Source organism: Pseudomonas oryzagri, from assembly GCF_020831405.1.
Classification (GTDB): domain Bacteria; phylum Pseudomonadota; class Gammaproteobacteria; order Pseudomonadales; family Pseudomonadaceae; genus Geopseudomonas; species Geopseudomonas oryzagri.
Window position 1 is genome coordinate 164,713 of sequence record NZ_JAJHPU010000008.1, and the last position, 46,198, is coordinate 210,910.

A 46,198-nucleotide genomic window follows, 5' to 3' on the forward strand; every position below is an offset into this window, starting at 1 on the left:
TTCTGGAAAGTGCGGGCGATGCCCAGCTCGGCGGCGGCGTGCGGCCGCATGCTGCGCTGTTCGACCCGGTCGAAACGGATCAGGCCGGACTGCGGCCGGTACACACCGTTGATTATGTTCAAAAGCGAACTCTTTCCCGCGCCGTTTGGGCCGATCAGCGCGCAGATCTCGCCCGGCGCCACGGCGAAGCTGAGGTCGGTGATCGCCTTGACGCCCTTGAACGACAGGGAAATGTTTTGCAGCTCGAGCAACGGCGAGCTTGGCGGATGCGACATGTCGGTTTCTCCTCGTCAGGCCAGTTGCGAGCCGCCGTCGAGCCAGCCGCTCACCGCCGGCGCCGGGCGCTGCGGCGGACGCTGCCACTCGGCCGGATCGGGCCAGGTGCGCACGGCGACGCCGAGGCTGGCGAAGAACTGCTGCGCCTCCTCGGCCAGCGGCTCACCGACCAACAGCGGGGCGTGGGTGCGCGAGAAGCCCAGCACGTCGCGCAGCGGCCGGCGCACCAAGACGCGACCGAGCAGACGACGCAGCAGGCCGGGACGCCGCGCCAGCGCCCAGTCGACCAGGCGGCGCTGCCAGCTGCCCGGCTGCGGCAGGCGCGCCAGCGCCAACTCGTAAAGGCGCCCGTAGGTCTCGCGGGTGCCGGCCACCAGGGTCGGCCCCAGCTCGCGGCGGTCGTTGTCGCGGGTGGCCAGGTTCTCCGGGAAGTTGAGGCGGAAGCCGGCGATCAGCCAGGGCGCCAGCAGGTAGCGCGCCTGGCCGCCGGCGGCGAAGGCGCGCGCGGCCAGGGCTTCCTCGTCGGCGCCGAGCTGCTCGACGCGCACCAGCCGGCGCCCCTGCTGGAGCAGCTCGGCATGGCTGATGCGCTGCTGCTCGAGGCCGCCGTCGGCGCCGCGTCGGTAGAAGGCGAAGGCGCTGCGCTCGGCGCGCGCCTGCGGCGCCGTTTGGGTCGCCGTGGCCTCGGCGAGCAGGCGGGCGTAGGCCTGCGCCCCGCCCTCCTCCTCGCTCACCCCGCGACCGTCGGCGTAGAACGCCAGGCGCGGGGCGAGCGCGGCGGCCTGCAGGCGCTGCAACTCCTCCAGGCCCTCGGCGAAGACGAACTCCGGTTGCAATTCGCGCAGCAGCTCGAGCTGATCGCCCGCCGCCTCCAGCGGATCGAACAGCGCCGCCACCCCGCCCAGCCACTGCGCGGCCAGCGCCGCCAGCAGCGCCTCGGGGCGCGGCCGGCTGAGGATCGCCAGGGTCGAGCCGCCGGCGAAGCCGCGCGCCTGCAGGGCGCCGGCCAGCGTGCTCACCTCGGCGGCGACCTGCGCCCAGCGGCGCACCTGCCAGACGCCCAGGCGCTTATGGCGCAGGGCGATGCCCGCGCCCTGCTGGCGCGCCTGCCACTGCAGCCACTCGGGCAAGGTGGCGGGCGCACTCGCCCCGCCGTCCGCGAACCGAACCATGGCCCGCTCCTTACGCCGCGGCTTTCGCGGCGGCGCGCTGGGCTTCCAGCTCGCGCACCAGCGGCAGCACCTTCTCGCCGAAGTAGGCGACCTCTTCCTGGAAGTGCAGGAAGCCGCTGAGGATCAGGTCGACGCCGACGTCCTTGAGGGCGACGATACGCTCGGCGATCTGCTGCGGGGTGCCGATCAGGTTGGTCTTGAAGCCGTCGTTGTACTGCACCAGGTCCTCGAAGGTGGACTTGGCCCAGTTGCCCTCGCCTTCCGGGCTGGCCTTGCCGGCCTGCTTGACCTCGTGGCCGAAGGCGTTGACCGCTTCCGGGTCGGCCTTGGCGATGATCTCGGCCAGCACCGCGCGGGCCTCCTCCTCGGTGTCGCGGGCGATGATGAAGGCGTTCACGCCGACCTTGACCTGGTGGTTGTTGGCCGCCGCCTTGGCGCGGATGTCGTCGACCTGCGCCTTGATGCCCTCCACCGTGTTGCCGTTGGTGAAGTACCAGTCGGAGGCACGCGAGGCCATGTCGCGCGCGGCGCGCGAGCTGCCGCCCTGGAAGATCTCCGGAACCTGCGCCGGCTTGGGTTTCAGGCTGTAGTTGTGGAAGCGGTAGAAGTCGCCCTTGTAGGTGAAATCGTCGCGGGTCCAGATGCCGCGCAGCACGTCGATGAACTCTTCCGAGCGGCGATAGCGCTCGTCGTGCTCCAGCCACGGCTCGCCGATGGCGGTGAATTCGCCGCGGAACCAGCCGGAAACGATGTTCACCGCAATGCGGCCGTTGGTCAGCTCGGAAATGGTCGAGATCTGCTTGGCCAGCACCGCCGGATGCCACGGGCCCGGCAGGATCGCGGCGATCACCCGCAGCTTCTCGGTCGACGCCAGCAGCGCGTGGCTGATGGCCACCGACTCGTGCTGGAATTCGGCGCCGTAGCCGGCGGTGAAGCGGATCTGCGACAGCGCGTACTCGAAGCCGGCGTTCTCGGCGATCTGCGCCAGCTTGCGGTTGTAGTCGATGTCCCAGCTGGTGCGCTGCTCGATCTTGCTGACCACCAGGCCGCCGCTGACGTTGGGTACCCAGTAGGCGAATTTGATGTTGTTCTGGCTCATGTTGCTTCTCCGTATCGGAAGGCAGTAAGGGATAGAGGGGAATCAGGCCGCGCCAAGGCGGGCCGGGTGTGCACGCAAGGCAAGGGACGACAGCGCGCGCTCGACGGCCAGCGCGATGCGGTCGTGCAGCGCCGGGCTGGCGATGCGGTAGTTGTCGAAATCGGTCTCGGCGCCGTACACGCCGATCGGCAGGCTCTGCGCCTGGAAGAAGGCGAACAGCGGGCGCAGCTGGTGGTCGATCACCAGCGCGTGGCGGTCGCTGCCGCCGGTGGCGGCGAGCAGCACCGGCACGTCTTCCAGGGCACGGTGGTCGACGAAGTCGAACAGGTGCTTGAACAGGCCGGTGTAGGAAGCGCGGTAGACGGGGCTGGCGGCGATCAGCAGGTCGGCGTTCTCGATGGCCAGCAGGTCGTCGCGCAGCGTCTGCGGCAGCTGCTCGCGGCTGAGCACCCCGGCGAACTGCGGACCGATCTCGCTCAGTTCGATCAGTCGCACCTCGACCGGCAGCGCCTGCTCCAGCCCCTCGAGCAGCGCCTTGACCAGCACCAGGGTGCGCGACGGCCGCTGCACGCTGCCGGACACCGCCACCACCTTCAGTTTCTTGCTCATCGTTCAGCCTCGTTGCCGGGGGCGCCGGAGCGGCACCCGCAAGAGACCTAGAGCAGCAACCGTGCCAACCAATAAAACCCTTTAAAATCAGTATGTTACGAACAAATTGCGATTTTCCGCGCTGTGCTGACCCCAGCAGCCTGTTGAACGGCTGTTGCCGGGGCAACAGCGTGCGCAGGAACGCACATGGCCGCGGCCGGGCCTGGCTGTTGGCGGAACAACACCCCGGACTGCCGCTGGAGGAACGGGCGTGCCGGGGCAAGACAGGGCGACGAGAAATGCAAAACGCCCGGTGCATGGCACCGGGCGCTGGAGGGGTCGGCGTGGCTGGCGAATCACCCCGGACCGTGAGGCGCGGATAAGCTAGCCGGCGAGCAGCTCGACGCGGTCGGCCACCCGCCCGGCGCGGGCCAGCAGCTCGCCCTGCTCCGCCCGTGCGGCGCTGACCCTTACCCGCAGGCGGCCGAGCGCGCGGCCCTGGATGCGTTCGATTTCGCCGTGCAGCAGGCGCACACCGCGGCCGAGCGCCTCGACGATGGCGTGCAGGTCCGGCTCGTGGGAACGCGCGCCGGTGTAGTGCAGATCCAGCAGGATCTCGTCCGGTGGCGGCGCGCCGGCCGCCCGGCCGTCCTGCGGATGGTGCTGCAGGGTGCCGAGCAGGCTGCGGGTCACCGCATGGCGCGGGTCGCCGAACACCTGCCAGACCTCGCCCTGCTCCACCACCGCGCCGTGCTCGAGGACCACCACGCGGTCGCAGATCTCGCGGATCACCTCCATCTCGTGGGTGATCAGCACGATGGTCAGGCCGAAGCGGCGATTGACGTCGCGCAGCAGGGCGAGGATCGCCTGGGTGCTCTCCGGGTCGAGCGCCGAGGTGGCTTCGTCGCACAGCAGGATGTCCGGTTGCAGCACCAGCGCGCGGGCGATGCCGACCCGCTGCTTCTGCCCGCCGGAAAGCTGCGCCGGATAGGCGTCGCGCTTGTCGAGCAGGCCGACCAGCTGCAGCAGCTCGCCGACCCGCCATTCCAGCTCGGCGCCCTTGATGCCGGCCAGGCGCAACGGCAGCGCGACGTTCTCGCCGACCGTCTTGGCGGTCATCAGGTTGAAGTGCTGGAAGATCATGCCGACCCGCCGGCGCAGTTGCGCCAGGCGCCGGGAGTCGCAGGCGCCGATGTCCTCGCCGTCGATCAGCACGCGGCCGTCGCTGGGCAGCTCCAGGCCGTTGAGCAGGCGCAGCAGCGAGGACTTGCCGGCGCCGCTGCGACCGATGATGCCGAACACCTCGCCGCGACGGATCTCCAGGTCGATGTCGCGCAGGGCGTGCACCTGCTGCGCTCGGCCGGGATAGGACTTGCCGATGCCGGCCAGGCGGATATGCACCTGCGCAGCGCTCGGCACGGAATTGAAACTGCTCACGGCTGAAACCACCTCGAAGCGGAAGGGATAGTCCGCGCGGCGCGGGCGCCGGCGGACGTTGGCACGACGGCGGCTCAGAAGCCGGGCGCGATCTGCCCCTTGTAGCGGGCCAGGATGAACTCGCGGACTTCCGGCGAATTGAGCGCCTTGGCCAGCTTCTGGATGCCCGGGTCCTTGATGTTGTCCGGACGGGCGACCAGGAACTCGACGTACAGGTCCTTGCCCTTCTCGACGATCAGCGCGCTGTTTGTGTCGATGCCGGCTTCCAGCGCGTAGTTGGCGAACACGAACGCCAGGTCGACCTGGTTCACCGCGCGGGCCAGCAGCGCCCCTTCCAGCTCGCGGATCTTCAGCTTCTTCGGGTTCTCGGCGATGTCCCTGGGCGTCGCCAGGGTGTTGCTCGGGTCCTTGAGCTTGATCAGCCCCGCCTCGTGCAGCAGCACCAGCGCCCGGCCGGTGTTCACCGGGTCGTTGGGGATGGCCACACTGGCGCCGTCCTTGAGCTCGGAAAGCTGCTTGATGCGCGTCGAGTAGGCGCCGAACGGCTCGATGTGCACGCCGACCACCGGCACCAGGTCGGTCTTGCGGGTGGCGTTGAACTCGTCGAGGAACGGCCGGTACTGGTAGTAGTTGGCGTCGAGGTTCTTCTCCGCCAGCTGCACGTTGGGCTGGATGAAGTCGGTGAACACCTTGATGTCGAGATCGACGCCCTGCTTGGCGAGCGCCGGTTTGACGAACTCGAGGATCTCCGCGTGCGGCACCGGGGTGGCGCCGACGACCAGCTTCTCGCTGGCGTGGGCGCTCAGGGACAGGACGGCAGCCAGGATGGCCAAGGACTTTTTCATGGTCTTGCTCCGAAAAATGAGAGTGGCCGTCGTGGGGCGGACGTAGGGCCTGCGGCAGCGGACCCGGCTGCCGCGTGCGGGTATCACGAAAGAACGTGGGCGTTCAGCGCCGGGTGAAGTGGCTCACCAGGCGGTCGCCGCTCACCTGCAGCGCCTGCACCAGGAGGATCAGCAGCAGCACGGTGACCACCATCACGTCGGTCTGGAAGCGCTGGTAGCCGAAGCGGATCGCCAGATCGCCCAGGCCGCCGCCGCCGATCACCCCGGCCATCGCGGTGTAGTCCACTAGCACGATGGCGGTCACGGTGACCGCGGCGATCAGTCCGGTGCGCGCCTCGGGCAGCAGGGTGTGCCAGATGAGCTGCCAGGTGCTGCCGCCCATCGCCTGGGTCGCCTCGATCAGGCCGCGGTCCACCTCGCGCAGCGCGGTTTCCACCAGGCGGGCAAAGAACGGCGTGCAACCGGCCACCAGCGGCGGGATGGCGCCGCGCACACCCAGCGAGCTGCCGGTGAGCAGCGTGGTGAGCGGAATCAGCACGATCAGCAGGATGATGAACGGCAGCGAACGCAGCGCGTTGACCGCCACCGACAGCGCCCGGTACAGGCGCGGCTGGGCCAGCAGCTGGCGTTGCCCGGTGAGGAACAGCAGAACGCCCAGCGGCAGGCCGAGCAGCACCGTGCAGCCCAGGGCGCCGGCCAGCATGGTCAGGGTGTCGAGGCACGCCTGGCCGATGTCGCTCCAGTCGAGGTTACGCAGCAGCTCGCTCATCGCCGGCTACCTCGCTGTCGCGGTACGCGCACCGGCGCGTGACGGCCGGAGGCGGGACGGATCTTGCCGAGCATGCGCGCCCCCTCACGACCAGTCATGGCGCGGCGGCTTGGCGCCGTTGAGCAGCCAGTTGCCGACCACGTGGTACTTCCAGCGCACCGGGTCGTGCAGGGTGTGCACGCGGGCGTTGCGCCAGTGGCGGTCGAGGTTGTGCCGCTTGAGGGTCGAGCGGGTGCCGCCCAGCTCGAACAGCCGGTTGGTGGCCTCGATGGCGACCTCGGTGGTCAGCACCTTGGCCTTGGCCACCGCCAGCGACGCGGCGGCGACGTTGTCCTCGTCGGGAGCCGGCTTGGCACGGTCGAGGACCTTGCCGGCGCGCTCGAGCAGCGCCTCGGCCGCCGCCAGGCGAATGTCCAGGCCGCCGACCTGGACGATGGTCAGCGGGTCCTCGCTGGCCTTGTCCAATCCTGAGTCGATCCATGGCCGGGCCTGCTCGCGGACGAAGGCGATGGTGTCCTCCAGCGCGGCGCGGGCGATGCCGGCGTCGATGGCGGCGGTGGTGATCTGCGCGAACGGCCCGGCCAGGGTCGGGCTCTCGTAGGAGCGGTAGCTGGGGAACAGGTTGAACGCCGGCACGCGCAGGCCGTCGGCCAGTACCGTGCCGCTGGAGGTGGTGCGCTGGCCGATGCTGTCCCAGTCGTCGACCACCACCAGCCCCGGCGTGCCGCGCTCCACGAAGGCCAATTGCCCACGGCCCTCCTCGTCCAGCGCCAGCACGCCGAGCCAGTGGGCGTACAGCGAGCCGGTGCAGTAGCCCTTGCGGCCGTCGATGCGATAGCCGTCGCCCTCGCGGACGATGCGGGTTTGCAGGTCCTGCACGTGCTTGCCGCCCGTCTCCGACAGCGCGTTGGCGAAGCGGTGGCCCTTGAGCACCAGCTCGAAGAAGAAGCGCTTCTGCGCCTCGCTGCCCTGCAGGCGCACGTCTTCGAGCAGGCAGTAGTGGTTCTGCGGGATCTGCCCCAGCGACGGATCGGCGGCCGAGACGATGGCGATCACCTCGGCCAGGGTGGCGAAGGACACCTCGGCGCCGCCGTAGGCCCTGGGTACGGTGATGCCCCACAGGCCGCTGTCGGAGAAGGCGTCGACCACCTCGGGCGGCACCGCGCGCTGCAGATCGCGCTCGGCGGCGCCCGGGCGCAGCAACGCGGCCACCCGGTGGGCGACCGCGATGGCCTCGGCGTCGTCGCGGATGACATGGGCGTTGGGCTGGTTGAGCGGGTAGTGGGCAGGCTGTTGCGAAGCGAAAGACATGTTCGTCCTCTCTGGGGTGGGGCGGAGGCTTTACCGCTCGAGTGGCGCGGAGGCTTGCGAGCCCGCAGGCGGCCGGTGGACTGGGCCGTCGGCCTGGCGCGGCCCCGCCACAGGTCCTGAGCAGCAACCGTGCCAAACCATAAAATCCTTTAAAAACATCAACTTATGGTTATTCGCCAAGAGTGGCCGGTGCGCTGACCGGCGCAGCTTGCTGAATGACTGTTGCCCGGCGAACAGTCGCGCTGCCAACAGCCGCGCCCACAGACCCGCGCCTCCGGGCGGCAAGGCGACACCCGCTGTTGCCAGCGCAGCAGCAGCCCAGCAACTTGCCCCTTTGCCAACAGCGCAGAATCCGCCGCGATTGGCTGCAACCCGCATGAATCCTGGCTTTGCGCCACCTGGCACGGGCTGTGCCATGTGTTTCACAACGGCACCCGCGGCCATCCCGGCCCGCCCCAGCAGACCGTTTCAGGAGCCATCCCATGACTGCCCAGCAACAACTCAAAGCCCTTTCCACCGGCGCCGACTACGAACAGCTGGCCGCGCGCTTCCGGCCGATCTTCGCGCGCATCGCCGAAGGCGCCGTCGAGCGCGAGCGCAGCCGCAGCCTGCCCTACGAGCAGATCCAGTGGCTGAAGGAGGCGGGCTTCGGCGCCGTGCGCGTGCCGGTGGCCTACGGCGGCGCCGGCGCCTCGCTGCCGCAGCTGTTCCAGCTGTTGATCGAGCTGGCCGAGGCCGACTCCAGCGTGCCGCAGGCGCTGCGCGGCCACTTCGCCTTCGTCGAGGACCGCCTCAACGCCCACGCCAGTGCGCCACAGGACAAGTGGTTCGCCCGCTTCGTCGCCGGCGAGCTGGTCGGCAACGCCTGGACCGAGGTCGGCGACGTGAAGATCGGCGACGTCATCACCCGCGTCTCGCGTCAGGGCGAGCAGTGGGTGGTCAACGGCACCAAGTACTACAGCACCGGCAGCATCTTCGCCGACTGGATCGACCTGTACGCCCGCCGCGACGACAACGGCGCCGACGTGATCGCCGCGGTCAGCACCCGCCAGAACGGCGTGCGGCAGAGCGACGACTGGGACGGCTTCGGCCAGCGCACCACCGGCAGCGGCACCTCGGTGTTCGTCGACGCAGTGGTCGAGGAAGAGAACATCATCGACTTCGCCACCCGCTTCAAATACCAGACCGCCTTCTACCAGCTGGTGCTGATCGCCGTGCTGGCCGGCAGCGGCCGCGCCGCGCTGCGCGACTTCTCCCACGAGGTGCGCCAGCGCACGCGCATCTTCAGCACCGGCAACGCACCGCGGGTCAGCCAGGACCCGCAGGTGCTGCAGGTGATCGGCAAGGCCTCGGCGCTGGTCTACGCCGCCGAAGCCACCGCCCTGCGCGCCACCATCCCGGCCCAGCGTGCCTACGAGGCGCGTTTCGGCAACGACGCGGCCGCCGAGCACGCCGCCAACGTGGCCGCCGAGCTGGAGTCGGCGCAGGCCCAGGTGGCCATCGCCGAACTGGCGCTGCGCGTCACCACCGACCTGTTCAACGCCTTGGGCGCCTCGGCGACCAGCGAGAAGAAGCAGCTCGACCGCCACTGGCGCAACGCGCGCACGGCCGCCTCGCACAACCCGCTGATCTACAAGGAACGCATCATCGGCGACCGCGAAGTGAACGGCACCGAGCCGCCCTACGTGTGGCAGATCGGCGGCAGCCCGGCCATCAAGTGACGCGGGAGGCCGCCATGTCCGGGTTCCTGCAGCTCTGCCTCACCGGCCTCGGCCTGCTGCTGCGCGGCTGCGTCGAGCAGTCCGCCATGGCGAGCGAAGCCCAGTCGCTGGCGTTGTTCGACTATCGCGCCAGCCACTGCCCGCCGATCGCGCTCGACTGAGCGCTGCTCATCATCCTCCCTCCCCGAAGGCCAGCGCTCGCGCTGGCCTTCGCGCATCCGGGCGGCGCCGATCCGCGCTGTTCACGGCCCAACAGCGGTTCATCAGCGGTGCCTGCGGCAACACACCCGCGGACGCCATAAATCTGAATATTTTCCTTTAAAAACAATTATTTACGCAAATGGCACGGTGCCTGCAATAGTCCCTGTACAGCACCAGCCGACCGAGCGCACGGACGCGTGGCGCTGCCGATGGGCGCGTTGCCCGACGCCGCCATCGCACACTCGAGAACACAAGGAAAATTCATGTCACTGCACTGGTTCAGCCCCACCACCCTCGGCGCTCTTCTCCTTGCCGGCGCCGGCGTCGCCCAGGCCGCCGCGCCGGGCGAGTACGCCTGGCAGGCGCGCGTCGGCGTCAGCACCATCGCGCCCACCTCCGACTCCGGGCGCATCCTGCCCGGCGAGGTGGACATCGACAACGACACCGGCCCGACCTTCAACCTCGCCTGGTTCATCACCCCCAACCTCGCCATCGACGTGCTCGGCGGCCTGCCCTTCGAACACGACATCCGCCTGGCCGGCAGCAAGATCGGCACCACCAAGCAGCTGCCGCCCATCGTCAGCCTGCAATACCACTTCGCCCCCGAGGCGCGCCTGCGGCCCTTCGTCGGCATCGGCATCAACTACACGTACTTCTACGACGAACAACTGGACAACGGCGCCGACCTGGAACTCTCCGACTCCTGGGGCGCCGCCTTCCAGGCCGGCCTGGACTACGCCATCGACGAGCAGTGGAGCCTGGGCGGCGACGTGCGCTACGCCAAGATCGACACCGAGGTGAAGGTCAACGGCGTCACGGTCGGCAGCGTCGACGTCGACCCCACGGTGTACAGCGTCAACCTCGGCTACCGCTTCTGAACCCCCGCCGGGCGCCCGCCGCGTCCGGCCGACATCCGCAACCCGCACCTAACCTGAGCAACCTTGAGGAACCCGCCATGAGCGAACAGCAAACCGCCGCCCGCGTCGTCGACCCCTACCTGCAGGCGCTGCCGGCCCAGCCGGCGCACCGCATCCAGAGCGACGCCGAGGCCATCGAGGTCGCCCGCGCGCTGGCCGCCGACTTCGCCCGCGAAGCCGCCCAGCGCGACCGCGAGCGCCGCCTGCCGGTCGACGAACTCAACGCCTTCTCGCAAAGCGGCCTGTGGGGCATCACCGTGCCCAAGGCCTACGGCGGCGCCGAGGTCAGCTACCGCACCCTCGCCGAGGTGCTGAAGACCATCGCCGCGGCCGACCCGTCGCTGGCCCAGCTGCCGCAGAACCACCTGGCCATCGTCGACCACATCCGCCTGGACGGCACCGAGGAGCAGAAGCGCTTCTTCTTCGGCCTGGTGCTCGACGGCGTGCGCTTCGGCAACGCCTTCTCCGAGCGCAACAGCCGCACCGTGGCCGACTTCGAGACGCGCATCGAGGCCGACGGCGACGCCTTCCGCGTCAACGGCCAGAAGTTCTATTCGAGCGGCGCGCTGCTCGCCCACTGGGTGCCCACGGTCGCGGTGGACGCCGAGAAGCGCCCGCACCTGGCCTTCATCCCGCGCGCCAGCCAGGGCCTCAAGGTGGTCAACGACTGGTCGAGCTTCGGCCAGCGCACCACCGCCAGCGGCACCGTGCTGATCGACAACGTCAAGGTGCCGGCCGCCCACGTGGTGCCGGTATGGCGCGCCTTCGCCAACCCCACCGCGGCCGGGCCGATCTCGCAGTTCCTGCAGGCCGCCATCGACGCCGGCATCGCCCGCGGCGCGCTGGCCGACACCATCGCCCAGGTGCGCCGCAACGCCCGCGCCTGGATCGACTCGGGCCTCGAGTTCGCCCACCAGGACCCGTACAGCATCCAGGCGGTCGGCGACTTGCAGATCCGCCAGCGCGCCGCCGAGGCGGTGCTAGATCTGGCCGCCGACAAGATCCAGATCGCCGTCGACACCCCCAACGAGGACACCGTCGCCGAGGCCTCGATCCTGGTCGCCGAGGCCAAGGTGCTGACCACCGAGGTCGCCATCCAGGCCACCAACAAGCTGTTCGAGCTGGTCGGCACCCGCTCCACGCTGGAGGAGTACAACCTCGACCGCCACTGGCGCAACGCGCGTACCCACACCCTGCACGACCCGGTGCGCTGGAAATTCCACGCGGTGGGCAACTACTACCTGAACGGCATCAAGCCGCCGCGCCATCCGTGGCTGTAAGCGGCGCCGCCTGAGCCACAGCGAAAGCCCCCGCTGCCGTGAGGTAGCGGGGGCTTCGTTTTGCACGATCCGCCGGGCTTTGGCAGGGAGGAGGCCCGGCTCGCGCGCCTTGGCTCGCGGCCGGGCTATTCGCGAGGTGAAAGGCCGTACCGCAACTCCGGGCGGGAGCGCGGCACCCCACCCACAGCAAGACCCGGAGCACGCGACAGATTGACGCATACGTAAACGTAATGGTAATTCTGCAGGCCACACCCGCCGGCACCCGGCCCGGCGCGCAGGCAGTCCTCCCCATCCCCTTTCCGGAGTTCCGAGCCATGAACCTCCTGCATGAAATCGGCCCCCAGCTCAGCGGTCTCGAACAACTGCAGGTCATGCTCGAAACGGACCGCCGCCCCGGCATCGGCGATACCCTGGATATCCGCCTGGTCGAAGCCGGCGACGGTCAGGTGGTTTTCGAGGCGGTGCCGGACCTGCACCTCTACAACCCGATCGGCTCGGTGCACGGCGGTTTCGCCGCCACCATGCTGGACTTCGCCTGCGGCTACGCGGTGCTGTCGAAGATGGTGCCGGGCAAGACCTTCTCCACCCTGGAACTCAAGGTCTCCTACCACCGGCCGATGACCAAGGACACCGGCTTGGTGCGCGCCGAAGGCAAGATCGTCTCCATGGGGCGGCGGGCGGCGTTCTCGGAAGCGCGTCTGGTCGGCGAGGACGGCAGGCTCTACGCCTCGGCCACCTCCAGTCTGCTGGTGATGGACAGCTGAGCCGGCTGGCGAGAACCTCCCCTCCACGCGGTCACGGGCAGTTGCCCGGACCGCCCGCACCGGCATTCGACAGGAAACGCATCCGTGACCAGCCACGCGCAGCAGTTGCCCGGCCATACCGACACCTGGGTTGCGACCCCACAGGGGCGCATCTTCGTCCGCATCTGGCCTGCCGAGACCGCCAACGGGCGCGCGCCCATCGTGCTGCTGCACGACTCGCTCGGCTGTATCGACCTGTGGCGCGGCTTCCCGGCGGCGCTGAGCGCCAGCACCGGGCGTACGGTGATCGCCTACGACCGCCTGGGCTTCGGCCGCTCCGACGCCCATCCCGGCAAGCTCGGCCCCGGCTTCGTCGCCGACGAGGCGACCACCAGCTTCATGGCCGTTCGCGAGCACCTGGGCATCGAGCGCTTCGTGGTGTTCGGCCACAGCGTCGGCGGCGGCATGGCGATCAACTGCGCGGCCCGCTACGGCGACGCCTGCGCCGCGCTGATCAGCGAGGCGGCGCAGTCCTTCATCGAGGAACGCACCCTGCGGGGCATCCGCGAGGCCCAGGCGCTGTTCGCCAGCGAGGGCCAGATGGATCGCCTGCGCCGCCTGCACGGCGACAAGGCGCCCTGGGTGCTCGACGCATGGATCGGCACCTGGCTGAGCCCGGCCTTCGCGAACTGGTCGCTCGATGGGGTGCTGCCGCAGGTGCGCTGCCCGCTGCTGGCCATCCACGGCGCCGAGGACGAGTACGGCTCGGTGCAGCAACCCGAGCTGATCGCCCGCCTGGTCGCGGGACCGGCGCGGCTGGAAATCATGCCCGACACCCGCCACGTGCCGCACCGCGAGCGCCAGCCTGCGGTGCTCGACATGGTGGCGGAATTTCTGCGGCCGATCGCCTGACGGCCGCGAACAGCTCGCCTGCGGCGGCTTGCCCGCTGGCGGGCGCCTCTCCGGCTGGCCGGACATGTCCGGTCAAACGCAGCCAACCGCCCCCGCCCGCCAACGGCAGGCGCGGTGGCGTCTCCTCTCAGCCCCGCCCTTTCACCACCACCGGCAGCACCAGACGGTGGCCCAGACGTTCGCGCTTGGTGGCGAGATAGCGCTGGCTGGCGGGATTGGCCGGCACCTCGTGGGCGAGCTGACGCTGCACGCCGACGCCAAGCTCCTGCAGGGCGCGGGCCTTGGCCGGGTTGTTGCTGAGCAGTTGCACCGAGCGTACCCCCAGATGGCGGAGGATGGCGGCCGCGGCGCGGTAGTCGCGCGCGTCGACCGGCAGGCCGAGGGCGAGATTGGCCTCCACGGTATCCAGGCCGGTGTCCTGCAGCGCGTAGGCGCGCAGCTTGGCGGCCAGGCCGATGCCGCGGCCTTCGTGGCCGGTCAGATAGACCAGCGCGCCGCGCCCCTCGCGGGCGATACGCGCCAGCGCCAGATCGAGCTGCTCGCCGCAGTCGCAGCGCAGCGAGCCGAGCACGTCGCCGGTCAGGCATTCGGAATGCAGGCGGGTCAGCAGGCCCTCGCCCGCCGGCTCGCCGGCGAGCAGCACCGGGTATTCGCCGCCCTCGAAGGCGTACAGGTGCAGGCGGAACTCGCCGTGGCGGGTCGGCAGGCGGGTGTCGGCGAGCAATTGCGGCGCCGCTTTCGCCGCTTGCGCGCGGCGCCAGGCGATCAGCTGCTCGATGGTGATGATCGGCAGGCCATGCTGGCGGGCGAAGGCCAGCAGCTCGGGACGGCGGGCCATGCTGCCGTCGTCGTTGACGATCTCGCAGAGCACCCCGGCCGGCCGGCGCCCGGCCAGCACGGCGAGATCCAGCGCCGCCTCGGTGTGGCCGGGACGTTCCAGCACCCCGCCGGCCCGGGCGCGCAGCGGGAAGATGTGGCCCGGACGGGCGAAGTCGTCCGGCCTGGAAGCCGGGTCGGCCAGGGCGTTGAGGGTCGCTGCGCGGTCGGCGGCGGAGATGCCGGTGCTGGTGCCATGGCGGTAGTCGACGCTGACGGTGAAGGCGGTCTGGTGCGACTCGCTGTTGGCCTCGACCATCAGCGGCAGTTCGAGCGCGTCGAGGCGCTCGCCGGGCAGCGCGACGCAGACCAGGCCGCTGCTGTAGCGGACCAGGAAGGCCATCTGCGCGGGGGTGATGGCGTCGGCGGCGATGATCAGATCGCCTTCGTTTTCGCGGTCGGTGTCGTCGACCACGACGACGAATTCGCCGCGGGCGATGGCGGCAAGGGCGGCCTCGACGGTGTCGAAGGCGGCGTCGGTTAGTGCGGGCATGGGGGTGGGCCTGTGCTGATGAAGTTGGAGCGTCTGGGGACGCGTTTGGGGGTTCTTCAGCAGGTTGCGTGCCAGGCGGCCCGGGGGCGGATTTCGGGGGTTGGGCGGGGGCGCGCGGCGGCTGCACTGTTGTGCTGGCAACAGTGCGTCGGGATGCTGTTGTCTGGAGGACAGTGGCCTGTTGGAAGCAAGGGCTGGGGGGAAGTCAGCTGGCGAGGTTGTGCGTCGGGTTGTTCGGGTGGTGCTTTCGGCTTTGGGGCATGCCTGCTTGCCGAGTAACTCGACACTTTCTGTTTCGGCCTCCTGGCCGAGTCACTTTTTCTTGTCTGGCCAAGAAAAAGTAACCAAAAAGAAGGCCACCCCCGTCGTCAGGCCCTGCGCTTCGCTCCGGGTCCCCTCGCTCCATCGCCGTTCCAGGGGCACGCCACGAAGGGCCATCCATGGCCCTCGCGGCTCTCGCGGCATCCATGCCGCTCGGCCCCTTCCACGGCGATTCCGCTCGGCCTGACGAAGGGGGAACGGGTGCAGTCCCCACCTCCGCAAAAAACCAAGCGAAGAGCAGAAGCTTTTTGATCGTGCGTCAGGCTTCCAGGCAACTCCCCGGTCCCGTTCAGCAGGCCGAGTGCAGGCGTCGTGGAGGGGGACGCGAGGCAGGACGCCGAGCGAGTCACGAAGGGACAGGGACGTCCCTTCGTGACGTGCCCCCGGAGCGGCGCCGGAGCGAGGGGACCCCGGCCGCGCAGCGGCTGGGGCCGGATGATCGGGTGTGCTTTCTCTTTGGTTACTTTCTCTTTGCACAAGCAAAGAGAAAGTGACTCGGCCGAGGGGCCGAAACAGGGAGGCATCGAACCACTCGGCAATCGGCCATTTCCGAAAACTGCAACGTGCTCACGCAGGAGCGTAGGCACAATCGAGCATGACTCCAAACTTGCAGGCAACTCCCCCGGTCCCGTTCAGCAGGCCGAACGCAGGCGCCGTGGAGGGGGACGCGAGGCAGGACGCCGAGCGAGGCACGAAGGGACATGGACGTCCCTTCGTGGCGTGCCCCCGGAGCGGCGCTGGAGCGAGGGAACCCCGGCCGCGCAGCGGCTGGGGCCGGATGACCGGGCGCGCTTTCTCTTTGGTTACTTTCTCTTTGCGCGTGCAAAGAGAAAGTGACTCGGCCAGAAGGCCGAAACAAAAAGTATCGCCCCACTCGGCAACCAGCCCATGCGCCGAAACCGAACACAACCGGAACCCCCACCTACCCCACCTTCCCCCCCAAATAAAAATGCTGAATATCCTCCCGCGCCGCCAACTCCTGGGCCGCGCCCTCGCCCACCACATGGCCGTTCTCCAGGATGTACGCATAGTCGGCATGCCGCAGGGCCACGTTGATGTTCTGCTCGGCGACCAGAAAACTCATGCCCTCCTTCTCGTTGAGCTGCGCGACGATGTCGAAGATCTCCTCGACGATGATCGGCGCCAGGCCCATCGACGGCTCGTCGAGCAGCACCAGCGTCGGCTTGGTCATCAGCGCGCGGCCGATGGCCAGCATCTGCTGCTCGCCGCCGGAGGTCAGGCCGGCCTGGGTCTTGCGCTTGGTCTTCAGGCGCGGGAACCAGGCGTAGATACGCTCCAGCTCCTGCTCCAGCTCGCGCCGGCTCGGCCCGCGCAGGAAGCCGCCGCTGCGCAGGTTCTCCTCGATGGTCAGGTGGGCGAACACGTGGCGGCCCTCCAGCACATGGACGATGCCGCGCCGCGCCAGCACATTGGCCGCCACGCCGGCGGTGTCTTCGCCGCGGAAGTGGATGCTGCCGCGGCTGACCTGGGCGCGGTCGGCCTGCACCAGGCCGGAGATGGCCTTGAGGGTGGTGCTCTTGCCGGCGCCGTTGGCGCCGAGCAGGGCGACGATGCCGCCCTGTTCGACGCGCAGCGACACGCCGCCGACGGCGAGGATGGCGCCGTCGTAGATCACCTCGATGTCGTTGACGGCCAGCAGCTCGACGGCAGCGGCGGCGGGTTGGGGCTGGGTGCTCATGGGAATCTCCCTCCATTCGAATCGCGGGCCGACCACGGCATCCGCGCAAGGCAAGACGTAGGGTGGGTTAGCCGCCCCGCGGCGTAACCCACCAAGGATGCCGACAGGCATCCCCGACGGCGGCCCGACGTCCGCCTGGTTGAAGGCGGCACCTGCGGTGCCGGTGGTGGGTTACGGCCTGCGGCCTAACCCACCCTACGGTTGAGACGCGGCGCCGGCGGTGGTCACAGCTCCGCGCGGCAGTCGCGCGCTTTGAGGCCCTTTTCCTTGGCATAGGCGGCCGACTTGGCCTCGATCAGCGGGCGCAGGGTCGGGCGGTCGGCCTGCACCCAGTCGGTCACCAGGTTCCACTTGGCGCCGTCCCACTGCTGCACGCGGGCGGCGCCGCCGCCCTCGTGGTCGGCGCAGCTCACCTGCAGCGGCTGCAGCAGGCCGGCGAAGCCGATTTCCTTGAGGCGTGCCTCGTCGACCTTGAGGTGCTCGAACGCCCAGCGCCCTTCCTCGCCGTTGAGCGGGCGGTTGCCGAAGTGCTGCTGGCCGGCGCGCAGCGCCTCGACCACGATGGCGGCGTTGATCAGGCCGATGTTGTAGTACACCTTGCCGAAGTAGCTGGGGTCCTTGAGGTCGCTCTTGCCCTTGTCGAGGATGTGCTCGCGCAGGCGCTTGTGGATCTCGAAGCCGTCGCCGCCGGGGAACGGCGCCAGCGCCTGGTAGCCCTTGGCGGCGTCGCCGGCCGGGATCACGTCGGCCTCGGAGCCTGCCCACACGTCGCCGATGATGCGGTCGGCCGGGAAGCCGAAGCGCGCGGCGGTCTTCAGCGCCACCGGCGTCGATACGCCCCAGGTGCGCAGGAACACCCAGTCCGGCTTGAGCTGGCGCACCTGGCGCCACTGCACCGACTGCTCGTTGCCGGGATGGGCGACCGGGATCTGGATGTTCTCGAAGCCGTACTTCTGCGCCAGCAGTTCGATGGCCGCCTGGGTTTCCCGGCCGTAGGGCGAGTCGTGGTAGACGGTGGCAATCTTCTTGCCCTTGAGCTTGTCGAAGCCGCCCTCGCGCTCGGCGATGTAGTTGATGCCCACCGACGCCTGGCCGTAGTAGCTGAGCAGCAGCGGGAAGGCGTAGGGGAACACGCTGCCGTCGGTGGATTCGGTGCGCCCGCCGGCCGGGTCGATCAGCGGCAGCTTGTCCGCCGCGCCCTTCTCCATCAGCGCGTAGGACGCCGGGGTGCTGTGGGTGAGGAAGAACGCCACCGGCGCGCCGTCGCGGCCGTTCTTGTGGCGCTCGTAGCACTCGACGATGCGGTCGGTGCTCCACTCGGTCTCGCACTCCTCCCAGGCGATCTTCACGCCGTTGATGCCGCCTTCCACCTCGTTGACGTAGCGCAGGTAGTCGATGGTGCCGGCCCACCACGGGATGCCGCTGGAGGCGTAGGGGCCGACCCGGTAGGTGGCCAGCGGGATGAACTGCTCGTTGGCGGCGGCCTGGGCGAACGTGGGCAGGGCGCTGTACGCGCTCAGGGCAAGGACGGCGCCGGCGATGGCGCGTTGCAGGGATTTACGCATGGTGATGATTTTCCGGAAGTCGATTCAGAGGGCGTTGGCTACGGCAACTCACTGCTCAGCGCGGCAATCGCGCGGCGTGATGCCCTTTTCCTGGGCGTAGGCGGCCGACTTGGCCTCGATCAGCGGGCGCAGGGTCTGGCGGTCGGCCGTCACCCAGTCGGTCAGCAGGTTCCATTTCGCGCCGTCCCACTGCTGCACCTTGGCCGCGCCGCCGCCCTCGTGGTCGGAGCAGGACAGCGCGAGCGGCTGCATCAGCCCGGCGAAGCCGATGGCCTTCAAGCGCGCCTCGTCGATGTTCAGATGCTCCAGGCCCCAGCGGCCTTCGTCGCCGCTGAGCGGGCGCTGGCCGAACTTGGCCTGCCCGGCGCGGATCGCCTCGACGGCGATGGCCGCGTTGACCAGCCCGGAGTTGTAGTAGACGCTGCCGAAGCTTTTCGGGTCCTTGAGGTCGCTCTTGCCCTTGTCGAGGATGTGTTCCTTGATCTTGCGGTGGATCTCGAAGTCGGCGCCGCCCGGATAGGGGGTGAGCGCCAGGTAGCCCTTGCCGGCCTCGCCGGTGGGCAGCACGTCCTCGTCGGAGCTGGCCCAGATGTCGCCGACGATGTGGTCGACCGGGAAGCCGAAGCGCGCCGCGGTCTTGATCGCCACCGGGGTCGACACCCCCCAGGTGCGCAGGAACACCCAGTCCGGCTTGGCCTGGCGCACCTGGCGCCACTGCGCGGACTGCTCGTTGCCCGGGTCGGCCACCGGGATCTGGATGTTCTCGAAGCCGTACTTCTCGGCGAGCAGCGCCAGCGGGCCCTGGGTTTCCCGGCCGTAGGCCGAATCGTGGTAGACGGTGGCGATCTTCTTGCCCTTGAGCTTGTCGAAGCCGCCCTCGCGCTCGGCGATATAGTTCACCACCGCCGATGCCTCGCTGTAGAAGGTCAGCATCACCGGGAAGTTGTAGGGGAACACGCTGCCGTCGGTGGCCTCGGTGCGCCCGTAGCCCAAGGTGATCAGCGGGATCCTGTCGGCGGCTGCCTTGTCGGAGAGCGCGTAGGCGGCCGGGGCGCCGTTGGGGTGGTAGAGCGCCACCGGCGCGCCGTTGAGGCCGTTCTTGAAGCGCTCGTAGCACTCGATGCCCTTCTCCGCCGTCCACTCGGTCTCGCACTCCTGCCAGACCAGCTTGACGCCGTTGATGCCGCCCTCCACCTCGTTGATGTAGCGCAGGTAGTCGATCATCCCGGCCCACACCGGGATGCCGCTGGAGGCGTAGGCGCCGACCCGATAGGTCGCCAGCGGGAAGAACTGTTCGTTGGCGGCGGCCTGGGCCGTCACCGGCAGGCTGCTGTAGACACCGAACGCGAGGACCGCGCCGGCGATGGAGCGTCGCAAGGATTTACCCATTTCTCTTTTCACTTCTGATGGTCGGTTTTGAGGGTGTTCTCCTGTCCCGTGGTCGGGTCGAGGTGGATCGGAAGTCGTTGCTCAGAATCTCAGCGGCCAGATCGCCAGGCGCTCGCGCAGGTTGCTCAGCAGGCGGATCAGCCCCTCCGGCTCCTTGACCAGGAACCAGATGATCAGCACGCCGAAGATGATCTTCTGCAGGTTCTGCAACTGGCCGGCGTCGACGTTGCCGCCCAGCAGCCACTGCCCGGCCTGGTTGAGCAGCAGCGGCAGCAGGCTGATGAAGGCGGCGCCGACGAAGTTGCCGGCGATGCTGCCCATGCCGCCGATGATGATGATGAACAGGATCTGGAACGAGCGGTTGATGTCGAAGCTGCCGGCGCTGGCGGTGCCCAGGTAGGCGAAGGCCCACAGCGCGCCGGCTACTCCTAAGTAGAACGAGCTGACGGCAAAGGCCAGGCGCTTGTAGCGATCGACCGGGATGCCGATCACCGCGGCGGCGGTGTCCATGTCGCGGATCGCCATCCAGTTGCGGCCGATCTGGCTGCGCACCAGGTTGACCGCCACCCAGGTCAGCAGCACCACGCTGCCCAGCACCAGCAGGTAGCGACCGAGCGGGCTGTGCAGGTCGTGGCCGAGCAGCTCCAGGCGCGGCGCGCTGATGGTCCCCGAGGAGGCGTAGTTGTAGAACCAAGGGAACTTGGTGAACACCCATTCGAGGAAGAACTGCGCCGCCAGCGTGGTGACCATCAGGTAGAAACCCTTGATACGGTTGCTGGGGATGCCGAACAGGAAGCCGACGCCGGCGGCGATCAGCCCGCCGCCGACCAGCGCCAGCGGCAAGGGCAGGCCCGGCACGCGCAGCAGCAGGCCGTAGGTGGCGAAGGCGCCGACCGCCATGAAGCCGGCGGCGCCCACCGAGGTCTGCCCGGTGTAGCCGGTCAAGAGGTTCAGCCCCAGCCCGGCCAGCGACAGCACCAGGAACGGGATGAGGATAGCGTTGAGCCAGTAGTCGTTGCCCAGCCAGGGCACCAGGCCGAAGGCGACCGCCAGCAGGGCCAAGAGGCCCCAGGGCAGGCGGCGACGCAGCAGTTCGACCGGGGCGCTGTCGTGGGCGGCGGGAAGGCTGTGGGATAGCGTGGTCATGGCGTCATACCCGTTCGATGGCGCGCTCGCCGAACAGGCCGGCGGGGCGGATGTAGAGGAAGACCAGGGCCAGCACGTAGGCGAACCAGGGGGTGATGCCGCCGCCGATGTGCGCGCCGATGTAGACCTCGGCGAGGTTCTCCGCGGCGCCGACGATCAGCCCGCCGACGATGGCGCCGCCGATCGAGGTGAAGCCGCCGATGATCAGCACCGGCAGCGCCTTGAGCACCACCAGGGACAGCGAGAACTGCACGCCCTGGCGCGCGCCCCACAGGAGGCCGGCGACCAGGCCAACGATGCCGGCCACCGCCCAGACGATCTGCCAGATCCGGTTGAGGTTGATGCCGATGGACAGCGCGGCGCGGGTGTCGTCGGCCACCGCGCGCAGCGACACGCCGATCCGCGTGCTGTTGAACAGCAGCGCCAGCACCGCCACCAGCAGCGCCGCGGTCGCCGCCGCCACCAGGTCGAACTGGCTGACCATCACCTCGCCGAGAAACACCGGCACGTCGTCGATGCCCAGGTCCAGCGCGCGCACCTGGGCGCCCATCAGGCCCTGGGCCAGGCCCTCGATGACGAATGACAGGCCGAGGGTGGCCATGAACAGGGTGATCTGCGAGCGGTTGACCAGCGGGCGCAGCACGGTGCGCTCGATGACGATGGCGCCGATGGCCATCACCACCACGGTGAGCAGCAGGGCCAGGGCGAACGGCAGGCCCTGCTCCTGCAGGCTGACGAAGGTCAGCGCAGCGAACAGCAGCATGGCGCCCTGGGCGAAGTTGAACACGCCGCTGGCCTTGTAGATCAGCACGAAGCCGATCGCCACCAGCGAGTACATGGTGCCGGCGAGCAGGCCGCCGAGCAGGGTTTCCAGGAAGAAGGTCATGGCTCGTCCTTAATGCACCGTGCCGAGATAGGCGGCGATCACCTCTGGGTTGGCCTGCACCTCGGCCGGCGTGCCGTCGCCGACCTTGCGGCCGTAGTCGAGCACCACCACGTGGCCGGACAGGCCCATCACCACCTGGATGTCGTGCTCGATCAGCACCACCGTGGTGCCCAGGTCGCGGTTGACGTCGGCGATGAAGCGGCTCATCTCCTGCTTCTCGGCGGCGTTCATCCCGGCCATCGGCTCGTCGAGCAGCAGCAGGCGGGGTCCTGCGATCAGCGCACGGCCCAGCTCGACGCGCTTCTGCAGGCCGTAGGCCAGGCTGCCCACCGCCACGTCGCGCCAGGGCTGCAGTTCGAGGAATTCGAGGATGCCCTCGGCCTGCTCGCGAAACTGGCGCGCCTCGCGGCGCGCGCCCGGCAGGCCGAGGGACTGGGCCAGGAAGCCGCTCTGCGCGTGCCGCGACAGGCCGGTGAGCAGGTTGTCGATCACGCTCATCTTCTTGAACAGCGCGTTGTTCTGGAACGTGCGGCCGATGCCGCGGCGCGCCGCCTCCAGCGGCTGGATGCGCTGGAAATGCTCGGCCTCGAACACCACCTCGCCGGCGTCCGGGCGGTACACGCCGTTGAGGATGTTGAGCAGCGAGCTCTTGCCGGCGCCGTTGGGGCCGATCAGCGCGCAGATCTCGCCGCGGCGCACCGCGAACGACAACGCGTCGATGGCCTTGACGCCCTTGAACGACAGGGAGATGTCGCGCACCTCCAGAATGTTCTCGGCAATGCTCATGCGGCCTGCTCCCGGTATTCGCGGATCCAGGCATGGCTGACGCCCGGCGCCGCCTGCGCCTGCGGCGCGCTGCGCAGGATGGTCTGCAGGCGCGGGAAGCCGAGCAGCTCGCGCACCCGCGCCTTGATCAGCCGGCGCACGCCATGGCGGGCGTCGGTCAGCGTCCAGTCGCACAACCGGCGCCGCCAGCTGCCGGGCGGCGCCAGACGCTGCTCGATCTCGTCGGCCAGCGCCTGCAGGCGCGGCGGCGACAGCAGCAGGGCGATGGGCGCGATGTCGCGGCGGTCGCGCGCCGCCGACTCGCTGTTTTCCGGGAAGGCGAAGCTCTCGCCGTTGCCCAGCCAGTGCTTGAGCAGCAGTTCCAGGCCGCCCTCCCACTCGCTGCCCTCCTCGCTCCATACCGCGCCGGTGCGCCGCGCCGCCCGCCAGGACTGGTGCAGCGGCTCGCCGGCCTCGCTCGCCAGCTCGGCCAGCGGCAGCACGCGCACCCGGCCGTTGTGGCGCGCCGCCGACTGGGCGGACAGCACCAGCAGCGGGCGCGGCAGCTCGGCGCCGGCCGCCAGCCACTGCGATACGCCCTCGCGGCTCTGCACGTAGGCGTGGCTCGGCTGGCTGCGCAGCAGCAGGCGGCGCAGCTCCTCGCCGCTCGCCTGCCGCGACACGCCGAACGCCTGGCCGCCGGCGGCGCGCGCGGCCAGGGCGAGGAGGATCAGGGTCGGCTCGAAGGCGCCGCTGAGCGCCAGCCGCGAGCCGGGACCGAAGCCCTGCTGCTGCAGGGCGGAAGCCAGCTGCACCACCTCGCGCAGCACGTCGACCCAGCGCCAGGCCTTCCAGCGCCCGCGCCGCTTGTGGCGCAGGGCGATCTGCAGCGGGCGGCTGGCGGACCAGTGCTTGAGCTGGTTGAGGGCGTTTTCCGGCAGGGCGTCGAGCACCGGCGGATTGAGTTCGTGCACGCTCATGGCATTCTCCCGGCGGGCTCTGCGGCCCGCCTCCAGGGTGGGTGACGGATCAGGCGATGGCCGCTTCCGTGTCGGTCTGCCGGGCCTTCAGCGCGGCCAGATCGCGGTAGCCGGCGGCCGGATGGCTCTCCGGCAGACGCGGGCCGGCGCCGAACAGCTTGTCGCGCAGGGTGCCCGGGGCGTATTCGGTCTTGAACGCGCCGCGCCGCTGCAGCTCGGGGATCAGCAGATCGACCACATCGACGAAGGTTTCGTGGGTCACCGCGTAGGTCAGGTTGAAGCCGTCCACGTCGGTTTCCTCGACCCAGGCCTGCAGCTCGTCGGCCACGGTCTGCGCGCTGCCGACGTGCAGCGGGCCGAAGCCGCCGATGCCGACCCAGTCGGCCAGCTCCTTGACCGTCCAGGTCTTGTTCGGGTCGGCGGTGGAGAACGCCTCGACCGCCGACTGGATGGCGTTGGTGTGGATGTGCTTGAGCACCTGGTCGGGCTGGTACTCGCCGAAGTCGATGCCGGTCCAGCCGGAGATCAGCGCCAGCGCACCCTCGTAGCTGACGTACTGGCGGTAGTCGTCGTACTTGGCCTGCGCGGCGGCGTCGGTTTCGCCGACGATCACCGTCTGCATGTTGAAGATCAGCACCTTGCGCGGATCGCGGCCGGCCTCGGCGGCGCGCCGGCGGATATCGGCGACGGTCTTCTTGAGGATGGTCTTCGACGGCGCGGCGACGAACACGCACTCGGCGTGCTCGGCGGCGAACTGCTTGCCGCGGCTGGAGGCGCCGGCCTGGTAGAGCACCGGGGTGCGCTGCGGCGACGGCTCGCAGAGGTGGATGCCGGGCACCTGGAAGTGCTGGCCGACGTGCTCGATCTCGTGGACCTTGGCCGGGTCGGTGAACAGGCGGCGCTCGCGGTCGCGCACCACCGCATCCTCCTCCCAGCTGCCCTCGAACAGCTTGTAGAGCACCTCCAGGTACTCGTCGGCGTAGTCGTAGCGCGCGTCGTGGTCGCTCAGCGCCTTCTGGCCGAGGTTGCGCGCGCCGCTGTCGAGGTAGGAGGTGACGATGTTCCAGCCGATGCGCCCCTTGGTCAGGTGGTCGAGGGTGGAGAGGCGGCGGGCGAACGGGTACGGGTGCTCGAAGGACAGCGAGGCGGTCAGGCCGAAACCGAGGTGCTCGGTGACCAGCGCCATCGGGGTGATCAGCGCCAGCGGATCGTTGACCGGCACCTGGGTGGACTGGCGGATCGCCGCCTCGCCGTTGCCGTTGAGCACGTCGTAGATGCCGATCACGTCGGCGATGAAAATGCCGTCGAACTTGCCGCGCTCGAGCAGCTTGGCCAGCTCGGTCCAGTATTCGAGGTCCTTGTACTGCCAGGCGCGGTCGCGCGGGTGCGCCCACAGCCCGGGGGACTGGTGGCCGACGCAATTCATCTCGAAGGCGTTGAGGCGGATTTCGCGGGGCATGGGGTTCTCCTTGAACACTCTGAACGGATGGCCCGGGCCACGGGGCCGGGCGCCTTCCTTCTCTAGAGCAGGACCCGTGCCAAGGATTAATTTCCTTTAAATTCAGTAGCTTGCGATTAATTTGTGAAGCTGGGGAGTGCCCCGGAAACGCCACCCTGCTGATCGACTGTCGCCGGGGCAACAGTTGCCGGAGCAGCTTTTTTGGCCCGGAAAAGCACGAGGCCGACGACGCGGTTGCGTTCGTCGGCCTCGGTCGCGGGGCTTTGCAGTGGGATTACAGGAAGCGCAGGTCCAGCGGGTACTGGACGATCACCCGCAGCTCGTCGACGTCGCGCTCGTAGTGGTCGCCGCCGCTGCGGTGGGTGGCCTGCATGACGTTGAACGACAGATCGCGGGCCGGGCCGTCCTGCACCACGTAGCTGATCCAGAAGTTGCGCTCCCAGTGCTTGCCGTCGCTGGTGCCGTTGAAATAGCTGTACGGCCCGGTGGCCTCGGTGCCGTCGATGTCGCTGCCGCGCACGTAGCGCGCGGTCAGGCCGAGGCCGGGGATGCCCAGGGCGGCGAAGTCGTAGTCGTAGCGGGCCTGCCAGGCGCGCTCGTTGGGGCTGTTGAAGTCGGAGACCTGCGAGGCGCTGTCCAGCTGGATGTCGTAGGTATTCCACACGTAGTCGAACGGCGTGTCGCCGTCGATGCGGGTGTAGGACAGGGTGAAGGCATGGGCACCGACGCCCAGGCCGACGCGGGCGCTCCAGGAGTCGTTGTCGATCTCGCCGAGCAGCGCGCTGCCGGCGTCGCGGGTGCGGTAGTAGTTGAGGCCGGTCTTGAAGGTCAGGCCGTCGCCGAGCGGCTGGGTCAGCGCCACGCTGAAGAACGACTGGGTCCAGATGTCGTCCAGCTCGCTGGTGTGCAGGCGCAGCTTGAGCGCATCGCTGACGCGGTAGTCGCCGCCCAGGTAGACAACGTCGTCGGCGTCCTTGAAGGTGCCGGCGTAGACGGTGCCGAGGTCGCCGCGATGGTTGCTGGCGTTGCGGTCGCTGCTCGACTCCAGCTTGCCGCCCTCCAGGGTCAGGCCCTCGATGGAAGTGTTGGTGAAGATCCCGCCGCGCAGGGTCTGCGGCAGCAGGCGGATGTCGCTGGCGTTGAGCACCGGGCTGCTCGGGCGCACGTCGCCGTAGCGCACCTCGGTGTCGAAGGCGCGCAGCTTGATCGCCCCGCCGGCCTTGCCGTACTGGCTCTTCGGCTCGCCGTCGTTGTCGCGCGACACCAGGCCGGGAATGCCGCGGCCGTCGCCGACCAGGCCGTTGCCGCCGTCCAGCTTCACGGCCCACAGGCCATGGGCGTCGACGCCGACGCCGACCGTGCCCTGGGTGAAGCCGGACTCGAAGTTGGCGATCACCCCGTGCGCCCATTCGGCGTGGCGGCTCTGGCGCTTGCCGTCGGGCGTCACGGCGAAGTCGCCGTTGCGGAAGTCCTGGCTGAAGTAGTAGTTGCGGTTGGTCACTTCGAGGTGCGAGTCCTCGAGAAAGCCCCCCTCGGCGGCATGGGCCAGCGTCGGAATGGCAAGGAGGATGGCGAGCGGCAAGGCGGCGAGCGATTTGTTATGGAGCGGCATGGATGGTTGTTTCCTGTTGCTGGAGCGTGACGGGCGTCCCCCAAGGACGTGCCCGGACTCCTTCTCAACATCCGTGCCACATATTTTTTTCTTTTATTTTCAGTTAGTTACGTTTAATTCCTGAAAATCATTCGAATTGCCACGCAGGCAAAGTGCCCGTTCGCTGTTGGCGGCAGGACAGTGATCTTCCGGTACAGCGCGTGCCGAGCGGGCTGCGCGAGGGAGGTCCTGCGGTCCCGGCGCGCACCCCAGATGCCCGTTGCCCCGCCCGGCGCCGCGAGACGCCTTCGACTATCTTGAAGCGGTCGGCACCGCCCCGCCGGTGTCCCTGCCCACGCGGATCGGCCGCATGGCCGTTCCCTTCGAGGAGTCAGCGCATGTCCCTGTCCATGTACCAGGCCTCCCTGCCGGTGTTCGCCCGTGGCCTGGCCAACCTCGCCGTCATCCTGCGCAAGGCCGTCGCGCATGCCGAGGCGCGCAATATCGACCCGGAAGTCTTTCTCAACGCCCGCCTGGCGCCCGACATGTACCCGCTGGTGCGCCAGGTGCAGATCGTCTCCGACACCGCCAAGGGCTGCGCCGCGCGGCTGGCCGGCCTCGAGGTGCCGAGCTTCCCGGATACCGAGGCCAGCTTCGCCGAGTTGCAGGAGCGTCTCGCCAAGACCGCCACCTTCCTGCACGGCATAACGCCGGCGCAGGTCGACGGCAGCGAGGAGCGTCCCATCGTGCTCAAGGGCCACGAGCGGGAACTCCACTTCGTCGGCCAGGACTATCTGCTCAACTTCGCCCTGCCCAACTTCTTTTTCCACCTGGTCGCCGCCTACGCCATCCTGCGCCACAACGGCGTGGAGGTCGGCAAGCGCGACTATCTGGGCGCGTCCTGAGGCGAGCCGCGCCAGCGCGACGGAGAACGATCATGGCCGAAGGAAAGACCGCGTTCGTACTGGCCGGCGGCGGCAGCCTCGGCGCCGTGCAGGTCGGCATGCTCAAGGCGCTGAGCCAGGCGGGCATCGTCCCCGACCTGGTGGTCGGCGCCTCGGTGGGGGCGATCAACGCGGCCTACTACGCCGCCGCCCCCGACGCCGACGGCGTGGCGCGACTCGAGCGCATCTGGCTGGGGTTGCGCCGCACCGACATCTTCCCGCTGTCGACCCGCCTCACCCTGCTCGGCCTGCTCGGCCGGCGCGACTTCTTCGCCCTGCCCGGCCGCCTGCACGATCTGATCGCCGCGCAACTGCCCTACCGCAACCTGGAGGACGCCGCGCTGCCCTGCCACGTGGTCGCCACCGACGCGCTGAACGGCAAGGAGATCATCCTTTCCAGCGGCGAGGCCAGCCAGGCGCTGCTGGCCAGCGCGGCGATCCCGGCGGTGTTTCCCGCGGTGGTGATCGGCAACCGGCCGCTGATGGACGGCGGCATCGCCAGCCATACGCCGATCTCCGCGGCGGTCGCCCTGGGCGCCACCCACGTGGTGATCCTGCCGACCGGCACGCCCTGCGCGCTGCAGGCGCCGCCCCACGGCGCGCTGGCCATCGCCCTGCACGCCATCAACCTGCTGGCCATGCGCCAGCTGCTGGCCGACGTCGACCGCTTCGCCGAGCGCTGCGAGCTGCTCGCGCTGCCGCCGCTATGCCCGCTGGCCGTCAACACCTTCGACTTCTCGCACACCGCCGAGTTGATCGCCCGCGCGGAAGCCAGCGCCGTCCACTGCCTGCGCGACGGTCTGGCCGGCCTCAAGGTCGGCCACACGCGGCGCCTGCTGGTCCCGCACAGCCATCGCGCCGGCCACGGCTAAGTCGATCGCCAGGAGAGTCGCCCGCCGCGTTCGCCCCGGCACCGAACAGGGCCGGGCGCAGCGGACGCGCCGGCGCTTAGCGGCTGGCCGCGGCGCTGGTCGCCAGGCGTTCGGCCACTTTCAGATTGGCCTGGCGCACCGCCTCGACGAAGCCCTGGTACGGGCGGTCGGTGATCGCCACCAGGCCGAGGTGGCCGTTCTCGCCGTCGAGCAGGCGGCCGGTGATCGGCTGGTCGATGTACTGGAACCAGTGCAGGCCGACGATGTTGGGCTCGTCGAGCGCCCGCGCCAGGTAGTGCGCGTAGGCCGGACCGCGCTGCTCCTCCGTCCACACCTCCTGCAGACCGCCCCAGAACGGCCCGCGGTCGCGCGAGCCGAAGTGGAACTCGGTGATCATCAGCGGCTTGTCGAGCGCGCGCAGCACGGCGAAGTCGTAACCGTGCTGCGGCTCGCGGGTGTAGAAGTTGAAGCTCAGCACGTCGCAGTACCGGGCGCAGGCGTCCACCGCCTCCGGGATGGTGCCGGCGAAGCGCCCGCCGAGCAGCAGGTGGTTGGGGGCCTGCGCCTCGAGCTTCTCGGCGACGATGCGGAAGTAGGTGTCGGCGTACAGGCGCTGGAAGCGCAGCAGGTCCTCCTCGATGGCCGGATGGCCGGCATCCGGCAGCGGCGCCTCGAAGCCGGCCGCCTCCAGCACGCTCCAGTCGGCCAGTTCGATGCCCCAGGCCGCCGCCAACGCCGGGGCGTCGGGGTAGCGGCTACGCAGCTGCCCGACGAACGCCCGCTTGGCCGGCGACTCCCCGCCCAGGCGCAGGCTGCCGAGGGCCAGCGCGTAGCGCGCGCGCAGCGGCTCGCCGATGCCGACCCAGGCCAGCTCGTTGTCGGCGAAATAGCCGATCAGCCAGGGGTCGTCGGCATGCCCGGCGCTGGCGTCCTGCACGGCACGCTCGGTGGCTTCGGCGAAGCGCGGGTCGAACGGGTCGGGCATGCTGCCCCACAGATCGAGGCCGGTGCTGACCGTGGCGAAGTTGCCGTTGATCAGCAGCGGCAGGGTGTAGGGCACGCGCCGGGCGGCGACCAGCGAGGCGTCGCTCCAGTTGCCGATGGTGTTGAAGCCCCAGGCCTTGAGGCGCTCCAGGGTGTGCGTGGTCCAGCGCGGCGCATCGAAGTTGCAGTCCTGCGCCTGGCCACAGGCGGGAGCGCCATAGCTGCGCCGCAGGTTGGCGCGGTAGAAGTCGAACCAGCGGCCGTGGGCGAAACCGAGATCGCGACTGGCGCCGGTGCCGCGGCGGCTGTCGCCGACGCCGTAATAGGCGGCCAGCGCGCTGCCGGGCTCCGGCAAGGCGGTGAACATCGCCTCGCGGCCCTCGACGTAGGTGGCGCTCTGCCCGGCGCTGAGCGCGTTGACGCCGAGCGAATAGAACGCCTGCCCCGAGGGGGTGACCAGATACCAGCGGCCGTCGCGCTTCTCGGTGCGGAAGAAGCCGCTGGCGGTGAAGGTGGGGCCGTCGAGCAGGCCGCCGAAGCGGTCGGTGCGCGGCCGTTCGCCCAGCCAGCGCTGCAACTGCAGGTTCTCGGCCACCGCCGCCTCGCGCAGCTGGGTGTCGCTGGCGATCTTCTCCGGCCACTGCCCGCGGCTGAACTGGCCATAGTCGTCGACGATGCCGGCATAGGCGGCCTGCTGCAGATCGGTCTCGCTGCGCACGCCGAAGCGGCCGAGCAGCAGGCTCTGCGGCGCGTTGGGATGATCGAGCGACAGGGTCACCGCCACCACCTGGCTGCGGTCGAGCTGGCCGTCCACCCAAGTGGCCAGCAGGGTGCGCTGTTCGCCCGCGCTCCACGGCATCGGCGGCGCGGCGCGCATGCCCTGGCTGCGCGGCGTGGTCGCCTGCAAGGGCACCAGCAGCTCCTGGGCGGGACCGGACGGCAGGGCGATGCGGCTGCTCAGCACCTGGCCGTCGGCGCTCTCGATCTTCACGTCGAGGGTCAGCGCCCAGTCCATCGCGCTCTGCAGGCGCAGGCTGAGGGCGCTGGCCTGCGACCAGTCCCAGCTGCCGCTCGGCGGGGTCAGGCGCAGGCTGGCCGCGTCGCCGGCGGCGAAGGTCACCCGGCGCAGCGCTTCGCCCAGCGCGGTGGTTTCGGCGGCGCCGTCGGCCAGCTCGGCATGGTCGGTGGCGACGCTGGCCGTCGGCCCCGGGCTGACGAAGTCGAACAGGGGCGCCGGCTCGGCCTGGGCGGCCTGCAGCGGCAGGGCGACCAGCAACGACAGCGCGGACAGCAGGGGACGAATCATTTCGCGGGTTCTCCATGGCCCCGCACGTGCGTCGGGGCGGGCAGAAAGGCGCAGTAGAACACGCCGGGCCTGCGAAGTTCCAAACCCGGTCGGCCGATGAAGCCTCCGCTCGTCCGTCAATCCTGCCCGTGCGGCTTCGCGAATCGGCCAGCGGGCCCGCCCCGCCGCCGCTCGTCAGACGTAGATGACCTTGCCGCGGTAGACGATCCGCTTGCGGCCCTGGGCGTCGACCGGCGCCTCCTTGGCTGCGGGCCCGGCGTTGCCCGGCGGGTCGCCGGCGTCGACTTTGGCGCCGCGGTAATAGCGCGCGCTCGCCCCCTCGTCCGCCGGGGCGCCCTCCCCGGTCTGCTCCGGCGCGCCGCGGTGGCGGGCGAGCAAACGCTGCGCCGCCGGGCTCAGCGCCTGAAGAAACTCCGCCTTGCGCCGCCGAATGCCCGCCTCCGTGCTCGCCTCGGCGGCCTCCAGCAGGCCGAGGATCTCGGCCAGCGACTTGCGGAAGGCGAAGCGCTTGCCGCCTTCCAGTTCCACGGCCATCGCCAGCTTGCCCAGGCACAGCCAGGCCGCTTCCGACAATTCCAGCTTGCCGATATCCATTTCACGCGCTCCATTCACCAGACCCGTCCAGGAATGCCCGGCAGCTCCCGCCCAGGCGCGCGTGCTCAGCAAAAATCACACCATATGAATGGACAACAGAACCGTGCAGCCACCGGCCGGCAAGCAGGCACGGCAGAGGAGGCAGGTATCCGACTGTCAGGCTGGGAGAAAAGCGCTACCATCGGGCCAAACGACAGGAGTCTCACCCCATGTCCGCATCGCTCGACGAACTGCTGCAAACCCTGATCAGCGCTGAGCGCGCCGGTGTCCACGTGGCCTCGGCCAGTCTGCGCGAATGCACCGACCCGGCGCTCAAGCCGCTGCTGGAACGGATCCTCGCCGGCGAGGGGGAAAGCTGCCGGCGCCTGCTGGTCTGCCTGAAGCACCTGGGCGTGGAACCGAACCGGGAGACGGGTAGCTTTTACGACAAGGCGATGGCGATAGCCGACATGCAACAACGCCTGGCGTTCATCGACCGCGGCCAGCAGTGGGTGATCCGCAAGCTGCGCGAGCATCTGCCGCAGTGCGACGACCCGCTGGTGCGCGGCGAGCTGGAGGAGGTGCTGCGCATCCACGAGGAAAACAGCGCCGCCTCGCAGGCCTGAGGGCCGCCGGACGGGGAGCTGCCCCCGACCAGAGCCCGCCAGCGAAAAGCCTGCAAACGAAAAGTCCGCAAACGAAAAGGGCCGCCTCGCGGCGGCCCTTTTCGACACAGTGGATCGACTTACTCGGCCAGGCGCCAGGTGGTGCCGCCCTTGCCGTCCTCCAGCACCACGCCCATGGCGGTGAGCTGGTCGCGGATGCGGTCGCTTTCGGCCCAGTTCTTCTCGGCGCGCGCAGCCAGGCGCGCGGCGATCAGCGCCTCGACCTCGGCGGCGTCGACCTTGCCGGCAGCACCGGCCTGCAGGAAGGCGTCGGGGTCGAGCTGCAGCACGCCAAGCAGGCCGGCCAGCTCCTTGAGGCGCGCGGCCAGCGCGGCGGCGGCATTCAGATCACTCTCACGCAGGCGGTTGACCTCGCGGATCATCTCGAACAGCACCGCGCAGGCTTCCGGCGAGTTGAAGTCGTCGTCCATCGCCGCACCGAAGCGGGCGACGAACTCGTCGCCACCGGCAGGCGCCGCGTCCGGCAGGCCCTTGAGGCCGTTGTAGAAGCGCTCCAGGGCGCCCTTGGCCTCGCGCAGGCTGTCTTCGGAGTAGTTGATCGGGCTGCGGTAGTGGCTGGACACCAGGAGGTAGCGCACCACCTCGGGGTGGTACTTCTCCAGCACCTCGCGGATGGTGAAGAAGTTGCCGAGGCTCTTGGACATCTTCTCGCCGTCGACGCGCACCGCGCCGGCGTGCATCCAGGCGTTGGCGTACAGCTTGCCGGTGGCCGCTTCGCTCTGCGCGATCTCGTTCTCGTGGTGCGGGAACACCAGGTCCGGGCCGCCGCCGTGGATGTCGAAGGTCTCGCCCAGGCAGCAGGTGGACATCACCGAGCACTCGATGTGCCAGCCCGGCCGGCCGGCGCCCCAGGGCGACTCCCAGCTCGGCTCGCCCGGCTTGGCGCCCTTCCACAGGACGAAGTCGAGCGGATCTTCCTTGGCCTCGTCGACCTCGATGCGCGCGCCGATCTTCAGGTCCTCGATCTTGCGCCGCGACAGCTTGCCGTAGCCCTCGAACTTGCCGACCCGGTAGTAGACGTCGCCGTTGCCCGGGGCGTAGGCGAAGCCCTTGTCGATCAGGGTCTGGATCATCGCGTGCATGCCGGCGATGTGGTCGGTGGCGCGCGGCTCGATGTCCGGGCGCAGCACGTTGAGGCGCGCCTCGTCCTCGTGCATCGCGGCGATCATGCGGCCGACCAGATCCTGGAACGACTCGCCGTTCTCGTTGGCGCGCTTGATGATCTTGTCGTCGATGTCGGTGATGTTGCGCACGTAGGTCAGCTCATAGCCGCGATGGCGCAGCCAGCGGGCGACCACGTCGAACGCCACCATCACCCGCGCGTGGCCGATGTGGCAGAAGTCGTAGACGGTCATGCCGCACACGTACATGCGGACCTTGTTGCCTTCCAGCGGCTTGAACGCGTCCTTGCTCTTGGACAGGGTGCTGTAGATGGAAAGCGTCATTCACTGCCCCCAGGAATCGCGCAGGGTCACGGTGCGGTTGAACACCGGGGCGCCCGGCTGGCTGTCCTTGATATCGGCGCAGAAGTAGCCCTCGCGCTCGAACTGGAAGCGCTCTTCCGGCGCGGCATTGGCCAGCGACGGCTCGGCGCGGCAACCCTTGAGCACCACCAGGGATTCCGGGTTGATGTTGTCGAGGAAGCTGCCGCCCTCCTCGTCGCTCTTCTCCGGGTTGGCGGACTTGAACAGGCGGTCGTACAGGCGCACCTCGCACTCGACGCTGCCTTCGGCCGGCACCCAGTGGATCACGCCCTTGACCTTGCGGCCTTCGGGGTTCTTGCCCAGGGTGTTTTCGTCGTAGGAGCAGCGCAGCTCGACGACGTTGCCTTCGGCGTCCTTGATCGCCTCGTCGGCGCGGATCACGTAGCTGCCGCGCAGGCGCACTTCACCGCCGGGGATCAGGCGCTTGTAGCCGGCCGGCGGGACTTCCTCGAAGTCGCTGGCGTCGATGTAGATCTCGCGGGAGAACGGCAGCACGCGCACGCCCATGTCCTGCTTGGGATGGCGCGGCAGCTCGAGGTTCTCGACCTGGCCCTCGGGGTAGTTGGTGATCACCACCTTGAGCGGCTTGAGCACGCACATGGCGCGCGCGGCGTTGGCGTCCAGGTCCTCGCGGATGGCGAATTCCAGCATGCCGATGTCGACCAGGCCGCCGGCGCGGTTGACGCCGATCATGTCGCAGAACTGGCGGATCGACGCCGGGGTGTAGCCGCGGCGACGATAGCCGGACAGGGTCGACATGCGCGGGTCGTCCCAGCCGTTGACGTGGTTCTCGTCGACCAGCTGCTTGAGCTTGCGCTTGCTGGTGATGGTGTAGTTCAGGTTGAGGCGGGCGAACTCGTACTGGCGCGGCTGCGCCGGCACCGGCAGGTTGGCCAGGAACCACTCGTAGAGCGGGCGGTGATCCTCGAACTCCAGGGTGCAGATCGAGTGGGTGATGCCTTCCAGGGCGTCCGATTGGCCGTGGGTGAAGTCGTAGCTCGGGTAGATGCACCACTTGTCGCCGGTCTGGTGGTGATGGGCGTGGCGGATGCGGTAGAGGATCGGGTCGCGCAGGTTCATGTTCGGCGAGGCCATGTCGATCTTGGCGCGCAGCGCGCGGGCGCCGTCGGGGAACTCGCCGGCCTTCATGCGCGCGAACAGGTCGAGGTTCTCCGCCACCGAGCGCTCGCGGAACGGACTATTCTTGCCAGGCTCCGTCAGGTTGCCGCGATAGGCGCGCGCCTCTTCCGGCGACAGGTCGCAGACGTAGGCCAGGCCGGCTTCGATCAGGTGCACGGCCCAGGCGTACAGCTGGTCGAAGTAGTTGGAGGCGTAGCGTTCCTCGCCCGCCCACTTGAAGCCCAGCCACTCGACATCGGCCTTGATGGCGTCGATGTATTCCTGGTCTTCCTTGGCCGGGTTGGTGTCGTCGAAGCGCAGGTTGCACTCGCCGCCGAACTCCTCGGCGAGGCCGAAGTTCAGGCAGATCGACTTGGCGTGGCCGATGTGCAGGTAGCCGTTGGGCTCCGGCGGGAAGCGGGTGACGATCTTGGCGTGCTTGCCGGCTTCCAGGTCGGCCTGGACGATCGGGCGCAGGAAGTTGGCGGCTTTTTCGACGGTGGGCTTGCTCATGGTGTCCTTGAACATGTCGGTGGCGGCCAGGGTAGGCCGGCCAATGCAAAGCGCTTATCATAGCGAACCCGTCAAGCCCCCGACAGACCACCCGCCGCGGTGACGCCGGGGCGCATCCATCCATTCAGCGGAATTCCTTCCCATGATCAAGCTGCATACCAACTTCGGCGTCATCACCCTGCAACTGTTCGCCGACAAGGCCCCGGAAACCGCAGCCAACTTCGAGCAGTACGTGAAGGATGGCCACTACAATGGCACCATCTTCCACCGCGTGATCGGCAACTTCATGATCCAGGGCGGCGGTTTCGAGCCGGGCCTGAAGCAGAAGAGCACCCGCGCACCGATCAAGAACGAGGCCAACAACGGCCTGTCCAACAAGGTCGGCACCATCGCCATGGCCCGCACCATGGACCCGCATTCGGCCAGCGCGCAGTTCTTCATCAACGTCGCCGACAACACCTTCCTCGACCACACCGCGCCGACCACCCAGGGCTGGGGCTACGCCGTGTTCGGCGAAGTGGTGGAAGGCATGGACGTGGTCGACAAGATCAAGGCCGTGGCCACCGGCAACCGCTCCGGTCATGGCGACGTACCGCTGGACGACGTGATCATCGAGAAGGCCGAAGTCGTCGCCTGATTCGATGAGCGTCCTGTTCATCTCGGACCTGCATCTCGAAGCGCAGCGCCCGGACATCGTCCGGGCGTTTCTGCATTTTCTGGACAGCCGCGCCGCCCAGGCCGAAGCCCTGTACATCCTCGGCGACTTCTTCGAGGTGTGGATCGGCGACGACGGCATGGACGACTTCCAGCGCTCCATCGCCAGCGCCCTGCGCCGCTTGAGCGATGCCGGCACGCGCATCTACCTGATGCACGGCAACCGCGACTTCCTCATCGGCCGGCGCTTCTGCCGCGAGGCCGGCTGCACCCTGCTCAAGGAAGGCAGCGTGATCGAGCTCAACGGCGAGCCGGTGCTGCTGCTGCACGGCGACAGCCTGTGCACCCGCGACGAGAGCTACCAGCGCATGCGCAAGCGCCTGCGCAACCCCTTCTCTTTATGGCTGCTGCGCCACCTGCCGCTGGCCACCCGCCACAAGCTGGCCCGCAAGCTGCGCGATGCCAGCCGCATGCGCACCCGCGAAAAGGCCGCCGACATCGTCGACGTCACCCCCGAAGCGGTGCCGCAGCTCATGGCCCGGCGCGGCGTACGCACCCTGATCCACGGCCACACCCACCGCCCGGCCGTGCACAAGCTGCTGGTCGACGGCCAGAACGCCCAGCGCATCGTCCTCGGCGACTGGGACCGCCAGGGCTGGGCGCTGGAAGTCGACGCCCAGGGCTACCGCCTGGCGGCCTTCCCTCTCGGCTGATCGCCCCGCGGGCATACTGCCCGCCCCTCCACGCCCCCTCTCGAAGCCACTTCGAAGCCTCCTCGAATGACGACCCCGTGCGCTCGGGTGCATGGCGGCCTGCCCCCTGAGCGCAAAGCGATTATTTTTTGACGCTCGATCCCCAGCAGAAAAATATTTTTACCCTTCCTACTTTAGTTCCGTTACCCAGCTCACGCTTTTCGGCATAATGCCATCACAAAACCGAGCAAAAGCGGCAAAAAAGGCGACCGTGATACGTCATATTTTTGACGACTATTCTGCGCCACCCTCTGCCCACACCCGATCAACAATCGAGAACATCGGCATTCACCCCGAAAACCTGGGGGGTAATCGCCAAGGAACGTTCCCTCATGCTCCGCAAAAGCCATACGAAAAGCGCACTCGCAATCCTGGTCAGCCTGTCCATCTCCGCCTGTACCACCATCGATCCCCAGCCGCTTTCCGAGCAGGCGCTTGCCGAGCAAGGCCGCGCAGACAAGGCGGTCGCCGTTGCCGATGTCGAACCCATCAGCGGCACGCTGACCCTCGAGCAGGCCATCGCCCGCGCACTGAAGTACAACCTCGACCGCCGCACGCGCCTGATGGAAGAGGCCATGGCCTTCCGCCAGCTGGACATCAGCCACTACGACATGCTGCCCAAGCTGCTCGCCCAGTCCGGCTACAGCTGGCGCAACAACGACAAGATCAGCCTCAGCCGCAACAGCGAAACCGGTGAACTGTCGCCCTCGCAGTTCATTTCCGAGGAGCGCACCCATACCCTCAGCAGCCTGGGTGCCAGCTGGAACCTGCTCGATTTCGGCGTCGGTTACTACAACACCCGCCAGCAGGCCAACCGCGTGCTGATCGCCAGCGAGAAGCGTCGCAAGGCCATGCACGTGCTGATGCAGGACGTGCGCACCGCCTTCTGGCGCGCCGCCAGCGCCCAGAAGCTGCGCGGCGAAGTCCGCGATACCCTGGTGCTCGCCGAGCAGGCGCTGGCCGACTCGCGCAAGGCGGAGGCCGAGCGCCTGCGCAACCCCATCGACTCCCTGCGCTACCAGCGCCAGGTGCTGGAAAACCTGCGCCTGCTCGAGGCCATCGACCAGGAGCTGTCGACCGCGCAGATCGAACTGGCCGCGCTGATCAACGCCCCGATCGGCCAGTCGTTGCAGCTGGCCGAACCGGAGTTCAAGGCCCACCGCGAAGCCCTCGACATCCCCATCGAGCGCATGGAAGAAACCGCCATGCTCGCCAACGCCGACGTCCGCGAACAGCACTACAACGCGCGGATCGCGCGCGAAGAGGCGCGCAAGACCCTGGTGCGCCTGTTCCCCAACCTCAGCTTCAACTACGGCACCAACTACGACACCGACGACTTCCTGGTGAACGACACCTGGAACGACGCCGGCCTGCAACTGTCCTTCAACCTCTTCAACCTGTTCACCGGCCCCGCCCAGCTGCAGTTGGCCGAAGCCGGCGTCAAGCTCGCCGACCAGCGCCGCGTCGCGGTGCAGATGGCCACCCTGGCGCAGACCCATCTGGCCCGTCAGCAGATGGCCAATGCCCTGCGCCAGTTCGAACGCGCCGATGCCATCTGGCAAACCGACCAGCGCATCAGCGGGCACATGCAGAACCGCCAGATCAGCCAGATGCAGAGCCAGCTGGAGACGGTCGCCAACCAGACCACCGCCATTCTCAGTCTGCTGCGCCGCTACCAGGCCCTCGCCCAGGTCCAGGCCGCCGAAGCGCGCCTGCAAGCCACGCTCGGCGTCGAGCCGCACATCGGTAGCGTCGACACGCTTTCCCTCAGCCAGCTGACCCAAGAGGTCATCGGCAGCCAGAACAGTTGGAGCGCCCTGGGCGAGAGCCCGCGCGGAGAGTAACCATGTCCAAACGCCCCGCCCGCCTGCTGCCGCTGTTGCCGCTGCTGGTGCTCTCCCACGCGATCGCCGGCGAAGATCCGGCGGCCGCGCCGGCCAGCGCCGGTATCGAGCGCCAGGAGATCCGCGCCCAGCTGATGCCTCGCCAGTTCACCACCGTTGCCGCCGAGATCGGCGCCAAGATCAGCCAGCTGCCCCTGCGCGAAGGTGAGTCGTTCAAGGCCGGCCAGCCGCTGGTGCGTTTCGACTGCTCCATGCAGCAAGCCATGCTGCGCAAGGCGCAGGCCGAGCTGGGCGCCGCCGAACACTCCCACAAGGCCAACCGCCGGCTGGCCGAACTGGATTCCATCGGCCAGGTCGAGCTCAACCTGTCGCAGGCGGCGGTGGCCAAGGCCGCAGCCGAAGTCGGCGTGCAGCAGGCCGTGCTGGCCAAGTGCAGCATCCCGGCGCCGTTCCCGGGGCGCATCGCCGAGCAGAAGGTGCGCAGCGAACAATACGTCCAGCCGGGCCAGGCCATGCTGGAAATCATCGACGACAGCGTGCTCGAACTCGAATTCCTGGTGCCCTCGACCTGGCTGGGCTGGGTCAAGCCGGGCGTCGGCTTCGAGGTCGAGATCGACGAGACCGGCAAGGCCTACCCGGCCCGCTTCACCCGCCTCGGGGCGCGCATCGACCCGGTCAGCCAGTCGATCAAGGTGACCGCCGCCATCGATGGCCGCTTTCCCGAATTGATTACCGGAATGAGCGGGCGGGTACGCATCACCCCGCCCCACCAGTCCTGACCACCCCCTATTCGAAGATTTCCCAGCCCCGCTGGGACCAGACAGCTATCAGGCCGCCGCAGGCAACGCCACAAGGAAGAGAACGCAGACATGGGCGACAACAAGACTCCTATCAATGTCACCGGCTCGGAATCCACCACCCCTGACGCGCCGAGCAGTCGTCTGGTAAAACGCAGCCCGCGGCCGATGGCCCTGGAGCAACGCTTCGTGTTCGACGGTGCCGCAGCGGCCGACGTCGCCGATGCCGCCGACAAGCCCGGCACTACCGCGACCACCGACCACGCGGTGGCCGACACGGCCTCTTCCCAGTCGGCCAGCGAGCTGGTCGCCGCCTATGCCCCTGCCGACCAGCAGGCAGCCGCCCCGGCCGACGGCGACGGCTCCGCAGCGGCGAGCTCCGCCTCGACCCTGGTGGACGTCGGTCTGTTCCAGACCAGCGAGGAGAATGCAACTCTCAGCGAAGCGGCCGACACGGCGAGCCAGCGGATCGCCAGCTATCTGCAGCAGGCCAGCGACGAGCAGCTGTTCACCCTGTTCAACGGCGGCGAGAGCAACCCGGATGCCGACTGGACCAGCACCCTGGAGCAGCTGCGCACCGACATCGCCAGCGGCAACCTCGACATCCAGGTGCGCCTGCTCGACAGCAGCGAGATGAATGGCGCCATCGCCGCCTACAGTGCCGATGGCGCCGATGGCCAGCCGGTGATCTTCGTCAACGGCGACTGGCTCGAGATCCTGGGCAGCGACGGCATGGCCAGCATCCTGGTCGAGGAATACGGCCACCACATCGACCAACTGCTCAACGGCGACCAGGACACCGCAGGCGACGAAGGCCAGCGCTTCGCCGTGCAGGCCCGCGGCAGCGACAACGCCAGCCTCGGCAACGACGACGACCACGCCATCCTGGAAGTGGACGGCGAGTCGCTGGAAGTCGAGCTGGCCCAATACACCTTCGTCAACGCCTACGCGGTGAACACCGCGACCACCGAGGCCGGCAAGGAGTCGAACACCCACGACTTCCTCTATACCGGCACCACCGTCAGCGTCACCATCGACGACAGCAACTTCAACAGCAAACTGTTCAGCGGCAACGACGTTTCCGCCACTGCCCTGCAGATCAACGGCGTCGACTACTACGGCTGGCTCAGCCGCCCGATCAAGGTTCAGGGCGAGGTGGTCGGCTTCTACTTCTGGTACGACGCCCAGTTCACCAACCTGGCCACCGCGCAGGCGGACGGCAATATGGACGGCGACAGCAATGTCGCCGACAACAATGCCTTCATCCTGGTGGTCGACCAGGCCTACTTCGACAGCCTGGCGGTCATCGGCACCTCGGGCGGCTACAGCCTCAAGAACATCGGCTCCTCTTCCGACCGGGTCGACAAGGCACTCAACGAGCTGCTCGCCAACGCGGCGCCGGTCGCCGTCAGCGACAGCGGCACCGCCACCGAAGATGGCGGCCTGAACAACGCCGTCAGCGGCAGCGATGCCACCGGCAACGTGCTGACCAACGACACCGACAGCAACCTCAACGACACCAAGAAGGTGACCCTGGCCGGCACCAGCTCCGCCAGCCAGAGCGTCGCCACCTCGACCACCTCGGCCAACGGCACCGTGGTTACCGGCCAGTACGGCACGCTGACCATCGGCGCCGACGGCAGCTACAAGTACGTGGTGAACGACAGCAACACCACCGTCGAAGCCCTGCGCGGCACCAGCAACACGCTGACCGACACCTTCACCTACACCATGGCCGACAGTGAAGGGGCGACCGCCACCACCACGTTGACCATCACCATCCAGGGCGCCAACGACACCCCGGTCGCCGCCAGCGACTACAACAGCGCCAAGGAATCGATCGCCGCCAGCAACAACTACACCGCGAGCGATACCAGCGGCTCCACCGCGACCGGCAACGTCCTGAGCAACGATACCGACAAGGACAGCGGCGACACCAAGACGGTGACCGGCAGCACCATCACCGGTTCGGCGACCGGCTCCACGGTGTCGTACACCACGCTGACCTTCGCCACCACCTCGATGCCCAGCGTCAGCACCGCCGACTACGTGTTCCTCGACCTCGACAACACCGACGACGACAAGAGGACCGCCGGTGTCACCGCCCTCTATCAAGGGGCGACCCAGCTGAAGGTCGGCAGCATCGTCACCAGTGGCAGCAACACCATCATCACGCTGACGGGCAAGGTCGATAACCTGACCCCGACCGTGGGCAAGATCTACGGCTTCTCCAACAGTACGACCGCAGCTTCCGGCTACAAGGACAGCGCCCTGGTCGCCACCGCCACCCAGGGCTCCACCACCGTGACCTTCTCCGGTGGCTACACCGGCACCGTGGCAGCCGGCATGACCGTCAGCGGCACCGGCGTGCCGGCCGGCACCACGGTCAGCAGCGTCACCTACGATGGCAGCGGCAACGTCACCGGCGTCGTCCTGAGCCAGTCGGTGGCACTGAGCAGCACCAGTCTGACCTTCACCGCCACCACTTCCGCCGGCACCACCATGACCGGCCAGTACGGCACCCTGGTAATGCAGGCCGACGGCTCCTACACCTACACGCCGACCGCCAACAACGCCGCCCTCGCTTCCGGCCAGACCGGCCAGGAAGCCTTCACCTACACCATGCAGGACGCCTCCGGGGCGACCAGCACCGCCACCCTGTACATCACCGTGACCGGTTCCGGCAGCAGCGATCCCAACGCCGTCGCCGACACCGCCACCGCGGTCGAGGCCGGTGGCGTGGCCAACGCCACTGCCGGCACCAACCCGACCGGCAACCTGCTCGGCAACGACACCACGCCGGCCGGCAGCAACAGCATCGTCTCCGCCCGGGCCTCCAGCAGCGCCAGCACCACGACCGTGACCGCCGGCGGCAGCAACGTCACCATCACCGGCCAGTACGGCACGCTGACCCTGAACTCCAGCGGCACCTACACCTACACCGTCGACAACAGCAATGCGACGGTTCAGGCCCTGCACGGCAGCAGCAATACCCTGACGGAAACCTTCGTCTACACCGTCCAGAACACCGCCGGCTTCAAGGACTCCGCGACCCTGACCATCACGGTGCAGGGTGCCAACGATGCCCCGGTCGCCGGCAACGACAGCGCCTCGGCCACCGAAGCCGGCGGCGTGGTCAACGCCATCAGCGGCTACAACCCGAGCGGCAACGTGCTGAGCAACGACAGCGATGTCGACGATCTCGCCAGCGCCCTGAAGGTCACCGCCGTACGCACCGGCAGCACCGAAGGCTCCGGCACCGCCGGCACCGTGGGCACCGCCCTGGTCGGCACCTATGGCAGCCTGACCCTCAACGCCGACGGCACCTGGAGCTACGTCGTCAACCAGAGCAACGCGGCGGTGGCCGCCCTGAATGCGGGCAGCTCGCTGACCGAGAGCTTCAACTACACCGTCACCGACAGCAGTGGCAGCGGCCTGAGCGATACCGCGGTCCTCACCATCACCATCAACGGCGCCACCGACACCGTGGCGGTCAACTCGGTATTCGTCAACGAAGGCAGCCCCTACGCCACCTTCACCGTGACCGGTGCAACCGGCACCCAGGTCACTCTGGCGCTCAGCAGCAGCACCGGCATTCCGTCGGGCGACACCACCGCCACCCTCGGCACCGACACCGCCGCCACCAGCACCCTGCAGTACTGGAACGGCAGCAGCTGGCAGACCTACAGCGGCGCGGTGACCATTCCCGCCGGCGATGCCCTCTACGTGCGCATCGCGATCAGCAACGACGGCGTGCACGAGGGCAACGAAACCTTCTCGCTGACCGCCACCAGCAGCGGCGGCAGCGCCACCGGCCTCGCCACCATCAACGACGAGGGCGAAGGCGACGTCTTCCTCTCCACCAACAACACCGGCACCGCCAACGTCAGCGGTGACAGCGGCTATCCGTCCAGCCTGGACGACGACCGCCCGACCATCAGCGTCTCCAGCCCGACGCTGACCGAAGGCGGCAGCGCCCAGTTCACCGTCTCCATCAACAAGACCTCGACCCAGAACATCAGCTTCACCCCGCAACTGATCAGCGGCACCGCCACCGTCGGCACCGACACGGCGGCCAGCAACACCCTGCAGGTTTCCACCAACGGCGGCACCAGCTGGAGCACCGTCAGCGGGCCGGTGACCATCGCCGCCGGCCAGACTTCCGTCCTGCTGCGCATCGCCACCACCGATGACGCGGTCGTCGAGTCTGCGGAAACCTTCAGCCTGTCGACCGGCGCCATCTCCGGCACCGTGACCAACGCCGACGGCGCCACAGGCACGGCGATCGTCAACGACAACGATTCGTCCAACAGCCCGCCCGACGCGGTCGACGACAGCTTCACCGTCAACGAGGACAGCGGCGCCACCGTGCTGAACGTGCTGGGCAACGACAGCACCGCGCCGGACACAGGCGAAACCCTGACCGTCATCGCCGTGACCCAGCCCGCCACTGGCGGCAGCGTCAGCCTGGTCGGTGGCGTGGTGTCCTTCACCCCGGACGCCGACTGGCACGGCACCACCTCGTTCACCTACACCGTCAGCGACGGTAACGGCGGCGGCGACACCGCCACCGTCAACGTGACCGTCACCCCGCTCAACGACGCCCCGGACGCGGTCGACGACAGCTTCACCGTCAGCGAAGACAGCGGCACCACCGTACTGAACGTGCGGGCCAACGACAGCATCAGCCCGGACAGCGGCGAAACCCTGACCGTCACCGCGGTGACCCAGCCCGCCGTCGGCGGCAGCGTCAGCCTGGTTGGCGGCGTGGTGTCCTTCACCCCCACTGCCAACTGGCACGGCACCACCTCGTTCACCTACACCGTTTCCGACGGCAATGGCGGCAGCGATACCGCCACCGTCAGCGTGACTGTCACCCCGGCCAACGACGACTTCGGCGATGCCAGTGAAACCCTGACCGTCGCCGAGGACAGCGCGGCCACCACCGGCAATCTGCTGTCGGGTAGCAGCAGCGTCGACGGCCCGCTGGCGATCGCCAGCTTCAGCATTGCCGGCGAAACCGGCCCGTTCGTGCTGGGCACCGCCTATGTGATCAGCGGCAAGGGCGAGATCACCGTCAATGCCGACGGCAGCTACAGCTTCACCCCGGCCGCCGACTTCAATGGCAGCTTCCCGGTGGTGACCTATACGGTGACCGATGGCTCCGGCAGCGACGACACCAGCACCCTCACCATCACCGTCACTCCGGCCAACGACGACTTCAGCGATGCCAGTGAAACCCTGACCGTCGCCGAGGACAGCGGCGTTACCAACGGCTCCCTGCTGACCGGCAGCTCCAGTGTCGATGGCCCGCTGTCGATCGCCAGCTTCAGCATCGCCGGCGAAACCGGTCCGTTCGTGCTGGGCAGCACCTATGTGGTCACCGGCAAGGGCACCCTGACCGTCAATGCCGACGGCAGCTATAGCTTCACCCCGGCCGCCGACTTTAACGGCAGCTTCCCGGTGATCAGCTACACCGTCACCGATGGCTCCGGCACGGACGACACCAGCACCCTCACCATCGCCGTTACCCCGGCCAATGACGACTTCAGCGATGCCGACGAAACCGTCAGCGTCGCCGAGGACAGCGGCGTTACCAACGGCTCCCTGCTCAGTGGCAGCTCCAGCGTCGATGGTGCGCTGTCGATCGCCAGCTTCAGCATCGCCGGCGAAACCGGTCCGTTCGTGCTGGGCACCGCCTATGCGGTCAGCGGCAAGGGCGAGATCACCGTCAATGCCGACGGCAGCTACAGCTTCACCCCGGCCACCGACTTCAACGGCAACCTCCCGGTGGTCAGCTACACCGTCACCGACGGCTCGGGCACCGACAACAGCTCGACCCTCACCATCACCGTCACCCCGGCCAACGACGACTTCAGCGACGCCAGTGAAACCCTGACCGTCGCCGAGGACAGCACCGCCACCACCGGCACCCTGCTGTCCGGCAGCTCCAGCGTCGATGGGGCACTCAGCATCGCCAGCTTCAGCATTGCCGGCGAAACCGGTCCATTCGTGCTGGGCAGCGCCTATGTGGTCAGCGGCAAGGGCGAGATCACCGTCAATGCCGACGGCAGCTACAGCTTCACTCCGGCCGCCGACTTCAATGGCAGCTTCCCGGTGGTGACCTATACGGTGACCGATGGCTCGGGCACGGACGACAGTTCGACCCTGACCATCACCGTTACCCCGGCCAACGACGACTTCGCCGACGCCGACGAGACCCTGACCGTCGCCGAGGACAGCACCGCCACCACCGGCAATCTGCTGACCGGCAGCTCCAGCGTCGACGGCCCGCTGTCGATCGCCAGCTTCACCCTGGCCGGCGAAACCGGTCCCTTTGTGCTGGGCACCGCCTATATGGTGGCTGGTAAAGGCGAGCTCACCGTCAATGCCGACGGCAGCTACAGCTTCACCCCGGCGGCCGACTTCAATGGCAGCTTCCCGGTCGTGACCTATACGGTGACCGACGGCTCCGGCAGCGACGACACCAGCACCCTCACCATCGCCGTCACCCCAGCCAACGACGACTTCGGCGATGCCAGTGAAACCCTGACCGTCGCCGAGGACAGCACCGCCACCACCGGCTCCCTGCTGACCGGCAGCTCCAGCGTCGACGGGGCACTCAGCATCGCCAGCTTCAGCATTGCCGGCGAAACCGGTCCATTCGTGCTGGGCAGCGCCTATACCGTTACCGGCAAGGGCGAGCTCACCGTCAATGCCGACGGCAGCTACAGCTTCACCCCGGCGGCCGACTGGAACGGCAGCTTCCCGGTCGTGACCTATACGGTGACCGATGGCTCGGGCAGCGACGACAGCTCGACCCTCACCATCGCCGTCACCCCGGCCAACGACGACTTCGCCGACGCCGACGAGACCCTGACCGTCGTCGAGGACAGCACCGCCACCACCGGCTCCCTGCTCTCCGGCAGCTCCAGCGTCGACGGCCCGCTGTCGATCGCCAGCTTTACCCTGGCCGGCGAGGCCGGTCCGTTCGTGCTGGGCAGCGCCTATACCGTTACCGGCAAGGGCGAGATCACCGTCAATGCCGACGGCAGCTACAGCTTCACCCCGGCCGCCGACTGGAACGGCAGCTTCCCGGTTATCTCCTACGTGGTGACCGACGGCTCCGGCAGCGACGACACCAGCACCCTCACCATCGCCGTCACCCCGGCCAACGACGACTTCGCCGACGCCGACGAAACCCTGACCGTTGCCGAGGACAGCACCGC

Annotated in this window: 36 protein-coding genes (1 of these 36 cut by a window edge); 14 read left to right on the forward strand and 22 right to left on the reverse strand. The window is 68.6% G+C overall.

The window, feature by feature from the left end:
- The 8 genes from LMJ29_RS02730 to LMJ29_RS02765 form a co-directional block, all read right to left on the reverse strand.
- On the reverse strand, positions 1 to 275 hold the 5' end (the start) of the coding sequence (locus LMJ29_RS02730; RefSeq protein WP_229603807.1) for an ABC transporter ATP-binding protein. The gene continues 508 nt to the left of window position 1, outside the view; 275 of the gene's 783 nt are visible here — the first part of the coding sequence; its start codon is at positions 273 to 275; the stop codon falls past the left edge of the window.
- A 15-nt stretch (positions 276 to 290) separates the two neighbouring features.
- Entirely contained in the window at positions 291 to 1,448 is a 1,158-nt protein-coding gene (locus LMJ29_RS02735) for an AMP-binding protein (protein WP_229603808.1), read from the reverse strand.
- Between the two features lie 10 nt (positions 1,449 to 1,458).
- The gene (gene sfnG / locus LMJ29_RS02740; RefSeq protein ID WP_229603810.1) at positions 1,459 to 2,547 is read right to left on the reverse strand and encodes a dimethylsulfone monooxygenase SfnG; all 1,089 of its coding nucleotides are present in this window, start codon (positions 2,545 to 2,547) and stop codon (positions 1,459 to 1,461) included.
- Between the two features lie 42 nt (positions 2,548 to 2,589).
- Positions 2,590 to 3,156, reverse strand: coding sequence for an FMN reductase (msuE, locus tag LMJ29_RS02745; RefSeq protein WP_229603812.1), 567 nt, complete (start codon positions 3,154 to 3,156; stop codon positions 2,590 to 2,592).
- Between the two features lie 363 nt (positions 3,157 to 3,519).
- Positions 3,520 to 4,572 carry a methionine ABC transporter ATP-binding protein gene (locus tag LMJ29_RS02750; RefSeq protein ID WP_229603813.1) on the reverse strand — a complete coding sequence of 351 codons (1,053 nt, stop codon included), beginning with the start codon at positions 4,570 to 4,572 and terminating at the stop codon, positions 3,520 to 3,522.
- Between the two features lie 74 nt (positions 4,573 to 4,646).
- Positions 4,647 to 5,417 (reverse strand): MetQ/NlpA family ABC transporter substrate-binding protein, encoded by a 771-nt coding sequence (locus tag LMJ29_RS02755; protein ID WP_229603815.1) that lies wholly within the window; start codon positions 5,415 to 5,417, stop codon positions 4,647 to 4,649.
- Between the two features lie 103 nt (positions 5,418 to 5,520).
- On the reverse strand, positions 5,521 to 6,186 hold the full coding sequence (locus tag LMJ29_RS02760; RefSeq protein ID WP_229603817.1) for a methionine ABC transporter permease: 666 nt from the start codon (positions 6,184 to 6,186) through the stop codon (positions 5,521 to 5,523).
- A gap of 84 nt (positions 6,187 to 6,270) precedes the next feature.
- The gene (locus LMJ29_RS02765; protein WP_229603819.1) at positions 6,271 to 7,497 is read right to left on the reverse strand and encodes an SfnB family sulfur acquisition oxidoreductase; all 1,227 of its coding nucleotides are present in this window, start codon (positions 7,495 to 7,497) and stop codon (positions 6,271 to 6,273) included.
- 482 nt (positions 7,498 to 7,979) lie between these two features.
- On the opposite strand from LMJ29_RS02765, the gene LMJ29_RS02770 reads away from it, so the two are divergent.
- From LMJ29_RS02770 to LMJ29_RS02795, 6 genes are all read left to right on the forward strand, one after another.
- Positions 7,980 to 9,218: an acyl-CoA dehydrogenase family protein gene (locus LMJ29_RS02770; RefSeq protein ID WP_229603821.1), complete on the forward strand. Its 1,239-nt coding sequence runs from the start codon at positions 7,980 to 7,982 to the stop codon at positions 9,216 to 9,218.
- 14 nt (positions 9,219 to 9,232) lie between these two features.
- On the forward strand, positions 9,233 to 9,379 hold the full coding sequence (locus tag LMJ29_RS02775; protein WP_229603823.1) for a hypothetical protein: 147 nt from the start codon (positions 9,233 to 9,235) through the stop codon (positions 9,377 to 9,379).
- Positions 9,380 to 9,682: 303 nt separating this feature from the next.
- Positions 9,683 to 10,297 carry an OmpW/AlkL family protein gene (locus LMJ29_RS02780; protein WP_229603825.1) on the forward strand — a complete coding sequence of 205 codons (615 nt, stop codon included), beginning with the start codon at positions 9,683 to 9,685 and terminating at the stop codon, positions 10,295 to 10,297.
- A gap of 77 nt (positions 10,298 to 10,374) precedes the next feature.
- Complete coding sequence (locus LMJ29_RS02785; protein WP_229603827.1) at positions 10,375 to 11,616, forward strand: SfnB family sulfur acquisition oxidoreductase; 1,242 nt, start codon at positions 10,375 to 10,377, stop codon at positions 11,614 to 11,616.
- Positions 11,617 to 11,930: 314 nt separating this feature from the next.
- Complete coding sequence (locus LMJ29_RS02790; protein ID WP_229603828.1) at positions 11,931 to 12,380, forward strand: PaaI family thioesterase; 450 nt, start codon at positions 11,931 to 11,933, stop codon at positions 12,378 to 12,380.
- An 84-nt stretch (positions 12,381 to 12,464) separates the two neighbouring features.
- Positions 12,465 to 13,271 (forward strand): alpha/beta fold hydrolase, encoded by an 807-nt coding sequence (locus LMJ29_RS02795; RefSeq protein WP_229603830.1) that lies wholly within the window; start codon positions 12,465 to 12,467, stop codon positions 13,269 to 13,271.
- Between the two features lie 127 nt (positions 13,272 to 13,398).
- Here LMJ29_RS02795 and LMJ29_RS02800 read toward each other — a convergent pair whose 3' ends face one another.
- The 10 genes from LMJ29_RS02800 to LMJ29_RS02845 all read right to left on the reverse strand — a co-directional run bounded on the left by LMJ29_RS02800 (position 13,399) and on the right by LMJ29_RS02845 (position 26,462).
- Positions 13,399 to 14,640 carry a bifunctional 3,4-dihydroxy-2-butanone-4-phosphate synthase/GTP cyclohydrolase II gene (locus LMJ29_RS02800; RefSeq protein WP_229603832.1) on the reverse strand — a complete coding sequence of 414 codons (1,242 nt, stop codon included), beginning with the start codon at positions 14,638 to 14,640 and terminating at the stop codon, positions 13,399 to 13,401.
- A gap of 1,243 nt (positions 14,641 to 15,883) precedes the next feature.
- On the reverse strand, positions 15,884 to 16,660 hold the full coding sequence (locus LMJ29_RS02805) for an ABC transporter ATP-binding protein (protein WP_229603834.1): 777 nt from the start codon (positions 16,658 to 16,660) through the stop codon (positions 15,884 to 15,886).
- Between the two features lie 224 nt (positions 16,661 to 16,884).
- Positions 16,885 to 18,225: an ABC transporter substrate-binding protein gene (locus tag LMJ29_RS02810; RefSeq protein ID WP_229603836.1), complete on the reverse strand. Its 1,341-nt coding sequence runs from the start codon at positions 18,223 to 18,225 to the stop codon at positions 16,885 to 16,887.
- Positions 18,226 to 18,273: 48 nt separating this feature from the next.
- The gene (locus LMJ29_RS02815; RefSeq protein ID WP_229603838.1) at positions 18,274 to 19,614 is read right to left on the reverse strand and encodes an ABC transporter substrate-binding protein; all 1,341 of its coding nucleotides are present in this window, start codon (positions 19,612 to 19,614) and stop codon (positions 18,274 to 18,276) included.
- Positions 19,615 to 19,695: 81 nt separating this feature from the next.
- Positions 19,696 to 20,760 carry a branched-chain amino acid ABC transporter permease gene (locus tag LMJ29_RS02820; protein WP_229603840.1) on the reverse strand — a complete coding sequence of 355 codons (1,065 nt, stop codon included), beginning with the start codon at positions 20,758 to 20,760 and terminating at the stop codon, positions 19,696 to 19,698.
- Between the two features lie 4 nt (positions 20,761 to 20,764).
- Entirely contained in the window at positions 20,765 to 21,646 is an 882-nt protein-coding gene (locus LMJ29_RS02825) for a branched-chain amino acid ABC transporter permease (protein ID WP_229603842.1), read from the reverse strand.
- Between the two features lie 9 nt (positions 21,647 to 21,655).
- Entirely contained in the window at positions 21,656 to 22,432 is a 777-nt protein-coding gene (locus tag LMJ29_RS02830) for an ABC transporter ATP-binding protein (protein ID WP_229603843.1), read from the reverse strand.
- On the reverse strand, positions 22,429 to 23,391 hold the full coding sequence (locus LMJ29_RS02835) for an AMP-binding protein (RefSeq protein WP_229603845.1): 963 nt from the start codon (positions 23,389 to 23,391) through the stop codon (positions 22,429 to 22,431). Before LMJ29_RS02835 ends, LMJ29_RS02830 begins: the two co-directional genes overlap by 4 nt.
- Positions 23,392 to 23,440: 49 nt before the next feature.
- Entirely contained in the window at positions 23,441 to 24,850 is a 1,410-nt protein-coding gene (locus LMJ29_RS02840) for an LLM class flavin-dependent oxidoreductase (RefSeq protein ID WP_229603847.1), read from the reverse strand.
- A 274-nt stretch (positions 24,851 to 25,124) separates the two neighbouring features.
- Entirely contained in the window at positions 25,125 to 26,462 is a 1,338-nt protein-coding gene (locus LMJ29_RS02845; protein WP_229603849.1) for an OprD family porin, read from the reverse strand.
- A 377-nt stretch (positions 26,463 to 26,839) separates the two neighbouring features.
- On the opposite strand from LMJ29_RS02845, the gene LMJ29_RS02850 reads away from it, so the two are divergent.
- The gene (locus LMJ29_RS02850) at positions 26,840 to 27,346 is read left to right on the forward strand and encodes a DUF1993 domain-containing protein (protein WP_229603850.1); all 507 of its coding nucleotides are present in this window, start codon (positions 26,840 to 26,842) and stop codon (positions 27,344 to 27,346) included.
- 32 nt (positions 27,347 to 27,378) lie between these two features.
- Positions 27,379 to 28,257 carry a patatin-like phospholipase family protein gene (locus tag LMJ29_RS02855; RefSeq protein WP_229603851.1) on the forward strand — a complete coding sequence of 293 codons (879 nt, stop codon included), beginning with the start codon at positions 27,379 to 27,381 and terminating at the stop codon, positions 28,255 to 28,257.
- Between the two features lie 76 nt (positions 28,258 to 28,333).
- Here the strand turns inward: LMJ29_RS02855 and LMJ29_RS02860 are convergent, their stop codons facing one another.
- The gene (locus LMJ29_RS02860; protein WP_229603853.1) at positions 28,334 to 30,547 is read right to left on the reverse strand and encodes a beta-agarase; all 2,214 of its coding nucleotides are present in this window, start codon (positions 30,545 to 30,547) and stop codon (positions 28,334 to 28,336) included.
- A gap of 174 nt (positions 30,548 to 30,721) precedes the next feature.
- Positions 30,722 to 31,141, reverse strand: coding sequence for a hypothetical protein (locus tag LMJ29_RS02865; protein ID WP_229603855.1), 420 nt, complete (start codon positions 31,139 to 31,141; stop codon positions 30,722 to 30,724).
- A 209-nt stretch (positions 31,142 to 31,350) separates the two neighbouring features.
- Between LMJ29_RS02865 and LMJ29_RS02870 the strand changes: the two genes are divergently transcribed.
- On the forward strand, positions 31,351 to 31,746 hold the full coding sequence (locus LMJ29_RS02870) for a DUF6306 domain-containing protein (RefSeq protein ID WP_229603857.1): 396 nt from the start codon (positions 31,351 to 31,353) through the stop codon (positions 31,744 to 31,746).
- Between the two features lie 119 nt (positions 31,747 to 31,865).
- On the opposite strand, the gene cysS is transcribed toward LMJ29_RS02870, so the two are convergent.
- The gene (cysS, locus tag LMJ29_RS02875) at positions 31,866 to 33,251 is read right to left on the reverse strand and encodes a cysteine--tRNA ligase (RefSeq protein WP_229603859.1); all 1,386 of its coding nucleotides are present in this window, start codon (positions 33,249 to 33,251) and stop codon (positions 31,866 to 31,868) included.
- A complete protein-coding gene (locus LMJ29_RS02880; RefSeq protein ID WP_229603861.1) occupies positions 33,252 to 34,922 on the reverse strand; it encodes a glutamine--tRNA ligase/YqeY domain fusion protein in 1,671 nt (556 codons plus the stop codon). It abuts the gene before it with no gap.
- 142 nt (positions 34,923 to 35,064) lie between these two features.
- Here LMJ29_RS02880 and LMJ29_RS02885 point away from each other — a divergent pair, with 142 nt between their 5' ends.
- The 5 genes from LMJ29_RS02885 to LMJ29_RS02905 form a co-directional block, all read left to right on the forward strand.
- Positions 35,065 to 35,559, forward strand: coding sequence for a peptidylprolyl isomerase (locus LMJ29_RS02885; protein WP_229603863.1), 495 nt, complete (start codon positions 35,065 to 35,067; stop codon positions 35,557 to 35,559).
- Between the two features lie 4 nt (positions 35,560 to 35,563).
- A complete protein-coding gene (lpxH, locus tag LMJ29_RS02890) occupies positions 35,564 to 36,289 on the forward strand; it encodes a UDP-2,3-diacylglucosamine diphosphatase (RefSeq protein WP_229603864.1) in 726 nt (241 codons plus the stop codon).
- Positions 36,290 to 36,660: 371 nt separating this feature from the next.
- A complete protein-coding gene (locus tag LMJ29_RS02895) occupies positions 36,661 to 38,172 on the forward strand; it encodes a TolC family protein (RefSeq protein WP_229603866.1) in 1,512 nt (503 codons plus the stop codon).
- Positions 38,173 to 38,174: 2 nt separating this feature from the next.
- The gene (locus LMJ29_RS02900) at positions 38,175 to 38,951 is read left to right on the forward strand and encodes an efflux RND transporter periplasmic adaptor subunit (RefSeq protein WP_229603868.1); all 777 of its coding nucleotides are present in this window, start codon (positions 38,175 to 38,177) and stop codon (positions 38,949 to 38,951) included.
- A gap of 90 nt (positions 38,952 to 39,041) precedes the next feature.
- The coding region (locus LMJ29_RS02905) for an Ig-like domain-containing protein (protein ID WP_229603870.1) at positions 39,042 to 46,198 on the forward strand (7,157 nt) is incomplete at its 3' end.

What these genes read in the sequence shown, in the direction of transcription:
- LMJ29_RS02735 (WP_229603808.1), bottom strand. Translation starts at nt 1,448, where the DNA reads ATGGTTCGGTTCGCGGACGGCGGGGCGAGTGCGCCCGCCACCTTGCCC.
- sfnG (WP_229603810.1), bottom strand. Translation starts at nt 2,547, where the DNA reads ATGAGCCAGAACAACATCAAATTCGCCTACTGGGTACCCAACGTCAGC.
- msuE (WP_229603812.1), bottom strand. Translation starts at nt 3,156, where the DNA reads ATGAGCAAGAAACTGAAGGTGGTGGCGGTGTCCGGCAGCGTGCAGCGG.
- LMJ29_RS02755 (WP_229603815.1), bottom strand. Translation starts at nt 5,417, where the DNA reads ATGAAAAAGTCCTTGGCCATCCTGGCTGCCGTCCTGTCCCTGAGCGCC.
- LMJ29_RS02760 (WP_229603817.1), bottom strand. Translation starts at nt 6,186, where the DNA reads ATGAGCGAGCTGCTGCGTAACCTCGACTGGAGCGACATCGGCCAGGCG.
- LMJ29_RS02765 (WP_229603819.1), bottom strand. Translation starts at nt 7,497, where the DNA reads ATGTCTTTCGCTTCGCAACAGCCTGCCCACTACCCGCTCAACCAGCCC.
- LMJ29_RS02770 (WP_229603821.1), top strand. Translation starts at nt 7,980, where the DNA reads ATGACTGCCCAGCAACAACTCAAAGCCCTTTCCACCGGCGCCGACTAC.
- LMJ29_RS02775 (WP_229603823.1), top strand. Translation starts at nt 9,233, where the DNA reads ATGTCCGGGTTCCTGCAGCTCTGCCTCACCGGCCTCGGCCTGCTGCTG.
- LMJ29_RS02780 (WP_229603825.1), top strand. Translation starts at nt 9,683, where the DNA reads ATGTCACTGCACTGGTTCAGCCCCACCACCCTCGGCGCTCTTCTCCTT.
- LMJ29_RS02785 (WP_229603827.1), top strand. Translation starts at nt 10,375, where the DNA reads ATGAGCGAACAGCAAACCGCCGCCCGCGTCGTCGACCCCTACCTGCAG.
- LMJ29_RS02790 (WP_229603828.1), top strand. Translation starts at nt 11,931, where the DNA reads ATGAACCTCCTGCATGAAATCGGCCCCCAGCTCAGCGGTCTCGAACAA.
- LMJ29_RS02800 (WP_229603832.1), bottom strand. Translation starts at nt 14,640, where the DNA reads ATGCCCGCACTAACCGACGCCGCCTTCGACACCGTCGAGGCCGCCCTT.
- LMJ29_RS02805 (WP_229603834.1), bottom strand. Translation starts at nt 16,660, where the DNA reads ATGAGCACCCAGCCCCAACCCGCCGCCGCTGCCGTCGAGCTGCTGGCC.
- LMJ29_RS02810 (WP_229603836.1), bottom strand. Translation starts at nt 18,225, where the DNA reads ATGCGTAAATCCCTGCAACGCGCCATCGCCGGCGCCGTCCTTGCCCTG.
- LMJ29_RS02815 (WP_229603838.1), bottom strand. Translation starts at nt 19,614, where the DNA reads ATGGGTAAATCCTTGCGACGCTCCATCGCCGGCGCGGTCCTCGCGTTC.
- LMJ29_RS02820 (WP_229603840.1), bottom strand. Translation starts at nt 20,760, where the DNA reads ATGACCACGCTATCCCACAGCCTTCCCGCCGCCCACGACAGCGCCCCG.
- LMJ29_RS02825 (WP_229603842.1), bottom strand. Translation starts at nt 21,646, where the DNA reads ATGACCTTCTTCCTGGAAACCCTGCTCGGCGGCCTGCTCGCCGGCACC.
- LMJ29_RS02830 (WP_229603843.1), bottom strand. Translation starts at nt 22,432, where the DNA reads ATGAGCATTGCCGAGAACATTCTGGAGGTGCGCGACATCTCCCTGTCG.
- LMJ29_RS02835 (WP_229603845.1), bottom strand. Translation starts at nt 23,391, where the DNA reads ATGAGCGTGCACGAACTCAATCCGCCGGTGCTCGACGCCCTGCCGGAA.
- LMJ29_RS02840 (WP_229603847.1), bottom strand. Translation starts at nt 24,850, where the DNA reads ATGCCCCGCGAAATCCGCCTCAACGCCTTCGAGATGAATTGCGTCGGC.
- LMJ29_RS02845 (WP_229603849.1), bottom strand. Translation starts at nt 26,462, where the DNA reads ATGCCGCTCCATAACAAATCGCTCGCCGCCTTGCCGCTCGCCATCCTC.
- LMJ29_RS02850 (WP_229603850.1), top strand. Translation starts at nt 26,840, where the DNA reads ATGTCCCTGTCCATGTACCAGGCCTCCCTGCCGGTGTTCGCCCGTGGC.
- LMJ29_RS02855 (WP_229603851.1), top strand. Translation starts at nt 27,379, where the DNA reads ATGGCCGAAGGAAAGACCGCGTTCGTACTGGCCGGCGGCGGCAGCCTC.
- LMJ29_RS02860 (WP_229603853.1), bottom strand. Translation starts at nt 30,547, where the DNA reads ATGATTCGTCCCCTGCTGTCCGCGCTGTCGTTGCTGGTCGCCCTGCCG.
- LMJ29_RS02865 (WP_229603855.1), bottom strand. Translation starts at nt 31,141, where the DNA reads ATGGATATCGGCAAGCTGGAATTGTCGGAAGCGGCCTGGCTGTGCCTG.
- LMJ29_RS02870 (WP_229603857.1), top strand. Translation starts at nt 31,351, where the DNA reads ATGTCCGCATCGCTCGACGAACTGCTGCAAACCCTGATCAGCGCTGAG.
- cysS (WP_229603859.1), bottom strand. Translation starts at nt 33,251, where the DNA reads ATGACGCTTTCCATCTACAGCACCCTGTCCAAGAGCAAGGACGCGTTC.
- LMJ29_RS02880 (WP_229603861.1), bottom strand. Translation starts at nt 34,922, where the DNA reads ATGAGCAAGCCCACCGTCGAAAAAGCCGCCAACTTCCTGCGCCCGATC.
- LMJ29_RS02885 (WP_229603863.1), top strand. Translation starts at nt 35,065, where the DNA reads ATGATCAAGCTGCATACCAACTTCGGCGTCATCACCCTGCAACTGTTC.
- lpxH (WP_229603864.1), top strand. Translation starts at nt 35,564, where the DNA reads ATGAGCGTCCTGTTCATCTCGGACCTGCATCTCGAAGCGCAGCGCCCG.
- LMJ29_RS02895 (WP_229603866.1), top strand. Translation starts at nt 36,661, where the DNA reads ATGCTCCGCAAAAGCCATACGAAAAGCGCACTCGCAATCCTGGTCAGC.
- LMJ29_RS02900 (WP_229603868.1), top strand. Translation starts at nt 38,175, where the DNA reads ATGTCCAAACGCCCCGCCCGCCTGCTGCCGCTGTTGCCGCTGCTGGTG.